Source organism: Avibacterium endocarditidis (assembly GCF_965138825.1).
Lineage (GTDB): Bacteria > Pseudomonadota > Gammaproteobacteria > Enterobacterales > Pasteurellaceae > Avibacterium > Avibacterium endocarditidis.
Genome location: NZ_CBCSDH010000006.1, coordinates 1 through 57,671 on the forward strand (window position 1 = coordinate 1; position 57,671 = coordinate 57,671).

Here is a 57,671-nt window from a genome sequence, read left to right on the forward strand (position 1 = left end):
TCACTTGTAACTTTAACGCACCAGTGGGTGATAAACCTGCGCTTTTCACTCACGATGAAGTCACCACCTTATTCCACGAATTTGGACACGGTATTCATCATATGCTCACGCAAATTGATNTCGCAGATGTGGCGGGCATTAATGGCGTGCCTTGGGACGCAGTGGAATTACCAAGCCAATTCTTAGAAAACTGGTGTTGGGAAGAAGAGGCGCTTGCCTTTATTTCAGGGCATTATGAAACGGGCGAACCACTACCAAAAGAAAAATTGCAACAGTTGCTTAAAGCGAAAAACTTCCAAGCGGCAATGTTCGTATTACGTCAGCTTGAATTTGGGTTATTTGATTTCCGTTTGCATCATTATTTTGATGCGAACCAACCCAACCAAATTTTAGACACCTTAAAACAGGTAAAAGATGACGTTGCCGTCATCAAAGGTGTGGATTGGGCAAGAAATCCGCATAGCTTTAGCCATATTTTTGCCGGCGGTTATGCAGCGGGCTATTACAGCTATTTATGGGCGGAAGTGCTATCGGCAGATGCGTTCTCGCGTTTTGAAGAAGAAGGCATTTTCAACCCAGTAACCGGGCAATCTTTCCTTGATGAAATTCTCACCCGTGGCGGTTCAGAAGAGCCAATGGCGTTATTCAAACGCTTCCGCGGCAGAGAACCGCAATTAGATGCCTTGTTAAGACACAAAGGCATTGCATAAAATTCTGCGAAAAAAAGACCGCACTTTAAAAGTGCGGCTTTTTTTATCAATATTTTTTAGTTTATCCAACCAAAATGTGAAGCAATAAATAACAATGTGAAACCAGCAAGGTAAACCAATCCGACTAAAGATAACCATAATAGGAAACCTCTTACACAATGTTCACCTTTCATCACCAACGATAGGTTCAACCACGCAAATACAGGAGTTGAAACAAAAGAACCTATCATTGCCAATTTTAACATTGGTCCTACGGCATCACTGAAACAGAAAATAATCACTAAAACTGCGATTGTTGAACATAAGATAGATAAATTTAAAAAACTTACACGGCTTTCTTTTTTGCCCGCTAGTAATCTCAAACTTTCAAGATTAGTGCGAGAATAACCATCTAGCATTGATAATGTCGTACCGAAAATACACATAAATGCGATAAAAGCAATGAGGTCTTTTGCCCATTCACCAATGGTTGAAGAATACATATTGATAAGCTGTGCAATATATTTCCCCCCTACCATTTCAACGGTTTCGTTGGAGCCAAATTGCACTAGCGCCCCCAATGCAAGAAACACTAACGCTAAAATCGCAGTGCTAACATAGCCAACATTAAAATCAAAAATCCCATCTTTATAAGATACTTTGGTTAAACGGCGTTTTGCCACCACCCACATTGAATTAATGACGGAAAGTTCAATGGGTGCTGGCATCCACCCCATTAGCGCCACAATAAAAGCTAATGCGCTTAAATTCCAAGGTGATGGGGAAATGTAATCATCGGCTGCAATTCCTTGCACGCCATTACGCATCAGTGCGATTACCACAGCGGCAACGGTCGTTACCGTTAATGCAATCATAATCACTTTCGCTAAACCATCTAATAAGCGATACTTCCCAAAAAGTAAAATCGCAGCAGCGGAAGAAATCATTATTGCGCTTAAGACAGACATATTAACTGGTGTAGGTAACACGAAATTAAGAATAACCGCACACAGCAAGGAAATCGCCGTCATATTAATGGCGGTTGAGAAAATATTAAGTAAAAAGAAAACCCATAAATATAATTTTCCTTTTTGGCGATAACCGTCAAGTAAGGTATTGCCTGTATCTAGCGTGTATTGCACACCGAAACGGAAAAAAGGATATTTAAAAAAGTTTGCAAGAATAATGATAATTGCAAGTTGCCAACCATAAATTGCCCCAGCTTGGGTAGAAGCAATAATATGCGATCCGCCGATGGCGGCTGATGCCATTAAAATCCCCGGCCCTAGGGAGCTAAACTTAGTTGTCCAGCCTGTTTTTGTTGTGTTTGTGGTCATAGTTATTCCTTATGAAAAAAGGAAATGATTATAATTGATATAAATGCAAAAAACATAAGTGCGGTGTAATTTTTTACAACTTTTTTACACTATAAAAAGAAGAATAAAGGAAAATCTATTAGGAAAGATAATGGCTGGGGTACTAGGATTCGAACCTAGGAATGCCGAGATCAAAACCCGGTGCCTTACCGCTTGGCGATACCCCAATAGGAAATTCTTTAAGAAAAGAAGATTGAAATGTTAGATAGTATGGCTGGGGTACTAGGATTCGAACCTAGGGATGCCGAGATCAAAACCCGGTGCCTTACCGCTTGGCGATACCCCACCTACTAAAGAACTGCAAGCTAATGAATGGTGCGGGACGAGGGACTTGAACCCACACACCTCGCGGCGCCAGAACCTAAATCTGGTGCGTCTACCAATTTCGCCAGTCCCGCAATATGGTGGCTATGACGGGATTCGAACCTGTGACCCCAACATTATGAGTGTTGTGCTCTAACCAACTGAGCTACATAGCCAAACATTTTGCATTCACCTCATCGGCTTTGCGGGGCTAATTATGCTGATCTGACTCCCCTTCGTCAACTCTTTTTTTATGCTTTTTTCTAAATTCTTTCTCATTCGCATAGAGATTATACAAATCGGCGTAAAAGCGACCGCACTTTACTCTGCTAATAAATGTTGTAGCAATCTGCCATCTAATAAGGCTTGTTTAATCAATGCAAATGCGCCAATCACATCTTCATTTTTTAATTCAGATGCCACCAGCGGTGTGCTTTTCACAAACGCGGGTAAAGCCAAGTTGTCTAAGGTTCGGCGAATAGCAGCAAACAGCACGCTTTGCGCTTGCGTAATCTCCCCTGAAATAACAATTTTTTCAGGATTAAACATATTGACACTCATCGCCAATACGCGTCCAATCTGCACGCCAACGTGTTCGATCAAATCCACCGCTACCGCATCTTGCTTATTTACCGCTTTGCAAATCGCTTCAATATCGTGACTTTCTAAAGAAATCCACTTGCTTTGATAACCATCTTCCAGCAAACGTTGCATTTTTTCTTCAATTGCGGCATTGCTGACAACGGTTTCCAAACAGCCCACATTGCCACATAAACAGCGCTTACCCAAAGGATCCACCTGAATATGCCCAATTTCCCCCACATTATTTTTATAACCAAGAAAGACTTCGTGATTAATCACAATGCCTGCGCCAACGCCACGATGAATACGCAATAATAAGGAATCATAGCAATCTTTGGTAACACCAAAATAATGCTCCGCTAAGGCTAAACTTCGCACATCGTGACCAATAAAAGTCATTAATTGGAAGTGTTCTGCAAGGTGATTTGCCAGCGCCCAAGGTTCATCAAGGGATAAATGCGGTAAATATTGAATATCGTTGGTTTTCACATCCACAAAGCCCGGCACAGTAATACCAATGGCAATAAATTCCGCATTTTTACGCTGATTTTTTTCGATAAACTGCGCAAGGTGCGTTATTAAAAATTGCTCAATTTGCACCGCACTTTGATACTCCGGCAAATCCACAATTTCTCTTTTCAAGAGTTTCGCAGAAAGATCCATAATGGCAAAGGTTACCTGCTTACGCCCTAAATGAATGAGAATGGTGCGAAAGGCTTTATGCTCCGCAATAATAGACGTGGCACGCCGTCCGCCGGTGGATCGCTGCTGCTCCACTTCTTTAATCAGCCCACGTCCTAACAAGTTACGCGTGATTTTGGTTACACTGGCTGGTGCGAGCTGGCTTAGTTCAGAAATTTGAATACGAGAAATCGGTCCTTGCTGGTCAATTAATTTATAAACCACCGCACTATTCATCTGTTTAACAAAATCAACATTCGCGATTTGATGATTATCCCGCATTCTTTTTCCCACACATAAAATACATAAAACGAATAATGCTGTATTTTAAAATGAATTGGGCAAAATGCCTAGACTAGAAAATATCTAAACAAAAAGGCAGCCGAAGCTACCTTTATTTCGTATTTAAATAGCACTCAAAGTGCGGTGATTTTTGGGCTAGTTTTTATACCACGTCCACTGCCCATTGACTGCGCTGCCTAGCACGTCAAAATCATTGTTAAACACAGTCAAATTGGCGATTTTTCCTTCTGCAATATCACCTAAATGATCATCAACACCAATGGCTTTGGCAGGATAGTAATTGCACATTCTTAGGGTTTCATCGAGTGGAATGCCTACTTGTTTCACCGCATTTTCTACCGATTCAATCATTGTGATTGCAGAACCGCCGAGCGTGCCGTTGGCGTCATAGCATTTACCATTGCGCACATACACGGTTTTGCCGACAAAGTCGAAAGATTCAATATCCGCGCCTGCGGCGGCTGTGGCATCTGTAACAATGCACAATTTATCGCCTTTCACTTTTTTATCAATTTTGATATTGCCGAATTCAACGTGCAAGCCATCGACGATAATACCCGTGTAAATATCGCTGTCTAACACCGCGCCGACAACGCCCATTTCACGTCCTGAGCTAATTGGCGACATCGCATTGTGCAAGTGGGTGGCAAACGTTGCCCCCTTGGCAATTGCTTGTTTAGCTACGTCATAAGTGGCGTTGGAATGCCCGATGGAAACCACAATGCCACTTTGTACAAAATCACCAATATATTTTGCCGTTGGATTTTCAGGGGCAAGGGTGATTTTGGTGATCACCGCTGAATTTTGGCATAGAAAATCTTTCATTTCAGGGCTTATGGCACGAATATATTCTGCCTGATGCACGCCTTTCTTTTCGACACTTAAATAAGGGCCTTCCAAATGCAAGCCAAGGGCTTGATTTTTATGCTTTTTAAGATATTCCCCCATTACCGAAACGGCTTGCTTAATGCCCTCATCATCTGCTGTGATAAAGGTTGGCAGATAACTTGTTGTGCCAGAACGCAAATTGGTTTGCTGCATAATTTCAAGGGTTTTCACGGACGTATCGCCATTAAACATCACGCCACCACAGCCGTTTAATTGTAAATCAATAAATCCTGCCGTTAGATTATTCCCTTTTAAATCAATTTGTTGTATTCCCTCAGGCAGATTTTCTTGTGACACGATAGAAAGGATTTTCTCGTCTTCCACAATCACCGCTTGCCCATAAAGCACGGCTTGGGCGGTATAAATCACGCCATTAACTAACGCATAACGCATTTTTTCACCTTCTTTTTTATTCGCTATAACACACTATGAATGGCTTTGGCTTCTAACTCAGTGAAATATTTCACGGTTTTCACTTTTAATTCCTGCGTTGCCGGTTCATCACAAACAAAGATTGCGTGGCGGTGTAGCTGTAACGCACTGATCGTCCAAAAATGGTTCACACTGCCCTCCACCCCCGCTTGCAAAGCAAGGGCTTTATTATACCCCGTGACTAAAAGCATCACTTCTGCTGCGTCAAGCAACGTGGCGACCCCAATGGTTAAAGCGTATTTTGGCACTTTATTCACGTCATTATCAAAGAAACGTGAGTTAGCGATAAGGGTATCTTCCGTCAGAGTTTTAATTCTAGTGCGAGAAGCTAGCGATGACGCAGGTTCGTTAAAAGCAATATGGCCGTCCACGCCAACGCCGCCCATAAATAAATTTACCTTGCCGTAAGATTGCATTTTTTCTTCATAACGGCGGCATTCAGCATCAAGATCAGGCGCATTGCCGTCTAACAAGTTAATATTTTTTTCTTGAATATCAACGTGATCAAAAAAATTCTTATACATAAAAGAGCGGTAACTTTCTGGGTGATCTTTTGGCAGCCCAACATATTCGTCCATATTAAAGGTTACCACGTTTTTAAAGCTCACTTCCCCAGCTTGATAAAGTTTGATTAATTCTTTATAGGTTTGTAACGGCGTGCCGCCTGTGGGCAATCCCAGCACAAAAGGGCGTTCTTCCGTTGGTTTAAATTCATTAATACGATCAACAATATGACGTGCAGCCCATTTGCTGACTTGCTCGGCGGTTTTTAAAGGAATTAAACGCATAGCTCTCTCCTGTTTGCTATCTCAATTTCATTATTTTGAAGTATCATTTCATAGTTTTCATTATAAAATAAGATTAACTTCAAAGAGAAATAGAATTTTAACGAAAAGAGAAAATCGTGATCTAAATCACAAAGAGAAAAATTTGCAAAAATAATACCGCTCTATAAAAAAGCGGTATTCTTCTATCATCAAGAATGAAAGGTCAAAAATTACGCCTTACCCCAAACTTCCTCAACAATTTCACGAATGAAATTCAGTTTATTCCATTGTTGCTCTTCTGTCAGGATATTGCCTTCTTCCGTTGAAGCAAAGCCACATTGCGGGCTTAAACAAAGCTGGTTGATGTCCACATATTGTGCGGCTTCTTGAATACGTTTGATGATTTCGTTTTTATCTTCAAGGTTGCCGTCTTTTGAAGTAACCAAACCTAGCACCACTTGCTGATCTTTAATAAAGCGCAATGGTTTGAAATCGCCCGAACGATCGCTATCGTACTCAAGGAAGAAGCCATCAACGTTACAGTGCCCAAATAGGGTTTCTGCCACAGGTTCATAGCCGCCCGATGAGAACCAAGTTGAGCGGAAGTTACCACGGCAAATGTGCATTGTAATGGTCATATCCGCAGGTTTCGCGGCAATAATACGGTTCACCATATACACATAATCTTTCGCGAGTTGCTCTAAATCGAAGCCACGTTCTTGATAAGCTTGGCGTTTTTCTTCAGAACATAATTCGCCCCAGCTTGTGTCATCTAATTGCAGGTTACGACAACCTAGGACATAGAATTTTTGCATCGCACTAATATAAGCGTCCGCAATATCATCTAGTAATTGCTGATTGTTGTTTTTATAACGCTCAATTGGCTGATAATCCGTTTCACGCACCGTACAAATTAAATGTAACATTGAAGGTGACGGAATGGTGAATTTAACAGGATAATCGCCGGCAATTTGCTGTAAAGAACGGTAATGTTCAAGGAATGGGTGAGTATCCGAGAAACCGATTTTATCAACAATTTTCAACGTCTTAGGACGAACATTATGATGTTTAAATTGGACAGAAAATTTTTCTGCTTCCACTTCTTCCACGCCATCTAACGCACTTAAGAAATCTAAATGCCAAAAGGTACGGCGAAACTCTCCGTCGGTTACCGCAGGTAAGCCCACTGCTTTTTGGTGCGCCACTAAATTGGCAATTTCTTTATCTTCCACTTGGGTGAGATCCGCACAAGAAATATCCCCACAGCTACATTGCTGACGTGCCTGTTTTAAACTTTCTGGACGTAAAAAACTGCCAACAATATCAAAACGATAGGGCGCTTTATCACGAAGTTGTGCATTAGGAAATAGTTTGCTCATAATCACTCTCTTTTAGTTATATTTAGATAGAAAGCCGTAATTTTAACAAAAAATTCACACATATTCTAAAAAAATCCCAAAACACCACCGCACTTTTAAAACCACAATAATTTTTACGATCGAGATCGCAAAACCAAACTGCATTTTCCACAAGCACTAAAAAGTCGCTTAATATCCCAACCAAATTTTTATTGCGCAGAAAAATCGGGGAAAAAATTATGCTTTATATTCAGCGTATCCTGCTCATTTTATTCGCACTATGCTCAGCATTAGCTAAGGCCAATCCGCCAGATTTAATGCTACTTGGCACTTACCACAATCAAAATGTGCAAGGTTGGGTGATGAGCGAAAAGTTAGACGGCATCAGGGGATATTGGGACGGTAAACAGCTGTTTACAAGACAGAATAAAATTCTCACGCCGCCATATTATTTCATTAAAGATTTTCCGCCTTTTGCCATTGATGGTGAACTGTTTAGCCAACGCAATGCGTTTGAGCAAATTTCTTCTATTGTGCGTTCGCAAAAAGATAAAGGTTGGGAAAAATTAAAGCTTTATGTGTTTGATGTGCCTAATGCCAAAGGCAATTTATTTGAACGTTTAGCCGTGTTGGAAAATTATTTAGCCCAGCACCCAAGCCAATATATTGAAATTATTAAACAAATTCCAATCAAACATTATGCCCAAGTACAAGATTTTTTGCGTGAAGTAGAACAAAAACAAGGGGAAGGCTTGGTGCTGCGTAACCCTAATGCACCTTATGAAAACAAACGCAGTCAGCAAATTTTGAAATTAAAGACCGCACTTGATGAAGAATGTGAAGTGATTGCACACCATAAAGGCAAGGGGCAATTTGCTTATAAATTCGGTGCGATTACTTGTAAAAATCAGCGTGGCGAATTTCGTATCGGTTCAGGTTTTAAATTATCGGATAGAGAAAATCCACCACCAATCGGTTCAATCATTACCTACAAATACCGTGGTTTGACACAAAAAGGGCTGCCAAGATTTGCCACTTATTGGCGGAAGAAGGAATAATAGCGCATAAAAAATCCCCTTGAAATCAAGGGGATTGATAAAGTGCGGTGGAAATTAAGCGAGAATTTTATCTAATTCTGCACTCACTTCTTCCACTTTTTGCGTACCGTCTAAACGGAAATATTTTGTATTGCCCGCTTCGGCTTCAGCTTGGTAATAATCAACCAACGGTTTGGTGGTGTTGTGATACACTTTCAAGCGATCTAATACGGTTTCAGGCTTGTCATCAGCACGGATAATTAAATCTTCACCGGTTACATCATCTTTACCTTCCACTTTTGGCGGGTTATACACAACGTGGTAAGTACGTCCAGAAGCTTGGTGAACACGGCGACCACTCATACGCTCAACAATCACTTCATCTGGCACATCAAATTCCAACACATAATCAATGCTGATGCCTGCGCTTTTTAAGGCATCCGCTTGCGGAATGGTGCGCGGGAAGCCGTCTAATAAAAAGCCTTTCGCGCAATCTTCTTGTGCAACACGCTCTTTCACGAGCGAAATAATTAAATCATCTGGCACAAGCTGCCCTGCGTCCATTAAGGTTTTCGCTTGTTTGCCTAATTCTGTTCCCGCTTTAATTGCCGCGCGCAACATATCGCCCGTAGAAATTTGCGGAATACCGAATTTGTTCATAATAAATTGTGCTTGCGTGCCTTTACCTGCACCCGGCGCACCTAAAAGAATAATCTTCATATCAACCTCGTTTATAAAAAAATCTGCGATAACATACCTTTAATAAGTCGAAAACTCAAGGGCGATGAAAATCAAAATTAACTAATTTGCAAAAAATTCATAAAAAAGCACCGCACTTTATTTTCCTTGATCTCACGAAATCTCTTCCGCAAGTTCCTTTTGTGAAGGGGATTTGCGGTATTTATCCACCCATAATAAGAAATTGGCGTAAACCGTTCCTGCCACAGAGTGCCACACGCACGCCACGGCACAAACCACCGCTGATTCTGGAATGGTTGGGAAGAACTTCATACTTAATCCAGTAGCTAAACCTGCATTTTGCACGCCCACTTCCAAGGAAATGGTTTTCTTTTTCGCTAAGCTCATTCCAAACAATTTGCCTGAAGAATAGCCAAGAGCGTAGCCGATAAGGTTATGTACCACGATACAAAGTAAAATCATTAAGCCTGATTGTAAGAAATAATCCCCATAAATGGCGACCACACCGCCCACAATAAAGGCGAAGTTAATCACTGCCACGCCCGGCATTAACGCTTTGATGTCTTGGAACCATTGTTTGCGGTGTAAGCTGATGTTTAAAATCGATCCCACCGCCACAGGCAACACGGTTACTAAAAGCATAAATTTAAACATTGCCCAGCCGTTCATTTCCACGCTTTGGCCTACCAAATAATTTAGCAATAATGGCGTCATTACTGGCGCTAGTAAGGTTGAAACGGTGGTCATTCCCACTGAAAATGCTATATCGCCTTTGCATAGGAACGTCATAATGTTAGACGCCACACCACCAGGGCAAGAGCCAACTAAAACTAAACCAAGAGTGAGCGCTGGGGAAAGATCAAAACTTTTTGCAATAGCAATCGCTACAAAAGGCATTACGGTATATTGCACAATGGTACCGATAAGAATATCCAACGGGCGTTGCGCTAACACTTGATAATCTTTTTTACCTAAGGTCATTCCCATTGAAAGCATAATAATGCTGATGATGAACACTTGCGTATCGCCTTTTACCCAAGTGAATAATTCAGGTTTATAAAAGGTGATTAACGCCAGCACAATAATAAAAAGTGCGGTGAATTTGGCTAATAAAAAACTAAGCTTTTTCAAAAATTGCATTGCTTTCTCCTAAATTTCTTCGTCAATAAAGGTGCTAGTCTGCTTGCTTCCAAGGCGCAACTTTAAATAAACATAACATTCCAGGGATCGCGAGCCAGAAGCAAAGCCAGAAATAATCATAGTAGCCCAGCCAGTCGATCAACGCGCCTGCTTGGGTGTTGAGCGTAGCTCTTGGTAATGCGGCAAGGCTGGTAAATAAGGCAAGCTGTGTGGCAGTGTAAAGGGGATTGGTTTCCCTTGCCATGAAAGCAACAAAGGCGGCTGTACCTAAACCGATGCCAATATATTCCGCGGCCACCACAAGGCTGAGCGACCACAAGGCACGGCTATCTACGGTTTCAAAAGGCCCTTGTTTGGCGAGCCAGGCAAAGCCAAGAATGGTGATAATTTGCACAAATCCAAATAACCATAAAGCGCGGTTAATGCCCACTTTCAGCATTAAAATCCCGCCTAAAATACTGGCGACCACCATTGGCCATAAAGAGGCATTTTTCACCACCAAACCGATCTGGGTTTTGCTAAATCCCATATCTAAATAGAAAGGGGAAATCAGCGCCGTAGCCATACTGTCGCCTAATTTATACAGAAAAATAAACGCCAAAATCCCTAAGGCTGACCAAATACCTTTGCGTTGAAAAAATTCGCGGAAAGGTTCAATGACACTTTCTTCTAAAGTGCGGTGTTTTTTTAGCGCAATATTAGGTTCGGTGCTTAAAAATAGACACATTAAAATCCCCGGCAACATAAACATTGCGGTAATGATAAACACGGTTTGCCAAGGGAAATGATCCGCCAAAATCAATGAAAGCGAACCGGGAACAAGGCCTGCAATACGATAAGCATTAACGTGAATCGAGTTGCCTAAACCTAATTCATTGTCGGTTAAAATTTCTCTCCGATAGGCATCTAGCACAATGTCTTGCGTGGCGGAAAAGAAGGAACAAAGCACGCCCAAGGCGGCAATTAAACTGAGTCCAAATTGTTTGCTTGGATCTAAAAAGCCAAATAATGCCAAGCTGATTAGCAATAAAATTTGTGAGATCAGCATCCAGCCGCGGCGGCGACCTAAAAAAGGCGGCACAAAGCGATCAAGCAAGGGCGCCCAGACAAACTTCCACGAAAAAGGGAGCATTATTAGGGTGAAATAGCCCAAGGTTTTGAGATCAACGTTTTCTGCGCGTAACCAAATAGGTAACAAAGAAACCAAAACATAAAGGGGTAAGCCCGAGCTAAATCCCGTGAATACGCAGATCAGCATATTACGGCTGAAAATTTGTGAAAATAAATTCGATTGTGTGGTCATAGCCATAAAGTGCGGTGTGTTTTTCAAACAAATTGTGCTGCAAGTTTCCTTACAGCACAATGAGATTAACGATTAATCACGATACCCTTGTGGGTTCTTTTTCTGCCAATTCCAAGTGTCTTGCATCATTTCCGTTAAGCCACGTTCCGCTTTCCAGCCTAATTCTTTGGCAGCAAGAGAAGGATCGGAATAGCACGTTGCAATATCCCCAGGACGGCGCGCCACTAATTGATAAGGAATTTGAATATCGTTGGCTTGCTCAAAGGCTTTTACCATATCTAACACGGAATAACCTGTGCCTGTGCCAAGGTTATAAATGTGTAATCCAGCATCGTTTTGATGACGATCCAAGGCTTTTAAATGACCAATGGCGAGATCCACAACGTGAATATAATCACGCACGCCCGTACCATCGTGGGTGTCATAATCACTTCCAAAGACGGAAAGTTGTGGTAATTTGCCGATGGCCACTTGGCTAATATAAGGCAATAAATTATTTGGAATACCCGTTGGATCTTCGCCAATCAAACCACTGTGGTGCGCACCCACTGGGTTGAAATAACGTAAAATCGTAACGCTGAATTTATCTTCCGCTTTGGCAACGTCTGTTAAAATTTGTTCTACCATTAATTTCGATGTGCCGTAAGGATTGGTCGTGCCACCCACTTTGCATTGTTCGGTGATTGGCACAATTTCAGGATCGCCATAGACCGTTGCTGATGAGCTAAACACTAAATTCCACACGCCAGCCTTGCGCATTTCATCAACTAGCACTAATGAACCCGTCACATTGTTCATATAATATTCGATCGGCTTACGCACACTTTCGCCCACGGCTTTCAAACCGGCAAAATGAATTACAGAATCAATTTGGTTTTCTGCAAAGATTTTCTGTAACATTGCACGATCTAACACATCGCCTTGGTAGAATTTCACTGCTTTGCCCGTGATTTCTTCTACCCGTTGTAATGACTTGGCGGAAGAATTGGATAAATTATCCAGCACCACCACGTCTTTGCCAGTATTCAATAATTCCACAACGGTGTGAGAGCCAATGTAGCCTGCACCGCCAGTTACTAAGATAGCCATTTTTTCCTCGCTTTGATTATTATTACGATTATTGCGCGTTATTATAAACGATTTATAAAACAAGCCCAAAAATTTCCGTAAAAATCACCGCACTTTCTATTAAGCAAACGTTTACTATTCTTTTCTTTTCTGTAAAATAGCGCCATTTTTTCAACAAGATTTTATTTTAACTTTATTAACGAAAGGAAATTTATGTTTGCAGAAAAACTTTTTGAGATCACCAAGCGTGGCTCAACATTACGCCAAGAAATCATTGCGGGGTTAACCACCTTCCTAGCCATGGTTTATTCTGTGATTGTTGTTCCCAATATGCTGGCTGCTGCTGGCTTTCCTCCTGAAAGCGTGTTTATTGCCACCTGTTTGGTTTCGGGGTTAGGCTCCATATTAATTGGTTTATGGGCAAATGCACCAATGGCTATTGGTTGTGCTATTTCCCTTACCGCATTCACCGCATTTAGCTTGGTATTAGGTCAAGGTGTGAGCATTCCCGTTGCTTTAGGCGCAGTATTTTTTATGGGGGTAGTCTTTACGCTGATTTCTGCCACTGGGGTGCGAGCGTGGATTTTACGCAATCTCCCAGCTAGCATTGCGCAAGGTGTGGGCATTGGGATTGGCTTATTTTTACTGTTAATTGCAGCAAATGGTGTTGGCATTGTTGTGGGTAATCAAGCAGGATTACCGGTTAAATTGGGGGATTTCACTACCTTTCCAGTGTTGATTTCTCTTGCAGGTCTTGCCGCTATTATTGGTTTAGAAAAAATGCAAATCAAAGGGGGGATTTTGTGGGTGATTATTGCTATCACACTTATTGGCTTGGCTATTGATCCTAATGTAAAATTCAGTGGTGAATTATTCAAAATGCCAAGTTTCGGCGAGCAATCTCTGTTCTTGCAATTAGATCTCACTGGCGCATTACAACCTGCCATTCTGCCTGTTGTCTTTGCCTTAGTCATGACTGCGGTATTTGATGCCACTGGCACAATCCGTGCGGTAGCAGGGCAAGCCAATTTATTGGATAAAGATGGGCAAATCATCAATGGAGGTAAAGCCCTATCTTCTGACTCAGTAAGTAGCTTATTCTCAGGTTTATTCGGTACAGCGCCGGCAGCGGTGTATATTGAATCTGCTGCAGGTACAGCCGCTGGCGGTAAAACTGGGATCACCGCGATTGTCGTGGGCGTGCTATTCCTATTAATGCTCTTTTTCCAACCACTCGCGAGCCTTGTACCTAGCTATGCCACCGCGCCTGCGTTAATGTATGTGGGCTTATTAATGCTTAGCAACGTAAACAAATTGGATTTTTCTGATTTCATCGGTGCAATGAGCGGCTTAGTTTGTGCGGTGTTCATCGTTCTTACTGCAAATATCGTCACTGGCATTATGCTTGGCTTCGCTACCCTTGTGATTGGTCGAATCATCAGCGGTGAAGTGAAAAAACTCAATATTGGAACAGTGTTAATCGCAGTCGCATTATTAGCATTCTACTTAGGTGGCTGGAACATTTAATTTCTTATCAAAAAATAAATGCGGTGGAAGTTTTTTAAATTTTTCCACCGCACTTTTATCTATTATGCCTTGTATTTTTAGATTTTACCTGCTTAATTTACTTCCACAGGCTTTACAATCTCACTCGGATAGCAGCCGAGAATTTTTAGATAGTTGCTATGTGCTTGCAATTCTTCTAACGCTTGTTGCACTTCTGGGTTATTGATATTGGCATCAATTTCAAGATAGAACATTTCGTCCCACGGCTGACCATAAATTGGGCGGGATTCCAGTTTCGTCATATTAATATTATGCTTTTTGAACACCAATAACGCCTCCACCAATGAGCCTGCTTGGCGTTTATTTGTCGTCATTAATAACAGGGTTTTAGTGTGAATTTGCGGCGATACCACCACAGGTTCTTTGGCAATCACAATAAAACGGGTGATGTTATTCTCTTGGTTGGCAATGTTGCTCTTTAGCACGCGTAAGCCATAAAGATGGCCACCATCTTCATTCCCCAATGCTGCAATATTTGGCTTATTCAGGCTTGCCACTAACTGCATTGCGTGTGAGCTACTTTCGCAATATTCGATATGTACACGATCAAGGCTGCGAATAAACTGGCTGCATTGCTGGATCACTTGCGGATGGCTGTATAGGGTGTCAATTTGGCTTAACTCACTGTGTTCTGTTGCGAGTACGCAATGTTTGATCGGGTATGCCAATTCACCAATGAGCGATAAATCCGTATGTTGCAACAAATCATAGACTTCATTAATTGAACCTGAAGTCGTGTTTTCCAGCGGCAAAATGCCGTAATCCGCCTCGCCATTTTGCACTTTTTCAAATACTTGCTCGAAAGAGCTGCAACTCAGTTCAATGAACGGTTTTTGATAACGGGTTGCATAACTGCGTGCCGCAAGATGAGAATAAGATCCGCGTTTGCCTAAGAAAGCAATATGGCTATTTTGCTCACGCTGTTCATTGAGTTTCTTTTGCAAATAGGCTTGCTGAGTCAGCACAGAATCTTCAATAATTTTCTGGAAAATTTGCGTGATATATTGTGGATCAAGCTGATAATTTTCATTTTCAGAAAATTGAATCAATTCTTGTAATAATTGTTGCTCACGCTCCACATCACGCAAGGCTTTCTGCGTGATTTCCTTACTACGCACCACGTCATAAGCCAAACGATGACGCTCCGAAAGCAGTTTTAATAAACTGCGGTCAATTTGGGTGATTTGTTGTCTAATTTCTGCTAAATCCAGTGCCATTTTGTTATCTCGGTTATAGGGGATTGGGGTAGGATAAACAAGATTTTATTTGAGATCAAATGAATGTGTGTTTCTTTTTCTTTCAGTGATTTGAATTAAAAATGTAGCTAAGGTGAATTTTAAAGTGCGGCGAGAATTTTTTGAATTTTTAAAATTCATTGAAAAATCACCGCACTTTATTGTTTGGCTAATTACAAAGAAATCTCAATAGTCTAAAAATCCATCCCCCTATTCCCCCTTATCAAACGCCAACATCACCTTGCCAATATGCGTGCCTTTATCCATTTCTTGGTGTGCTTGTTGAACATCTTTAAAATCAAATACTTGATGAATAATTGGCTTGGCGATTTGTTCGCTTTCTAATTTGCCCCAAACATTTTGTTTTAACGATTTTGCGATTTCCGCTTTTTCAGCTTTAGTGCGGCTACGCATTGTTGATCCAGTGATGTGGGCGCGTTTTAAGGCGATTTGCAATAAATCTACGTTTTGAGCCACGGCACCGCCCATAAAGCCGATTAAAAACAATCTGCCATTTTGCTTTAAGCAAGCTAAATTTCGTTGGAAATAACTCGCGCCGACCACATCTAAAATCGCATCAATTCCGCCCGCACTTTGAATAACTTCGGCGAAATCTTGCGTTTTATAATTAATCGCAACCGCACCATATTGTTCAACAACGGCACATTTTTCTGCATTGCCTACGGTAGCATAGGTTTTAATGCCTAGGCTTTGTGCGATAGCAAGCGCCGTTAGCCCAATGCCACTTGTTCCGCCGTGAACCAATAGACTCTCCCCTGCTTTAACCTGTTGTTGCATAAACAAATTTACCCAAACGGTGAAAAGGGTTTCGGGCAACGCGGCGGCTTCTAGCAACGAATAATTTTTAGGAACTGGCAAGGCTTGGCTAGCTGGCACAAGGCAATATTCAGCATAAGCACCACCATCTGTTAAGGCGCAAACTTTATCGCCTAGCTGAAATTCACTCACACCTTCACCAACCGCAACCACTGTGCCGGAAAGCTCCAAGCCCATAATTGGCGTAACGCCCTTAGGCATTGGATACAGCCCTTGGCGTTGCATAATATCAGGGCGATTTACCCCAGCGTAAGCGACTTTTACGAGCAACTCACCTGCTCGTGCTGTGGGAATGGCGGCTTGTTCTATAAATAACACATCGGGCGTTCCCGCTTCTCGCATATTAATTTGTTGCATTAATTGCTGCATTGATATTTTCCTTATTCCCGTAACAACAATAATGCCGTTCAAAAACGGCATTATGTGATAAAAATGGGCGTAAATTAAAACTCTTGCACCGTTGGGCGAACGGTGATTTCGTTCACGGCAACGTTATCTGGCTGTTCCACCGCATAAGCAATAGCACGGGCAATGGAGCTGGCGGGGATTTCGTGGGCAGCATAGAATTTTTGCACGCGTTCGCGAGATTCTGGATCGCTGCTGCTGAATTTTAGTTCGCTTTCAATCGCCCCTGGGTACAGGGTGGTTACGCGGATATTATGTCCTGCCATTTCGGCACGCAACCCTTCGCTAATGGCTTTCACAGCGAATTTTGTGGCGCTATATACCGTGCCGCCGCCCGATGACACTTTCAAGCCAGCCACAGAAGAAAGATTGATGATATGCCCTGAGTTTTGTGCGAGCATTGTTGGCAGCACCGCCGCAATGCCGTATAGCACGCCTTTGATATTCACATCAATCATTCGATCCCATTCGTCCACTTTTAATGCGCTCATCACCGCGCCCGGCATAATGCCTGCGTTGTTGATTAACACATCAATGCGACCAAATTGTTGCAACGCGGCTTGTGCCAATTTTTCTACGTCTTCACGTTTTGATACGTCCATTTGCACCACAACGGCTTCGCCACCTTGCTGTTGAATTTGCTCAGCAAGGGCTTGCAAACGCTCTAAGCGTCTTGCGCCTAACACCACTTTAGCCCCTAATGACGCTAAATGACGCGCGGTTTCTTCACCTAGTCCACTTGACGCCCCTGTGATTAATACCACTTTGCCTTGAATATTATTGCTCATTGTTATTCCTTATTTCATTGATCTTATTAGATAAAAAAAGAGCGGTGAAAATTTTCTCAATTTTTACACCGCTCTTTGGATTATTTCACTGCTTTCAATAATTCACCAGCAGCTAAAATACCTAGATTATTTGATGCTAATGGGCTGTCACCAGTAAGCAATTTGCGATCTTTATGAACTTGACCTGTGATGCCTTCGTTCATAATTTTCACGCCTAATTTAGCAAGGTTTTCACCCACTAACCATTGTAATTTACCTGGCATATAGCCGATTGCTTGGTTAGCGCCTTCATCTAATGAATCAGGGAATACGCAAAGCTCATAGCCTTTGAATGGGAAATCTTCCGCTTTTTCGCCTACGCCAGCCGCTAATAAAGACGCTGGGCCGTGGCATAAAGTGATCACGTGTTTATCTTTATTTAATGCCCAATCTAACACTTTTTTCACGTCTTTGCTGTGTGGCACGCCAGCTAATACGCCGTGACCCCCTGGGATAAATACCGCGATATAAGGTGAATCTTCCGCTAACACTTCAGGTAAAATATCTTCTAATTTTTTCGGATTTACTAATTTTGGCAAGTATTGGTTATATAAATCCATTACCGCTTTGTCTTCTTCTGGCATTGCCCAAATTTCTAATTTAACTGGGTTACCTGATAAGGTTGCCACATCAATTTCAAAGCCTGCGTGGTGCATATGCAACATAGGTAATAACATTTCAACGGGGTGGTTACCTGTTGAGAATAATTTACCGTTTTGCATTTCGATATAACGCTCATCTGTGCCGATCATTAATACTTTGTGTTTACCGCCAGTATAAGGTTTATCGAATTTGAAACCGTCAAAATCTGTTTTTTTGCTGGTATATTGTGTTAAAGAATATTCTGATGGGAAGAACGCATTGTGTTCAGCGCGATCCGCCACGGGGTTTTTACTTAAATCTGTCATTTTACTCTCCAAAAGTTTTTATCTTATAAAGTTCACTATGAAAAACCGTTTTAGCGTTTTTTCTGGCGTGCATTCTATCCCTAGATAATTACATTGAAAAGGGATAAAATCGGAATAGACTATTCGCAAAAAAGGAATAATATGAATAAACTTGATGCACTTCGTTATTTTAGTGTTGCCAGTGAAACCTTAAATTTTCGCGAAGCTGCACAACGCCTTGCGGTATCGCCACAAGTGGTCACCCGAATGATTGCCGAGCTAGAAAATCTGCTGGGTGAACGCTTGTTTCAACGTAATACGCGTAGCATTAAACTCACCGAATTTGGCGAACAATTTCTGCCCCAAGCACAACAATTATTGGTCGATAGCGAACGGCTTTTTTCTTCACAAAAAATTAATGATAAAGCGATGCAAGGCATTGTGCGAATTACCGTACCGCCTATGCCTTATAACGATCAGCTTTTATATGAATTATTGACCGCACTTGAACCCTATCCCGATTTGGTCATTGATTGGCGTGTTTCTTTAGATAAGCTGAAAACCATTGATGATCAAATTGATATTGGGCTGCGCGTGTGCCTTGAGCCAGAACAAGATTGGATAGCCCATCATATCTTTACCTTGCAAGAAAAAATTGTTGCTGCACCAAAATTATTGCAACGTTTAGGCACGCCTGAGAGCCTACAAGATCTGGCGTTAAACTATCCGCTCAGCGGCTTGATTAACCCGAAACTGAAACGCATTTGGCACTGGCAAATTAATGCCCAACAGCATTTTATTCCAACCCACCCGAAATTTTTGGCTTCCGATATGTATAGCGAATTGCAATCGGCGCTCGCAGGGCGAACTTGCTCGCAGCTGATTGATATTTTATGCCAGCCTTATATCGATCAAGGCAAATTGGTAGAACTGTTTCCAGAGGTGGAAAAACAAAAATGGCAGCTTTATTTATATCGCCCTTATCAAAGCGTGGTGAGTGAGCGAGTATTATTTGTTTTTGAAAAATTAAAAACGATTTTGCAAGATATTGTGAAACGGATAGAAATGGAAAAAAGTGAATAAAATAAAGTGCGGTGAAAAATAAAGCCATATTTTTTAATATGGCTTTATTCGTTTTACGATTTAGATAAATACTTGATTTGGCGCAAGATAACCTTGTGGTACTTGCTGTTTATCTTCAAAGGTAACAAACTCCCACGCTTCTTGATCTTCAAGCAAGGCTCTTAACAATTTGTTATTTAAGCCGTGTCCTGATTTATAGGCTTTGAAATCACCGATGATGTTATAACCACACATATATAAATCACCAATAGCATCAAGCATTTTGTGGCGCACTAGCTCATCTTTAAAGCGAAGACCATCTTCATTTAAGATGCGATAATCATCAAGCACAATAGCGTTATCTAGGCTACCACCTAACGCTAAACCTTGTGATTGTAAATATTCAATGTCTTTCATAAAACCAAAGGTTCTTGCACGACTAATTTGTTGCACGAACGCTTGTGCGGAGAAATCCATTACATAATTACGCACATCTTTACCAATCGCAGGGTGATTGAAATCAATGGTGAAATCTAAACGGAAACCGTTGTAAGGTTTAAATTCTGCCCATTTATCGCCGTCTTCCACACGAATTGGCTTTTTCACGCGAATAAATTTTTTTGCTACATTTTGTTCTTCAATGCCTGCATCTAATAAAAGATAAATGAATGGGCTTGCACTGCCGTCCATAATTGGAATTTCTGGCGCGTCCACTTCAATAATCACATTATCAATGCCTAAGCCAGCTAAGGCGGCATTCAAATGCTCTACCGTTGAAATACGAATGCCTTCTTCATTTATCAAACAAGTACAAAGCATTGTATCACGTACGGCATTTGCGTTGGCAGGGAACGTTACTGGTGGGTTTAAATCCGTACGGCAGTAAATCACCCCAGTATTTGCCATTGCAGGACGTAAAGTTAGAGTTACTTTGTTACCACTATGTAGCCCCACGCCTGTTACTTTGATACTCTGTTTTAAGGTTCTTTGTTTAATCATAATGTTTTCTAAATCCACTGTATAACAATAAGATTTATTCCTTTACTTATCTTCTGGTTTACGCATAAAACTGTTCGCGTTAACTAAACCATCTTCTCTTTTAAGAGAATTTAAGCGATCAGTAATTGGCGTATCTAAAATGTTTCTATTCGTTAAATCCGCAGGGCGATTTGGCATTTGTCCTTGTTGTAGATTATGTGGCTGATAAGCTGTTGCCTGCTGTTGCCCAAATGGTTCTGGATTTGCTTTTTGCATCGGCTGACCTAATGGTGCGGTACGCGGTGCAATTTGAATATCTGGCTCATCAATATCACCAATACCCGTTGCAACAATCGTTACGCGCAATTCGTCTGTCATATCTGGCACTAAGGTTGTTCCCACTACAACAGTAGCTTCTTCTGAAGCAAAGGCTTTGATTGTATCCCCCACCACGGTAAATTCATCTAAGGTTAGGTCAAAACCTGCAGTAACATTAACAAGCACCCCTCTTGCGCCAGCTAAATCCACATCTTCCAATAATGGGCTAGCAACCGCTTCTTGTGCCGCTTTCTCTGCACGTCCATCACCAGCTTCACCTTGAACAACGCCCGAGCCCATCATTGCACGCCCCATTTCAGACATTACGGTACGAACGTCTGCAAAGTCTACGTTGATTAGACCCGGAGAAGTAATCATATCGGAAATACCTGTTACTGCATTACGGAGAATATCATTTGCAGCAGCAAAAGCATTCACTAAGCTGATGTTTTTACCTAATACTTTTAATAACTTCTCATTTGGAATGATGATCAAAGAATCAACGTGTTTAGAAAGCTCTTTAATTCCCATTTCAGCAAATTGCATACGCTTTCTACCTTCAAATGAGAAAGGCTTGGTTACTACGGCAACAGTCAAAATACCTAATTCTTTTGCAATTTGCGCAACAATTGGTGCAGCACCTGTTCCTGTACCACCGCCCATACCCGCGGCGATAAACACCATATCAGCCCCTTCAAGCATTGCACGAATGGCATCTTGATCATCTTCTGCGGCTTTACGCCCCACATTTGGGTTCGCACCCGCACCAAGTCCTTTAGTTGTTGAACCACCGATTTGAACAGTTTGTTGCACATTGCTTTTACGCAATGCTTGCGCATCTGTGTTTACGGCATAGAAAATAATTCTATCGTGTTCGTCATTTGTTGTTGGGAAAGCTAATTCATCAGCGCCCACTAACGTGCCGCCAATATCGTTTTTAATCATATTAGCAACCATATGGTTTACGGCATTACCGCCACCACCACCAACACCAACGACTTTAATCAGTGCGCCGTTCATATCACCAAGATCATAATCCACTGGTTCAAACATAGTTATTCTCCGTTAATGCCAAGATTTGCTGGCACAAAATTAAAACTTAAATTGCTCTTATTGTAGATGAAAAATAAAAATTCTCAAAATTCTGACCGCACTTTATTGCTAAAAATTCCCAAAAATAATAAAAGAAGTCGAAAAAATCGTAAATTTTCCACCGCACTTTTATTTTTAAGCAATAAAATGTTTTTCACTAAAACTTAATACGAACTCAACCAATTCACTATCCGCTTGGGCAAACAGTTGTTTTGAAGGTTGATTATCAGTTTTTGCGATCGCTTCGTTATTATTTAACACTTTAAGGGTTGTAACTAATTTTTCCAATTTGCTGATCGCAACCTCTGCATTATTGATACGTTTTTGCTCTTCAAACTCAAACGGTTTCACGACTACCGCCGCCATTGGGATTTTCATTGCGTTAAGTCTATCTGCAACCGTTGCAATCACCATTGACGATGTGTTACCTCCAACGGCTGAAACCAAGATAACAAAATCGCTGTCGCCCACCATTTGGCGTAATTTTTCTTCTACTTGTTGATCCGCCAAAGATTCTTGATTTAATTCATCACTGAGCAATAAGCTATCTTGCGCGTTACTTGAATTAAGCACTTCTTTATCGTTATCTATGGCATAAAACGCAAATTCATTGCTATTTGGTGCGGTAATGAACGTATCGTCTTGATCGTTTTTCTGCATTTTATCCATAATCATATGGAGTGCTTTTGTGCCATAAGTTCCGATACCAAGCACGCTGATCAATAATGTATCATTCATTTTGTTTCTCCCATTTTAAATAAAAGTGGTTAAAATTCTGACCGCACTTTATTTACAACTTTTTTCAATCCTGACCAGAATGCCCCTAAAACACTCTCTCCTGAGCCATATTGTTCGTTAATTGGGCTTTCATCTTCATCATTATGGTTATATTGTAATAACCCCACAACGGTAGAATATTGCGGTTTATTTACATAATCGGTTAAGCCGGTAATATTTAATGGGCTACCGATACGCACTTGCATTCCAAACACTTTCATTGCACATTGTTTTAAGTCTTCAATCTGTGCGCCACCACCAGTAATTACAATACCGGCGATTAATTCAAACTTCATTTGTTTGCTTTCAAGTTCGTACTGTAATTGGTTTAATTCTTGGCGAACTAAGCCTAATAATTCTTCATAACGCGCAGAAGTCGCAACCGATAATTGTTCTTTTGTTAGCACGCGCGGTGCTCGTCCACCGATGCCTGCCACTTCAATTCGCTTTTCTGGGTGTGAAGATGGAGGATTCCACGCACTGCTGTAATTCACTTTAATGCGTTCAGCTTCTGTTCTTGAGGTTTCGCAGGCATAGGCGATGTCATCGGTAACACGATTTCCTGCATAAGGAATTACTTTACTAAAACGCAATGCGCCGTTGGTGTAAACCACAATGTCCATTGTGCCAGCACCGAAATCAATTAAGCACACGCCAAGATCTTTTTCATCTTCCGTTAGCACGGAGCAACCTGATGCCACGCCCGAATAAACGATTTTATCTACTTTTAATTTACAGCGTTCTACCGCTTTTTTAAGGTTGTTTTGCCAATCCTGATGGCAGGCGATCAAATGCGCTTGCGCTTTTAAACGAACGCCCTGTAAGCCTAGAGGATCTTTAATATTTACCTGTTTATCTACGGCATATTCTTGCGGAATAATATGCAATAAGGAAAGCCCTTCGCCCATTCTCACTGAGCTGGCGGTGTGCATTGCGGAATCAATTTCCTCTTGCGTAACTTCACCTTCAACAATCGGCACAAAACCGCTTTCATTTAAGCTTTGAATGTGATCGCCCGTAATCGCCAAGGTAACGCTTATAATTTGGCAATCTGCCACGGATTCCGCCGCCTCGATTGCCCGTTGAATTGAGGTAACCACTGCGTTTAGGTCAGTAATGCTACCTTTATCAATGCCCTTGGAAGGGCAGCTTCCCACGCCTAAGATATTCACTACGCCGTCTGGCAACACTTCACCCACAACAGCGACGACTTTAGAAGTACCGACTTCCAATCCAACAATCGTTTTTGATTCCACAATCTTTGCCATTTTCTAACTTCTTATCAGGTAAAATTATTCGTTTATATCAACCATTCCTACGGCAGCCCCTACTTTATAGCGGAGATCGACATAGGATAACTTTTTATTTTCAGGAACTTCAATTTGCGGATAAATGGTGGCAAAACGATCGAGTTTGCTTTTCCACTCTCCCCGTCCCAATTTTAATAATACGCCATTATCAAGTTCTAATTGCCAAGCCTCTCGATCATCAATGGCAACGGATTTTAATGTTAGCCCTTTTGTTTTTAGATCTTGGTAAATCTTTTTCCACGCATCTAACACCACTAAACTTTGATAATCCGGCCCTGCTAAGTGCGGTAAATTTTTATCCTGTAATTTATCCACTGGTAATTTGAATACCACGCCATCGCTAGATAAAAATTCATTATCGTTCCAAACGGCGACAGGCGTATATTCACTGACCAAAATGTTTAGTCGGTCAGGCCAGATTTTTCTCACTACGGCTTGTTTAACCCAAGGCATTTTTTGGATTTGCTCACGCACTAAACTCACATCTTGCCCAAAGAAACCTTTAAGATCGCCCATTTTTATCAGCATATCACGCACATCTTCATCAGTGGTGAATGCCGGTGTTCCTACGAGATTAAAGGCACTAATAGGGCGATCATCTAGTTTTTCGAGCCAATTTTGCCAATTTGAGTAAACATAAAACATTAACCCTAGACATAATAGCACAATTAATGGCTTGACCTGCATAAAAAAGCGAGCTCTTGGCTCTCCAGTGCGTATGCTTTGTGTCGCTTTATGTCGCCATAACTTCATTAAACACTAAGCTCCAAAATTTTCTCTACAAGCTGTTCAAAAGAATAACCCACCGTTGCGGCTGATTTTGGGAATAAACTATGGCTGGTCATTCCTGGGTTAGTGTTCACTTCCACTAAGCGGAATTGTCCTTCACCGTCCATCATCACATCAATACGGCTCCAACCACGACAACCTACTGCATCATAAGCACGCTTCACTAATTGACGTAATTCTTGCTCGCGTTCATCAGTTAAACCTGCTGGACAAAAATATTGCGTATTATCGGAAACATATTTCGCTTCATAATCATAAAACTCACCTTCAGGCACGATTTTGATCGCTGGCAATACTTCATTATCTAAAACAGGCACAGTAAATTCATCACCTGCAAGCCATTCTTCAATCAAAATGGTATCGTCAAAACCTAAGGCAAATTCCACCGCACTTTGTAATTCATCAAGTTGATTGACTTTTCTTAGCCCTACACTTGAACCTTCTAACGAAGGTTTTACCATTAACGGCAGACCTAATTTTTCGACAACTGCGGCAGGATTTAGTTCGGATACTGTTGATTTTGTTACGATTTCCATATTCGCCACTGGCAAACCAAAAGCTTTCCACAACATTTTGGTCCGCATTTTATCCATTGTTAAGGCAGATGCCATTACGCCACAGCCTGTGTAAGGAATACCAATTTGCTCAAGCAAGCCTTGCATTGTGCCGTCTTCCCCACCGCGGCCGTGCAAAATATTGAATACACGATCAAAGCCCTGTTGTTTTAATTCCGCCACAGGAAAGGTTTTCGGATCGATCGGGTGCGCGTCATAACCAAGGCTTTTTAACGCATTAAGCACGGCTTCGCCTGAATTAAGTGAAACCTCACGCTCGGCAGAAGTTCCGCCAAGTAACACGGCAATTTTTTCTTGTTTTAATGTTTTTTTCATACTACTTCCAATTAATTTTCTGTCCACTTATCGGCTAATTGACGGGATAGTTTACTCACATTGCCAGCGCCTTGCGCCAAAATTAAATCACCGTCTTGAATAACCTGATCCAAAATTTCCGCAAGACTTTCTTGTTCAGCCACAAAAATCGGATCAACTTTACCTAAATTACGAATAGAACGGCATAACGAACGGCTATCAGCCCCAGCAATCGGTGCTTCACCTGCAGCATACACATCAAGCATTAATAGCACATCAACTTGAGATAGTACTTGCACAAAATCATCAAATAAATCTCGCGTACGCGAATAACGGTGCGGTTGGAAAATCATCACAATTCGTTTGTTTTCCCAACCTTTTTTCGCTGCTTCAATGGTTACGTCCACTTCTGTTGGGTGATGCCCATAATCGTCCACTAACATCACTTTTCCGTTAGGACGAATAAACTGACCAAGCTGATCAAAACGGCGTCCTGCGCCTTGGAAATCCGCTAAGGCAGCTAAAATAGCCTCGTTGCTAATACCCTCTTCTTTTGCCACGGCAAAGGCTGCGGTTGCATTTAACGCATTATGCTTACCTGGTACGTTAAGCAATACATTGACGCGTTCACCTTGAGGCGTAACCACGGTGTAATGCCCTTGAAAGCCTGTTTGCTGATAATCTTCAATGCGATAATCCGCATTTTCGCTAAAACCATAAGTGATCACTTGACGTCCAACTTTTGGAATCAACTCAAGTAGCACAGGATCATCTGCACACATTACCGCTAAGCCATAAAAGGGTAAATTATGCAAGAAATTCACATAGGTTTGTTTCATTTCTTCAAAATCACCGTGATAGGTTTCCATATGGTCAGGCTCAATATTGGTCACCACCGAAACCATTGGTTGTAAGTGTAAAAAAGACGCATCGCTTTCATCCGCTTCCGCGATTAAATAACGGCTTGCGCCTAAATGAGCATTTGTGCCAGCTGATTTCACCAATCCGCCATTTACGAAAGTCGGATCAAGCCCTGCCTGCGCATAAATCATTGAGATCATTGCGGTTGTTGTGGTTTTACCGTGTGTCCCCGCAATGGCAATGCCGTGACGGAAACGCATAATTTCCGCTAACATTTGCGCACGTTGAATCACAGGAATACGGTTATTGTGCGCTTCCACCACTTCTACATTATCATCTTTAATGGCGCTGGATACCACCACCACACTTGCACCATCAACATTGGCTGCTTGGTGAGAAAAATATATTTTTGCACCTAACGCACTTAAGCGTTGGGTTACCGCATTTTCCGCAATATCCGATCCTGTTACTTGGTAACCTTCATTCAACAAGACTTCCGCGATACCACCCATTCCCGCACCACCAATGCCGACAAAATGAATTTGTTTCACACGGCGCATTTCTGGCACGGTTTGTCTTACTCGTTTTTGAAATTCTTTCATTGCTCTGCCTCTTGTTATTCTTTTATTTCGCCACATTAATAATCACTTCTGCTACTTGCTGAGCAGATTTTGGTGTTGCCATTGCCTTGGCTTTTTCCGCCATTGTTAATAATTGGCTACGATCAAATTGGTTCAACATCTCGATCAGTGCTTCTGGCGTGAGATCTTTTTGTTCGATAATTTTGGCTGCGCCCACGTCCGCTAAATATTTCGCATTCAAATATTGTTGTCTGTCTTTATGTTGGAATGGCACGAAAATTGCGGGCGTCCCTACGGCGGCAAGTTCGCACACCGTTAATGCGCCTGAACGACAAATCACAATATCCGCCCAGCCATAGGCTTCTGCCATATCATCAATAAAATCCGTTACTTGTACATCAGCGCCTTGAGGATAAAGTGCGGTGATTTTTTCTGACATATTTGCCCCCACTTGATGGCGAGCGGTCAATTTATCCTCTAAGGCTTCCACCACTTTCGGCAAAGTGAGATTTAACACGCGCGCCCCTTGGCTGCCACCCACCACAAGCACTCTTAATTTGCCTAAACGCTTAGCGAAACGCTGTGCAGGACTTGGCATTTCAAACAAGGATTGACGCACAGGGTTGCCCACCACTTCCGTATTTGGAAAGGTGTTAGGAAAGGCTTGCAACACCCGAGTCGCAATTTTGGCTAACCAAGAATTTGTTAGCCCTGCCACGGCATTTTGTTCGTGCAACACAATAGGTACACCGCATAATTTTGCTGCCACGCCACCCGGCCCTGAAACATAACCACCCATACCAAGCACGGCATTAGGCTGATATTCTTGAATAATTTTTTTCGCTTGGAAAATCGCACGTACAATTTTAAATGGTGCAGCAAGCAACGCTTTTATGCCTTTGCCACGCAAGCCCGAAATTTGGATAAATTTAATCGGGATACCGTGTTTCGGCACTAATTGTGCTTCCATACGATCTTGCGTGCCAAGCCAACAGATCTCCCAACCCTGTTGCTGTAAATATTGTGCAACGGCAATCGCAGGGAAAACGTGTCCGCCAGTTCCACCTGCCATCACCAATAAACGTTTTTTTTGTTGTGCCACAATGTGTCCTTTTTCTTAATCATCACGCAAACGTGCGTGTCCACTTCGCATTAGTCGATTTTCGTGATCAATGCGTAATAAAATCCCGATACTGACAGACATAATAATCAAACTTGATCCGCCATAACTCACCAATGGGAAAGTCAGCCCTTTGGTTGGCAACAAACCTAATGCCATGCCTAAATTTACGAAGCCTTGGAAGAAAATCCAAAAACTAATGCCGAAAGCTAAAAATCCTTTGAAACGCTGTTCTAGTTGCAATGATTCTCGTCCTATTTTCATTGCTCTAAACACTAATAACGCTAACAATGTGATCACAAAGAGAATGCCGATTAAGCCAAATTCTTCACCAATGACTGCCATCACAAAATCAGTATGCGCTTCTGGTAAATATTCTAATTTTTGAATGGAATTTCCCAGTCCTTCGCCTGTAATCTCCCCTCGTCCAAACGCCATTAATGAGTTTGAAAGCTGAAAACCTGTGCCATAAGGGTCTTTAAAAGGGTCCATAAATCCCGTTAAACGTTTCAGTCGGTAAGCCGATGAAATCGCTAGCCATAATACAAGCAAGACACCAGAACAAGCCAAGGCAAAGAACTGCCAGAAATTCGCCCCCACAATCCAAAGTAAACCAAAGGTAATCACAAATAAAACAACGGTACTTCCTAGATCGGGTTGCAATAATAATAAACCGCCCAATAATCCCATTACGACTAAGGGCTTGAATGCACTGAGCTTGCGGCTACGCACTTCGTCATAACGGCGGGTAAAGTAGCTAGCAAGGAAACAAGTGAGTGCCAACTTAGCAAATTCAGCCGGCTGGAAATTAAAGAAGATCATTGGAATCCAACGTCTAGCCCCATTAATTCTTGAGCCAATTCCAGGAATAAGCACCATAACGAGCAAAATCATTGCAATCCAAAAAATATAGCCATAATACTTTTCCCAGAAAGTCGTTGGAATATTTAATACGGTATAGCAAGCAAAAATTGATAGCACAACATAGATGGCATCACGTTTTGCAAAATAGAAAGAGTCATTGAATAATCTCGCTCCCACGGGAATTGACGCAGAGGATACTGCGATCAATCCAATCACGAGCAAACTCACAAAGAGCCATAATAATGCTCTGTCGTAGAGCAAATTATTTGGCGTAATTCTTGAATGGGCTTTTAAATTTTCAATAAACTGCATTGATGATTCTCTAACTTAATTTGGCTAAGCGGGTAAATTCTTCGCCACGCTTTTCAAATGAGGCGAATTGATCAAGGCTCGCACAAGCTGGGGAAAGCAAGACCATATCGCCTGATTTGAGTTGCGAACGAAAGGCTTCTATCGCTTGTTCCATTGTGTCAAACAAATAGCTTTGCTGCGAAAGTTGAGCCAATTTTCCGCCATCTTGTCCAAAACAATAACATTCAATATGCGGTTGATTAATCAACGCGGCGAGTTCAGAAAAATCAGCGCCTTTGCCATCACCACCAAGTAATAAATAAAGTTTACCCGACACTTGTAAGCCGGTGAGCGCTGCCACGGTGCTACCCACATTAGTCGCTTTGGAATCGTTAATCCAACGCACGCTTTGGGCAAAATGCGCTAATTGAAAACGGTGATCTAGCCCTGTAAATTCACGAAGTGCGGTGCAAATACCTTGCAAATTTATCCCCGCACTTTGTGCAAGAGCAATCGCGGCCAGTGCATTCATATAATTATGGCGCCCCGTCAATTTTATTTCATCGCAAGGTAAAATCATTTCTTCATAAGCCATTAAATATTGCTTACCGTTTTCGCTTTTTAGCCAATAATCTGCGTTCGTTTCGCCAAAGCTCACTTGGTGCTTCGCTCGCTCTGTGCCGTCTTGTTGGGTTAACGGATCTTCTGCATTAATCACCGCGGTTTGGCAATGATGATAAATTTTTAATTTGGCTTGGCGATAATCTTCTAAATCCACATAGCGATTCATATGATCTTCGCTCACATTTAATACGGTAGCGGCAATGGCTTTTAAGCTGTAAGTGGTTTCCAGTTGGAAACTTGATAGCTCCAGCACATAAATATCGTGATTTTGTTCAAGCAAAGAAAGGGCAGGAATGCCAATATTTCCGCCCATTCCCACCGTTAAGCCGGCCGCTTTCGCCATTTCTGCTACTAAGGTGGTTACCGTGCTTTTGCCGTTTGAACCTGTAATGGCAATAATCGGTTTATCGGCAGCACGGCAGAACAATTCAATATCGCCCACCACTTCAACGCCTGCTTGAAGTGCGGTATAAATTTCTGGTGTTTTTACTGCAAGCCCCGGGCTGATTACAATCATATCGCTTTCCAGCAACCATTGTGGGTTTAAGCCGCCCGTATGCACTGGCACATTTGAAGGTAATTGTTCCACACCCGCTGGCGATTGGCGGGTATCCATCACGCGCACCTTGGCTTGTTGCGCAAGTAAATAGTCCACGCAAGACAATCCTGTTTTGCCCAAGCCCACCACACAGATATTTTTATCTTGATATTGATTCATTGTTTGCTCTTAACCTTTTTAACGTAACTTCAAAGTAACCAAGCCAAGTAATACAAGCATTAGGGAAATAATCCAAAAGCGAATAATCACGCGCGGTTCAGGCCAGCCTTTTAATTCAAAATGATGGTGAATAGGTGCCATACGGAAAATACGCTGTTTACGCAGTTTGTAAGAACCCACTTGCAAAATTACAGACAGAGTTTCCATTACAAACACACCGCCCATAATCACTAATAAAAATTCCTGGCGAACTAGCACGGCCACCACACCTAATGCCCCCCCTAGTGCGAGCGATCCCACATCGCCCATAAACACTTGCGCAGGGTAAGTATTAAACCAGAGGAAGCCTAAGCCTGCACCGACAATGGCGGTACAGAACACCACCAGTTCAGAAGTGTATTTAATATGCGGAATATACAAATAATTTGACCATTCTACGTTACCTGTTGCCCACGCAATTAAAGCAAATGCCCCTGCCACAAAGACAGTTGGCATAATGGCAAGGCCGTCTAAGCCGTCTGTTAAATTCACCGCGTTACTTGTCCCTACAATCACAAAATAGGCCAACACGATATAGAACAAGCCAAGCTGCGGCATCACTTCTTTAAAGAATGGTACGACAAGGCGCGTGGCATCGGTATCTTTCCCCACAGCATACATACCAAATACCGCAACGAGCGCAATGGCTGATAGCCAAAAATATTTCCAGCGTGCAATTAAGCCGTCCGTGTTTTTGCGGGTGATTTTGCGGTAATCGTCCACAAAACCCACTGCGCCATAACCGAGCAACACAAACAAACTAAACCAAACATAAGGATTGGCTAAATTTGCCCACAGCAAGGTACTAACGGTAATGGCAAATAAAATCATAATACCGCCCATCGTTGGCGTGCCTTTTTTGCTTAAATGGCTTTCAGGGCCATCATTACGCACTTCTTGGCCAAATTTTAGGATTTGTAAGCGACGAATCACTTTAAGGCCAATCCATAAAGAAATTAATAGTGCAGTCAATAAAGCTAAGATCGCACGCACGGTAATATAAGAAACGACATTAAAGCCACTTTGATATTGCTGGAGATATTCCGCGAGCCAAACTAACATTGGAAATTATCCTTTAATAATTCAATTACATTTTCTAATTGCATTCGGCGAGAGCCTTTGGCTAACACCACTACGTTTTGATTTTGCGACAGTTTTTCTGCAATTATCGGACGAATAAAATCCACTAATCGCCCTTGATCGATGAAGTGCATTCCGCCACATTGCGCTGAAATTACCGCGCTGTGTTCGCCATAGCTCACCACATAATCAAGCTGTGCCGCTTTCGCCGCCTCGCCCACTTGCTGATGGCAAAGCTGACTATTTTCGCCTAATTCTGCCATATCGCCAACTATTAAAATGCGAAAAGCGGGATATTTTTGTAACACTTGAATCGCCGACTGCAAGGAATCCACATTGGCGTTATAAGTGTCATCGAGTAACAATAAATTTTCGCAAGGCTGAATCGGGAATAAACGCCCTTTCACTTTTGTGCCTTTTGCCAAGCCCTGCTGCACATCAGAAAGGCTTGCGCCCACATTCATTGCTAACGCCGCAGCTGCCAATGCATTGCTGATGTTATGCTCGCCTAAATAAGGCAACTGAATAGCAATCTCGCCCTGTGGGCTGTGTAAGGTAAATTGCGATCCTTGCCCGTTGAGCTGAATATCCGTGGCATAAAAATCCGCTTGTGAATTTGTTAAAGAAAACGACCGCACTTGGTGATCGCCAATATTCTTTTGCCAATCCGCCAGATAATTGCAATCTAAATTAATCAAGGCGATGCCTTGTTGCGCAAGCCCTTGATAGATTTCGCCTTTGGCTTGTGCCACGCCTGCAAGACTACCAAAACCTTCCAAATGCGCAGCGGCCACATTATTCACCATCGCCACGTTAGGACGTACTAATTCCGTGGTGTACGCAATTTCACCTAGATGATTGGCGCCCAATTCAATCACCGCAAATTTATGCTGTGGAGTAAGGCGTAATAAGGTTAGTGGCACGCCAATATCATTATTGAAATTACCGTTGGTAAATAAAACTCGGGAAAAATCCCCCGCACTTTGTTGCAAAATGGCGGCAGTCATTTCTTTCACCGTGGTTTTGCCTGATGATCCCGTGATCGCCACTGTTAAAGGGTTAATTTGTGCTTTTAGCCATTTACCTAGCAGCCCTAAGGCAAGGCGAGTGTCCGCCACAACAATTTGTGGCACATCTATTTCACATTGATGATCTACGATCAGCGCCAATGCGCCTTGTTCCACGGCATTGGCTAAATATTGATGACCATCAAAACGCTCACCTTTTAAGGCAAAAAATAGCCCTTGCGGATTGGCTTGACGGGTATCCGTGCTGATATTTTCAATCGCGACACGCTCATCACCATAAAGCGTGCCATTGAGAATATCAGCCAATTGTTGGGTGGTTAATTTAATCATTTTGTTTCACTAAAATATTGTTTTACTGTCGCTTGATCGGAAAACGGCAATTTCGTTGTGCCAATAATTTGGTAATCTTCGTGGCCTTTGCCGGCAATCAGCACCACATCTTGCGGTTGCGCCATTCTAAGTGCTTGTTGAATCGCTTGATCACGCTGATGAATAATCTGTACCTTGCTTAAATCCACAAATCCCGCTTGAATGTCTTGCATAATAGTTTCTGCATCTTCCGTGCGTGGATTGTCGTCTGTAACAATCACAAAATCAGCAAACTGCTCTGCAATGTGTGCCATTTGCGGACGCTTCCCTATATCCCGATCACCACCGCAACCAAACACGCAATAAAGCGCCCCTTCACAATGCAAACGTGCCGCTTGCAAGGCTTTTTCTAAGGCATCTGGCGTGTGGGCATAATCCACGATTGCCGTGGCTTGATTTGTCGCATTCAAACGTTCCATTCGCCCACAAACACCTTGTAATTTCCCCGCACGTTGACAAAGTTCGTTTAAAGAATAACCTAAGGCAAGCAGACTGGCGAAAGCAAATAATAAATTGCTGACATTAAATGCGCCAATCAATGGGCTATGTAATTCACCCTCGCCCCAACTAGACGTGAAATGAATAATCGCACCTTGATTATGGAATTGAACTTGTTCTGCTTTGAGCCATTGTTTATGGTTTGGTTGATAATCCGCTTTGCAGCTCACCGCAATTGCATTGGGTAATTGCTGTAACCATTGTGCGCCCACAGGATCATCAGCGTTAATCACCTGATGCGCGCTATTTAACTCGCTGAATAAACGGTATTTCGCAGCAGCATAATTTTCCATTGTGTGGTGATAATCAAGATGATCACGACTCAGGTTGGTAAAAATAGCCACGGCAAATTGCAGTGCTTCAACACGATGTTGCACCAAGCCGTGTGATGACACTTCAATGGCGGCAAAATCTGCGCCAGCCTGTACAAATTCCGCAAGGGTGGACTGAATTTCAATGGCTGAACCCGTGGTATTTGCCGCTTCCTTAATTTGCCCAAGCAAGCCATTGCCAATGGTTCCCATTACTGCACTTTTATGTCCAAGCAAGTTCGCCCACTGTGCCACAAGCTGAGCCACCGTGGTTTTGCCATTCGTTCCTGTTACGCCAACGAGGGTTAAATGGGCTGAAGGATCATTATAAAATTGCCCTGCAAGACGCGATAAATGTTGCGGTAATTCATAATAGGCAATAAGCGGAATGCCTTGTTCCATTTTGACGGTTAAGTGTTGCTGCGCAAAATCTGCTTCAAAAAGCACCGCACTTGCGCCATTAGCAATAGCTTGCGGAATGTAGTTTCTGCCGTCCGTTTGATGCCCTTTTATAGCAACGAAAAGACAGCCAGTCTTTGCAGAGCGGCTGTCTAACGTCATTTCGGTCAGCTCAACTTCTTGGGGCAAATGATCGATCCCCAAAAGTGCGGTGAGTTTTTTCATTATTTTTCCTTGATCAAAAATTAGTTCGTTGTTTCATCTTTTTTCTGAGTATTTAAACGAACGGTGCGTTTAGCGACTTTTTGTTGCTCCACCGCATCAGGCGGAACGTTATTCATTCGTAACGCATAGCCCATAATATTTGAGAACAATGGTGCAGAAACCGCCCCACCATAATATTGCCCTGCTTTCGGATCATTAATTAAAACAATCAGGGCATAACGTGGGTTACTGACTGGCGCAATGCCTGCGGTATAAGCAATATATTTATCCACATAGCGACCTTTTTCTAGCTTTTTCGCTGTCCCTGTTTTGATCCCAACGCGATAGCCTTCCACCATTGCGCGTTTATTTTTGATTGCCACTTTTTCCATCATATTCACCACTTCACGGGTGATTTTTTCAGGGAAAACGCGCTGCCCGATCACAGGTGGATCAACCTTGGTAATGGAAAGTGGGCGATAAATCCCGAAACTGCCTAAGGTAACATAGGCGCGTGCAATTTGTAACGGCGTTGCATTCAAACCATAACCATAGGCAACGTTGGCACGTTCAATCTCAGCCCAACGTTTACGATTTGCATTTAAGATCCCTGATTGCTCACCAATCAAGCCTAAATCTGTTGGTTTGCCTAAACCTGCGTTTTGGTAAGTTTCCATTAACGCGCTTGGTGGCATACGCAAAGCTAAGCGGCTCACACCACGGTTACTGGAGTTTTCCAAAATTTCATCAAGGGTTTGGCGATCTCTTGGTGCAACGTCTTTGACTTCGTGTCCATTTAGCACTAGCGGCCCTGTGTTAATCACTTCGTTACGTTTTACTACGCCATTTTGAAGTGCGGTCAAAACCACAAAAGGTTTTACTGTTGAACCCGGCTCAAAGGTATCAGTAATGGCACGGTTTCGCATTAAATCAGCTTTTACACCAGCACGATTATTTGGATTGTAGGAAGGGGCATTGACCATTGCGAGCACTTCACCTGTGCGAATATCCACTAACACCGCGGTTCCTGATTCTGCCTTATTTTCTGCCACCGCTTTTTTGATTTCGCGGTAAACCATTGATTGCAATTTTTCATCAATACTCAAGGTAACATCGTGTGCGTCATATTTTTTAACATCGGCGATGTCTTCCACTACATGTCCAAATTTGTCCTTGCGATAGGTGCGAGAGCCTGATTTACCCACCAATAATGAGTTAAAACTTTTCTCAATGCCTTCAATGCCTTCACCATCAATATTGGTGTAGCCGATCAAATGGGCGGTTTCTTCCACTCTTGGATAAAAACGGCGTGCTTCTGTTTTTAACACTACACCTTTGATTTTCAGTTGTTTAACATAATCAGCAACGGTTGGGGAAACCTGACGAGATAAATATACAAAGCGAGAAGAAGGATCTTTTTCCACACGCTTAATTAAATTGCTATAAGAAACGCCAAGGGCTTTGGCGAGTGCTTGCCAACGTTCTTTATCTTGCAAAGAATTTTCTTCAAACACGAATTTAGCATCAGCCACCACAGAATACATCGGTACGCTGACAGAAAGAAGTTGTCCATTGCGATCTAAGATTGAACCACGCACAGAAAGCACTTGCTGAGTACGCACTGAGCGTTTATCCGCCTCATCAGCCAGTGGATCGGCATTTACCACTTGTATATAAGCCGCGCGTGCAATCAAGGCACTTAACCCAAGTACAACAGCGGCGATCGACCAATAAAAACGACCTTTCAAAAAACTATTATGGTAGGAAATTTTAGGTTTGTTGCGTTTAATTGCACTGCCTGTGCTGGTGCTACGCTTTGTTCTGTGATTTTTCTTCTTGATCATTTTGCACCTTAGGGTCTATTAATTATTCCAATAACAAAACTTCTTGTTCTGGCACAACACGTTTCATCTGTAATTTTCCCGTAGCAATCGCCTCAACACGGGTATTATCGCTTTGGGTTGCTTCTTCTAACTTAAGATTTAAAAATTCATTTTCCAAGGCTTGGTGTTGCAACACTAATTCACCTTTTTCCGCGATCAAGCCACGCGTTTTGTGAGTAATCCAAATGGTGCTTAATGCACTCACAATCACCAATACCATTAACGCCATCACTAATTTATTTGAGGCAAAGAGATCTTCGGCAATAATGCTACGCAATGGATAACGTTCTGAATTTTCAACCATTTTTATACTCTCTCCGCAATACGCAGCACCGCACTTCTTGAGCGGGCATTTTGGGCAATTTCTTGTTCACTTGGCATAATCGCCTTGCCAATGGTTTTTAAGGTTTGGCTACGCTGAATTTGATCTTCACGCAGCGGCAAGCCTTTCGGCAAACTTTCGCCCTTGCTTTGCTTACGCATAAAATGTTTCACCATACGATCTTCAAGGGAATGGAAGCTGATGATCGACAAACGTCCTTGTGGCGCTAATACTTGTAAAGCCCCTTGCAAGACACGTTCTAGCTCTTCTAATTCAGAATTAATGAAAATACGAATTGCCTGAAAACTACGCGTAGCTGGGTGTTTATATTTATCTTTAAAAGGAACCGATTGCGCAATCAGCTCAGCTAATTGCAAGGTGCGATTAAGTGGTTCTGTGCCGTTTTGACGTGCATTTTTATTATAATTAACAATGGCTTGTGCAATGCGCTTAGCAAAACGCTCTTCACCAAAGGTTTTCAATACCCAAGCTAAATCTTGCTCAGAAACCTGTTGCAACCATTCGGCCGCCGATAAACCTTGGGTGGTATCCATTCGCATATCAAGCGGACCATCTTTCATAAAACTAAAACCGCGCTCAGCTTCATCTAATTGAGGGGAAGATACGCCAAGATCGAGCAAAATACCGTCAATTTTACCAACTAAACCTAATTTTTCGCAGATCTCAGGGATCTCGGAAAAGCTATTGTGTTCGATCTGAAAACGTGGATCTTGAATTTGCGCTGCCGCCACAATCGCACGTGGATCGCGATCAATGGCGATTAATCTGCCATCTTTGGATAAGCGAGATAAAATCAGACGAGAATGACCGCCGCGCCCAAAAGTGCCATCAATATAGATGCCTTTTTCTTTCAACGCCAAACCGTCCACCGCTTCATTTAATAAAACGGTGAAATGTTCAGGTGAAGAAAAAAGGTTCTGCGCGTTCATAACTTTTTAATAAATAATAAAAAATTAAATAGTAAAATGAGATAAGCGGAGTCCGAAGACACCGCTTATCTCTGCTAGTGCCGCTGTTCTTTTTTGGAAGTTACCCTTCTCTTATAATGACAGCGTGATCAATTCAGGAGATTGCGCAAGTTGCCCACTTGCACCAAGTGCCATATCTTGTTGAATCTGTGCGTGCCATTCTAGCTCGCTCCAAATTTCAAATTTGTTAAGCTGACCGACTAACATCGTGCTTTTTTCTAGTTTCGCGTGCTGGCGTAATGGCGAGCTAATTAAAATTCGCCCTACGCTATCCAGCTCACATTCTGTGGCATAACCAAGCATCACACGTTGTAAACTCCGTTGCACAGGATCAAAATTCGACAAACTTAATAATTTTTGCTCAACAACTTCCCATTCATCTAAGGGATAAAGTAACAAGCAAGGTTGACGAATATCCACGGTACAAACCATTTGCCCATTATTTTTTTCTAGGATCTCGGCACGGTAACGGGTAGGAATGGCAAGCCGTCCCTTTGAATCCAAATTTACCGATGATGCGCCACGAAACATTGTTTGAGATCTCTTGTTAAAAATAAGTGCGGTTATTTTTTACAGAATTTCGCAATTTTTACCACAAAACACCACTTTTTACCACTTATTTGTAAGTTTAGTATTAGTTTGACTAAGTTGCAAGCAGTTTGATCCGGATCTTATGTAAAGATTTGTATATTTCGCCCAAAAAGAAAGCCATTTGAGCAACGCGCCAAATGGCTTTGTAAGAAATGATTGAAAAGTGAGAAATGTAAAGATCGCGATCTGATCCTAAGATTTAGCTGCTTTCTCTTGCTCCGCTTTTTTCGGTGGATCTTCATCAAATTTCACCACTGGCACACAACTGCGGCAAGCGCCTTGATCGATCCCCAATTCTTTGCAAAATTCGCTGTATTTATCCCATAATCTGCGCAGCACACCTTTTTGTTGATTTGCCATTATTTCCCCCTATTTTGCGATTTATTCTTTGCCTTATGTATGCCTTATCATAAAAGAATTTTTTGCTTTTGCAACCACCGTTTTACTTCTTCGCGACAAGCTTGCAACCATTGCTTTTTGCCCGTGCTTGGTAAGATTTTTTGTTCACAATAAGCCGACAATAAAGGCAATGTTTCCCCTTGATTGCCCCATAATAAACGGCGAATAGCCGGGATCGTGCTGGCTAAATTTCGTTGATAATAAGCAAAATAATGTAACGCTTTGATGTCTTGTTCATTCAGAGAAAAATCTCTTGTTTGCAGCCCTTGTGGGCATAGCTGCGTGGCTAAAGGGTGGAAGGATAAAGGAATATCTCGCTCAAATTGTGCTAACAATTTTGTACAAAAATCTTGCCCTGCGCGGCTTACGCCTTTTACGCTAATCGCGCTATAACAACCGCTGTTGGCTTCTTTATGGCTGCCTAAATAAACCAAATTAAACCCGCACTTTTGCCAGAATTGAGCAAGCTCGGGCGTGTAGCCAAAGCTCACCGATAAAAAATCTTGCGTGCGATCTTGACTCTGCAGACTTGGCTCATTCACTTCTGCCATTAGCGCCTGTCCTATCCCTTGATGTTGCCATTTAGGTTGCACAGCAATGCGAGAAATGCGTGCTGAACTCAGCTTGCACGCTGCTTCATTTAGGCTTGCTTGGCACAATATTTGCGCCACCAAATTACCTTTCGGGCGGCGGACACCTTGCATTATGCCTTCAATCAACGCACTATCTTGCATTGCCCCTTCATTCAGCAGCCAAAGCGCGCCTAATAAATCCTGATTGGATTTTGCCAGTAAAAATTGCTGATGCCTGCCATCGAGCAAACGGCGTAAATCCACAGGGGACGTCTTATAATGGGCGAGCATCAGCAATCCGTAAAAATCTTCATATTCTCCTTTCTGAAAAAGGCTTTGGCTATGATGCCAATGAAAATGCAAATCCGCATTAGGAACAAAATTAGGCTGAAACTCAGGCTGAGCTAATTGGCTTTCCGCTTCTAATAAAAGCAACTCAGAAATAAAAGGTTCAATCAGATCATCTGCTCGCCAACGCAACGGGGTGCTGAGTTCAAAATGTTGCAAAGTGCGGTGATTTTTTTGCATAAATTTAAGCAAGAAACCGCGCCCTGTGCCTTCATAGCTTTGTATCGTGGTGGTACATAAAATCGCCCGAAAATGCGCTGTGAGCTGCATTAATAAAGGTAGCGGGATCATTGCAGCTTCATCAATGATCAACCAATGATCGTTAAATTTATCGGGATCTTGTTGCACTTGTTGAGCGAGATCATCAGGTGCAATAAAAAGTAACTCTTTCTCAGCAAAATCTTGCAAAATTTGCACCGCACTTTTATTTGGTGCGGTGAGAATCACCTTGTCTAAATGCGCGGCAAATAATCCTGCCAAGGCGGATTTTCCCCGTCCACGCTTGGCGGTGAGCACATTGATTTCTTTCGGAGCATTTAATAATTGTTGCAAAATACGTTGTTGATCCTGCGTGGCAGAATGAAAGGACTTTATCGGCTCGATGGCTGAGTTATGCGGTGCTGGTAAAAAGCTATCACCATTTTGTTGCTGATAAATAGGAAAGCCGTATTCACGCACTTTTTGCTGCATAAATTGGACAAAATTCGGTGTGCAAATGCCTTGCGGCACACCGCTCCAACGCTGGCTATCCAAATCAATTTGCGTGGCTAAATGTTGCCAATAGTTGAACAATAAATAAAGCTGCCCGCCCGCTTGCAATGTACCTGCGGCAATGGCAAGGGCATCAAGATTTAGGCTTTGTCTGGCATCATAAATAATCAGGCAATGTTCGCGCCCAAGCTGATTTTTTGCTTTGCTAAAGGGAATTAGAGTGATGTTTTGCTCGGGAAAAAGTGCGGTGCAATTTTCATCAAAAAAAAGCACCGCACTTTGTTTTTCAAAGCGAGCGAAGTCAGAAAATAAAGGGGAAAGTTGAGTTTGTAAGCACGTATTTTCCCCAACTAAGATACGAAGCTGACGTGGCTGCAAGGCTAGGCTTTTTCCGCTAAATAAGGATCGGCAAAGCCAAGATCTTGCATTATTTCCGTTTCAAGGCTTTCCATTTCTTCTGCTTCATCATCTTCAATATGATCGTAGCCCAGCAAATGCAAACAGCCGTGTACGACCATATGCGCCCAGTGTGCCATTAAGGGTTTGCCTTGTTCCTGCGCTTCTCGTTCTACCACTTGGCGACAAATCACTAAATCGCCGAGCAGCGGCAATTCCACTTCTTCAGGGCATTCAAAAGGAAAGGAAAGCACGTTGGTTGGATAATCCTTACCACGATAAGTGGCGTTTAAGCTTTGGCTTTCCGCTTCGTCCACCACGCGAATGGTGATCTCAGGTTGCAGGTTCTCTGCTTGCACTGCGGCGGTTGCCCATTGTTGAAATTGTTGTTCTGTCGGCAAGTTTTCGCTATTTTCTACTGCGATTTGTAAATCAACGATGACATCTTTCATTCTGTTTCTTCTCGTTCTAAGGCTTGTTGTTTCGCCTGTTCTTGCTGACGCTGTAAGGCGCGTTCTTTACGGCGAATTTCTTCCTGTTCGTCCCATTTATCATAGGCTTGCACCACTTTGGCAACCACTGGGTGGCGAACAATGTCTTTACTGTCAAAATAATTAAAGCTCAATTCTGGCACATTTTCTAGCACTTCAATGGCGTGGCGTAAACCTGATTTTTGGCTGCGTGGCAAGTCAATTTGCGTGATGTCGCCCGTTATCACCGCTTTAGAATTAAACCCGATACGGGTTAAAAACATTTTCATTTGTTCGGTGGTGGTGTTTTGGCTTTCATCTAAAATAATAAAGCTATCATTCAACGTGCGTCCACGCATATAAGCCAGCGGTGCGATTTCAATCACATTGCGCTCCATTAATTTCTGCACTTTTTCAAAGCCTAGCATTTCAAATAAGGCATCATAGAGCGGGCGTAAATAAGGCTCAATTTTTTGCCCTAAATCTCCCGGCAAAAAGCCCAATTTCTCCCCGGCTTCCACCGCAGGGCGAGTGAGCAAAATGCGGCGCACTTCTTGTCGCTCTAAGGCTTCCACCGCAGCCGCCACAGCAAGAAAAGTTTTCCCTGTGCCTGCTGGCCCAATACCAAAACTAATGTCATAACGCAAAATATTATGCAAATATTGAATCTGATTTGCGCCACGCGGTTTAATTAAGCCACGCTTGGTTTTAATTGTGGTTTGATAGACTTTTGGCACCGCATTTTGTTCTGCTTGTTCGCTATCTTGTTGTAATAACATTCGATTTTCCTGAATGGCTAAATGCACATCAGACAAATCAATTTCTTTCACCACGCCACGCACCGGTGCGGTTTCCAAATACAATGTTTGGATCAACGCCGCCACTTTATTTAATAATTTTGCGTGATGAGATTTCGGATTGGGATCTTTCGATTTCAGCGTAAAGGTAAAATTACGCCGTGCAATATCCAAGAAAAATTCTTTTTCAATCAACTGGATATTTTCATCAAATGCTCCGCACAATGCCTGCAAACGGGCATTATCTTGCGGTTCAAGAGTAAAGGTTTCGCTTAGTTCGCTCATTGGGTTGGACAAATTGTGTTCCTTTTATTTTTGTTTTCCTGCTACTGTCAGAATCATTTGATTGTTGATGGGCATATTACCACGTTTTAAATACAGGCTCTAATGCTCTTTGAGAAATTCTCTTTTTGTAGAAATGCGAGAAATCTCTCATTTTTGATAGAAAATAAGAATGATTCTGTGAAGAACATCACGAAGTGAAATTATCATTATTTACTCCATTATAGAGCAAAAATATCATCAGCACTGAGATACTCCTAATTTCACATCAAACAAAGGATGCCCTATGAAAAAAACAGCATTGGCAGCTTTAATCTCCTCGTGTCTTATCAGCCAATATGCCATGGCGAGTAACGAAGGAATCTTAGATTTCAAATCAAATACCGAATTTTTCAAGCCACTTAATATCACTGAAACCTTCACTAAAAATGATGTTTTTAATTTAGAAAACGGTTCTTTAACTTTTGGCTTTAAAACCAATGGTGGTGATAATGTTTATTCTCTTTTAGGTGCTTCAACCCTAGGTGGACACACCAACCACTATATTAATTTCTATATGTTAAGGAAGCAAGGCACGGATACCTTTGGCTTAGAATTAAGAAATAAGAATAGCTATTTAATTAATAATTCAGCACTTACCGCAAATGTTGATAATCAAAATAAAGATTATCAAACCATTACCTATACGTTTGATAAAACAAATAACCAAATTAAAATTTATGTGAATGGCGAATTAAAACAAACACATAATAATTCTAAATTCTTCAAAGATATTGAGAACTTAAATATTGCTTATTTAGGAAAAACGCCAAGAAGCTCTGGCAATGAAATGCGTTTTAGTGGAAATATTTATTCGGCGGGAGTTACCGAACAAGTATTGTCAGAAGAAAAAATCAAAGCGCTACACCAAGAATTAGCGGAAACCTATCGCCGAAACGAAAGCGAGAATGCGGATAAACATCGCGCTTCAGGGGCAATGCTAACGGAAAAAGAATCGCTCTTTCAACCAAATCAAGATGGCGCAAAAAACTACCGTATTCCTTCCTTACTCACCACGCAAAACGGCGTTGTTATCGCCGCTATCGACAAGCGCTGGCAACATTCTGCTGACTGGGGAAATATTGATACCGCGATCCGCCGCAGTTTTGATGGTGGCTTAACTTGGCAAAAAAGCCAAACAGTGATTGATCTTGCCAGCCAATCTTATGGCAGTCAAAACTCTGCGTTCTTAATCGATCCCCTAATGGTGCAAGACAAACGCAATGGGCGTGTCTTTATGATTGTGGATATGTTCCCTGAAACGCAAGGTTTCTTTGGAATCAAAAATCAAAATGCCGAAGGTTCAGGTTATAAAAATATCGGTGGGAAATATTATCAATTATTAACTGACGAATATAATAATCGCTACACCATTCGTGAAAACGGCATTGTTTATAATGATAAAAATAAACCAACAGATTATCGGGTTGTTATTAATGGTAATCCTGAATTGGCATTTAACGATCTCGGTGATTTATATCAAGGCGATACACGTTTAGGAAATATTTATTTACAAACGAAAAATCCAAATAATGATAGCGCCCCACTTAAATCAACCATCACCAGCAATTTATGGCTCACTTATAGTGATAATGACGGTGAAACTTGGTCTAACCCAGTCAACATTAACTCTCAAGTGAAAGCCGATTGGATGCGTTTTATGGGAACAGGCCCCGGAACAGGGATTCAGCTTAAAGACGGCTCTTTAGTGATGCCGGTTTACTACACCAATAACAATAATAAACAAGCAGCAGCGGTTATCATTAGCAAAGACGGTGGCAAAACTTGGGAACGCGGTGAATCACCAATTGATAGCAGATTTGCGGCACAAGGCGGATCACGTCTGCTTAACGGCACTTATGGCTATGAAATTACTGAATCCCAAGTAATTGAACTAGACAACGGACAATTAAAACTCTTTTCTCGCATAGCAAATCATAATCGCGTTCATATTTCCACTAGTTATGACGGTGGTTACACTTGGGAAAAAGACGTTATTTTAGATGACGTGTTACTAGAACCTTATTGCCAACTTTCAGTAATTAAATATTCCAAACGTATTAATGGCAAAGAACATATCCTCTTTGCTAATCCACATTCTAATAGACGCAGCAATGGTAAAGTGTGGCTTGGTGAAGTGCAAGAAGATGGTTCTATCGAATGGAAATATACCACTACGATTACACCAAATAATTACGCCTATAGCAGCTTAACTGAATTGCCAAATGGCGATATTGGCTTGCTTTATGAAGGGGCGGAAGGAAAAATTGATTTTGTTCGCTTAAATATTCAAGAGCTTGTATGGCAAGACAATATCTTACATCGTGATAAACGAAACACGCCATTTGAATATGATCGTAATAGCACCGTTGCTGAAACATTCTATAAAATTGGTGATGGGGAAATTATTAAAATCGGTGAAGGAGTAAACCCTGCCAAAATGGTGGTTAATGAAGGCACATTAGGTTTAAAACAGCAGGAAAAAGATGGTCAAGTTCAAGCCTATTCCGACATTATTGTAAACCCTGAGGGCACAGTAAAATTATATGGCGAAAACCAAATTAAAGCCGAAAATCTCAGCTTGAATAAAGGAACGTTTGACTTAAATGGCAATAATTTCACCATTGAAAATGGCGAGGATAAAGGGCTGCAAGCTGAAACAATTAACGGAAATATTATTAATAGCAATGCCACCAAAGCTAGCACGCTTAACTATTTGCAATCTGGGGTAAGAAAAATTAAGGGTGAAATGCTTGGCAATGATCAAGGTAAATTAAATTTTGCCTATAAACCGACCGCACTTAATAATAACCACTTAACCTTAGAAACAAATTCAACCTTAAACGAGCTTACCGTCAACCAAGGTGAAATAATTTACGCACCAGATACTTCCCATTTAACGCAAAATGCAAATTTAGCGAATAATGCCACATTAAGCATAAAAGATAACGTGATTGCGCGCTTTGATACCATTGCACTTGATGACACAAGCCAAATTAATGCGGATATTAGTGCCAACCAAACAAGCCGTTTATTTGCTGATACGCAAGGGCAAGGTAGTTTAAGCAAAAATGGAGAGGGGACACTATATTTAATTGGGCAATTCAATCACACAGGAAAAACCTTGTTAAATCAAGGGGTAACCATTTTAGAAGGGGAATTAAACCATTCGCCGTTATATATCAAAGAAAATGCGAGTTTAACGGGAAATGGGATCGTTCATTCACATACTTATTGGCAAGCCAATGCCCATATTGCACCAAATAATGCCCCGCACTTAAATCATACGGCAAACGGCAGCAAATCCAGAAATGCCAGTTTCCAACCTAAAACCCTATCCTTTGGGAATGTAACCAATGAGGGGGCGGATATTACATTAAATGTGGATAACGTTTCCGAAAATATGACAGAATGGCGTGCGGATCGCGTGCTGATTAATGGAGATTTAACCACCACCCAACCTATTCCGGTAAATATAAACTTACTCAATAGCCAGATCGGTAATTCCGATACTAATAAAAACGAACGCTACGATGCTGATGAGGGTATTTCACTCATTCAAGTGAAAGGCGAAACCAGTCGCATAGATGCGTTCAATTTGGCGAAAGCGGTTCATAATGATGAAAGCCATATTAATCGCTATGCCTTAGTTAGCGTTGAAAAAGGGGCAACTACGGCAAGTGAAAATAGTTTTGGTGAGAACAACAGCAATTTCAACGATTACCGCTTGCAAACCTTGCTAATTAATGAAGATGGTGAACCGTTATCACCAATTATTAAAGCTCCAACAACACCACCAAAAGAGGAAAGCCCTAAAGCTGATGACACAGCTGCCCCAATTCCACCAACCGCGAACACGACAGTAACCCCTCCAGCAAACCAAGATGAAGGGAATACTGACAATAGCGGTGAAACTACCGCTCCTGTGGATAATGCAGTGGTAGCACCACCTTCAGATCAAAATGGAGGAAATGCCAATAACAGCACAGAAACCACGTCCCCTGTGGATAATGCAGTCGTAACACCACCTTCTGCTCAAAATGGAGGAAATGCCAATAACAGCACAGAAACCACGTCTCCAGTGGATAATGCTGTGGTAACACCACCTTCTGATCAAAATGGAGGAAATGCCAATAACAGCACAGAAACCACGTCTCCAGTGGATAATGTTGTGGTAGCCGCACCTGCTAATCCAAATACAGGGAATGTGGATAACAGCACGGAAACTGCTTCTCCAGCAGGTAATGCAACAGTTACGCCATTAGCAGGAAATGCAACAGCCGCAAGTGCTTCAACCTATCGCCCAGCATTAAATAGCCAAGTTCCAGCCTATTTGGTGACGAATTTAGCCTTGTTAGAACATAGTTATATGCAGGCTCAAACCTTTGCCCAAAACATTACGCAAGGCACGAAAAATTTCTATGTTTTACAACAACATCGTAAAGCCACTTATGATAGCAACCTTGGCTTTAGTGATTATGGCTATAGCTACAAATCCACCACGAATAGTACCTTATTTGGTGGTCGCCTTGATCTCAACGATAAACAGCGTCTTCACTTAGGGCTTGCTCTCAGCAAATTCTCGGTTGAACCAAAAACCACAGAAATTGAAGGCAGCAGCTCGGCAAAATATAAATCTGTAGGGGTATTATTCACATTAGAAAATCAACTGACCGAACAAAGCTATGTTAATCTCAGTGGAAACTATCAATATGTGCGCGGTAAAATTTCCACTTCACAACATAAAGATTTAGCCAAAGTGAGAGGCCATTCTTGGGGTATTGGTGCAGAAACAGGCTATCATTTCTTGCTAAATGAAGTCCGTTTAACGCCAATTATTGCGTTGCAATATCAAAGTAGCAAAGCCAATATTGAGGATCATACCTTCAGTTGGAATATCAATAATGATCGACAATATATTTTCACTCAACAAATTGGGGGTGAAATTGCATGGAAATCATTGAAATTCCGTACAATGTATGAACACAATACAGGAAATACCCCTGTCTTAACTCTCAATGATGGAACAACTCAGCAATACAAAACGGGTAAATTAGGCAACGCCTTATTATTCTCTGCCAGCGCAGGTTATGATATTACGCCAAACCTAAACATCAGCGTCCAAATTAGCCATAGAAAATCCCTTTCTGACTATGGACTAAAACAAACTTACTTTGCGGGTAAATTAGAATACCGTTTCTAATCAACTCACCTTTGAAGTGGGAGAGAATTTATTTTTCTCCCACTTTTTGTTCACTCTCCATCAATTTCCCTAGCACTCTTTCTACTTCAGCGAAATCGGTTATTCCTTGCTTTACCTTTTCCAATCCGCTTTCTCGTAAGGAAGCATAATCCGTTTGATAGGAAATTTCCCCATTATTAAAGTGCGGTTGTAAAAATTGATAAATTCCGCAACGCCCTTTATAACCTTGATAACAATCACAATTTTCGGTGTGATGCGTACAAATTTTGCGCACTAAACGCTGGGCGATAACGAGCAGCAAACTGCTTTCAATTTCATGCTGTTGGATACCGAGCTGCAATAAGCGAGAAATTGCTGAATGAGCATTATTGGTATGCAGCGTAGAAAGCACTAAATGCCCTGTTTGTGCTGCACGCAAAGCAATCGCTGCACTTTCTGCATCTCGAATTTCGCCAAGCATAATGATGTCAGGATCTTGGCGTAAAAATGTGCGTAACAATCGGTTAAAATCTAGCCCAATTTGTGGATTAATTTGCGTTTGGATAATGCCCGGCAGTTCTATTTCAATGGGATCTTCGGCGGTGAGAATATGCTTTTCCGACTGATTCAACCATTCAAGTGCGGTGTAAAGGGTAATACTTTTTCCGCTTCCTGTTGGGCCTGTAACTAAAATCAAGCCTTGAGGCTGTGAAAGGGTTTGCTGCAAAGCCTTTTGCTGCGCTGCGTTCATTCCCAACTGTGAAAACGCTAAGCTGACAGGCTTGTTTTTCTGCAAACGTAACACCGCTTTTTCGCCATACTGGGTGGGCAAGGTGGAAAGGCGAAAATCTAACACATCAGAAAAGGTGGTTTTAAAATGAAAACGTCCATCTTGTGGCAAACGTGTTTCGCTTATATCAAGGCGAGCGAGCAATTTTAAGCGAGAAATTAAGCGCTGACTAATTTGCGTGGATAATGGCGTCTGGCACTGCAATACGCCATCAATACGAAAGCGGATTTGCAACTGCTCGCGCTGCGGCTCTAAATGAATATCTGAGGCATTCAGTTGCAACGCCTTTTCAAAAAGCCGATCTAAGAGTTGAATAACGGGTTCATCGGCTTTTTCTTGCACATTTTCCGTTTTAATCTGCTCAGCGGGGCGATAAAAATCGGGTACAGCAGGTTCTTCTGCAACATTTGGCGCAAGGCTTTGCAAGAGCAATTTCAAATCTTGTCCTTGCAACAACACAGGTTCAACCACTTTTCCAGTTAAAAAAGAAAAGGTTTCGCAAGCAGAAAGATTATTCAAATCATCAATGCCTAACCAAAGCGTTTGGGCATTTTCTTGCAATGGCACAGCAAAATAGCGAATTAGCAGGGCTTTTTGCTGTTGGTTTTGCTGCCATAAGTGCGGTGGAATTTCAAAAAATTTTCCATCTACCGCACAAACCGTCATTTGCGGCTGTAACGCATATTCCGCCATTGTTTATCCCCATCAGCCACAAAATCCCGCTGGGAATAATTCAGCAGATTTATCGCATTTTACCGTCCAAGTAACCCCTTTAGCAGCATCACCACTTGCGCTTAAAGAATAACTTATCCCCGCCAAGTTATCTCTGCCTGTAACGGTAATTTTCCCTTTTTGCACATCAATCGAACCCACTTTGCCCTTATTGGTTAATTTTTTCTGAATACCGTTTGTTCCCGCATTACATTTGTTGGTTGAGTTTGTGTTATACACACAAAGTTCCACTTCAGAACGATAAGGGCTTGCAGCTTGAATAAGCTCTGAAATTGCCGCTTTTTTCGTATAGTTTTGATAAGCCGGCACGGCGATTGTTGCCAAAATTGCCACAATGGCGATTACAATCATTAATTCAATTAACGTAAAACCCTCTTGATTCTTCAAACGAGTAGAAAATCTGTTCATAAGCTGTCCTTGTTGATTTCTCTTAACATTAATTTTCGATAGAATACGGGCAATGAATAACCCGTGCGAATAAGTGTGGCGCAAATTAAAAATAAAGCCAAAAAGCACCGCACTTTTTCTCGATCACGATCGCAAAAAAACTATGAAATCGACATTTTCCATTGAGCAATCAGGCTGGTTGGCAAAACAAAAACATTGCCCCTCGCCCCACTATGATTTACGCCCCGATCCGCAAGATATTTCGTTGCTCGTCATTCATTACATCAGTCTTCCCCCCGAACAATTTGGCGGAAATTTTATTGATGCCTTTTTCCAAGGATGCTTAGATCCAAGCCAGCACCCTTATTTTGAAGAAATCAAAGATCTCCGCGTATCAGCGCATTGCCTGATTAATCGTGAGGGAAAAATTACGCAATATGTCAGCTTCAATGATCGTGCTTGGCACGCGGGCATATCCAGCTTTCAAGGACGTGAAAAATGTAATGACTTCGCGATTGGCATTGAATTAGAAGGCAGCAACAATCAGCCATTCACCGAACAGCAATATACGGCGCTGACCAAACTCACACAAAGTATAATGCAGCGCTATCCCAAAATTCGTAAAGATCGCATTGTGGGGCATAGCGACATTTCCCCCGACAGAAAAATCGACCCCGGGCAATATTTCGATTGGGAAAAATATTTAAACAGCCTATAAACACAAGTGCGGTGGAAATTTTGTGAATTTTTCCACCGCACTTTGTTTTCATCAAATTTCTATTCTATTGACATTTAGCTTAATGAGAATGCCCTAAATGCTGCCCCGCTATTGTGGCTTTCATTATACTCACCCCACTGCGCAAAATAAACACACTTAAAATGGCGCTGGCGACAATATCTATCCACTGAATTTGCCACAGCCACGCGCTTAGCCCTGCAATGATCGCAATAACAGAGCCAAATAAATCAGCTAGAACGTGTAAATAGGCGGCGCGAATATTTAGGTTTTCGTGATCACTTTTTAGCATTAACCACGCCACAATCATATTGACCAACAACCCTACTATTGCTACGGCTAGCATTGGTAAGGCATTAATGGGTAAAGGATTTTGCCAGCGTTCAATGGCTTCCCATAAAATCCAAATCGCCACAATAATTAAAGAAATCGCATTGAGTAGAGCAAAATATTTCTGTGTTTTATGGCTGAAAAACAGGGCGACAAAGGCAAGTAATAAAGAGAGGCTATCATTTGCCATATGGCCTGCGTCCGCCATTAGGGTTAGGCTGTTGAAATAATAACCGCCGAGAAATTCGATCACCATATAAGCGGTGATAATGGCGAAGCTGAAGGCTAAAATGCGTTGATTTTGTGAGCCGTGATCGTGGTGCATAAATGATCCTAAATAAAAATTTGCCATAGTATAGGTTTAACTGGTGGTAAAGGTCAAGTTTTGGGGCTAGTTTTATAAAAAATGCGAGAAAAAAGCACCGCACTTTGATCTTCGATTAATTAATAACCAGTCCTTTTTGAGCCTTTAATTCACAATGCGAAAATGCTTTTTTATTTCGCTATCTTTTTGATTTTTAATGGTTTTATTCTTTTTTCTCATTGTGCTTATGGCAAACTCAGCATTTAATTCCCACCTATTCTGTATAAAACCACAATTTTATCCACAGAAATGCTGAATAACTCACAGTTTGGCAATAAAAGTGCGGTGAAAATCCTGATAAAAATACAGTATGATTTTTTTCTAAACGGTAATTGGAGTAAAAAACTGCGATCTTGGATCTTGATTTTAGATCTTAATGATAAGCAAGGATCTATTTTAACTTATTTTAAAATAACGGATTTTTTATCCTTATACACAAATAATTTAATTTTATTCCCGCACTTTTCACAATGTTATGCACAGTGTTGTGATTTTTATTCAATTTATTAACAGGTAGGAAGATTTTATCAAGTTAAATTCTGATAGAAAACCGCCTTAAAAGCGTGTTTGCGGGTTGTTAAAACCTTGAGTTTGTGAAACAATTCACCAATTCAGAATTTAAAATTTTTAAAACTAAGGTGAACGATAGTGATCGATTTCGATGGCTACCGTCCGAATGTGGGAATTGTCATTTGTAACCGTAAAGGTCAGGTTTTGTGGGCGAAGCGCTATGGGCAAAACTCGTGGCAGTTTCCGCAAGGCGGCATAAACGATAATGAAACGGCTGAGCAGGCGATGTATCGTGAGCTTTTTGAAGAAGTGGGTTTAACCCGTAAAGATGTTAAATTGCTTTATGTTTCAAAACAATGGCTGCGCTATAAACTTCCTAAACGCTTATTACGCTACGACAGCAAACCAATGTGTATCGGACAAAAACAGCGTTGGTTCTTATTGCAATTAGTTTCGGACGAAAAAGATATTAATATGCAAACCACCAAATCGCCAGAATTTGATGGCTGGCGTTGGGTGAGTTTTTGGTATCCTGTGCGTCAGGTTGTGCCTTTCAAAAAAGAAGTGTACCGCAAGGCAATGAAGGAATTTGCGGCGGTATTATTTAATGGGAAAAATCAGCCAAATTCCTATTCTCAAGAACAGAAGTCTTCGCCAGCCCATTCTGCAACAAATACGGCGAACAAGCATTCTGGTAAAAAATATTCATCAGGCAAATTCCATAAACGTTCATTTCATCGAACAAGGGGGGCATAATGCTGAGCTTTTTTCTTATTTGTTTAATTGTCGGCTGTGTGGTCGGCTTTTTAGCGGGCTTATTTGGCATTGGCGGCGGGCTGATTATCGTTCCCGTGTTGGTTTATTTATTGCCAATGGTTGATGTGCCTAGCGAACTTTTGATGTCCACGGCATTGGGAACCTCTTTCGCCACTATCGTGGTAACCGGATTTTCTTCGGCGCAACGTCATCACAAGCTCGGCAATATTGTTTGGCCAGCGGTAAAAGTGCTTGCCCCTGTAATTATGGTGACCACCTTTATTTCAGGGCTTTTTGTCGGCAATTTAGATAAAAGCGTATCAAGCAAATTATTTGCCTGTTTAGTAGTGTATCTTGCGGTGAAAATGTTGCTTTCGATTAAACCAAAAGAAGTGAAAAAAGCGCTCACCACCACCTCTTCTGTGATTGGTGGAATTTTGATTGGGATAGCTTCCAGCATTGCGGGCATTGGCGGTGGTGGTTTTATTGTGCCGTTTTTGAATGGGCGTGGTATTGAAATGAAAAAAGCCATCGGCTCATCAGCATTTTGTGGAATGTTGCTTGGCCTTTCAGGAATGCTGAGCTTTATTGTGGGCGGCTGGGGACAAGCAAATATGCCAAGTTATTCATTAGGTTATGTGTATTTACCTGCTGTGGTGGGGATTACGGCAACCTCATTTTTTACTTCAAAACTTGGGGCTAGCACCACAGATAAATTGCCGGTGAAAACCCTCAAACGTTATTTTGCCGTGCTATTGATCTGCATTGCGATCAATATGCTTATGAAATAAAGGAACTATATGACTTCACAATTTTTAACTTTTCCCCAATTTGATCCTGTGATTTTCCAACTTGGCCCTGTTGCCTTGCGTTGGTATGGATTAATGTATTTAATCGGCTTTGTGTTTGCGCGCTGGCTTGCGGTTCGCCGTGCTAACCGCCCAAATAGCGGCTGGACAACGGAACAAGTGGATAGCCTATTATTTAACGGTTTTCTTGGTGTATTTCTTGGTGGACGCATCGGTTATGTGATGTTCTACCAGTTCGATTATTTCTTGCAAGATCCAATGTATTTATTCCGCGTGTGGGAAGGGGGAATGTCTTTCCACGGCGGCTTAATTGGCGTGATTTTGGCAATGTTTATCACCGCAAAATTACAACACCGCGGCTTTTGGGCGACGGCAGATTTTGTTGCGCCACTTATTCCTTTTGGCTTAGGAATGGGGCGTATTGGTAACTTTATTAATGATGAGCTTTGGGGGCGTGTAACAGACGTGCCTTGGGCGGTATTATTCCCTTCTGGCGGTTATTTACCGCGCCACCCTTCGCAACTTTACGAAGCGGTGTTAGAGGGCTTGGTGTTATTTATTATCCTTAATCTGTTTATCAAAAACCCACGTCCAGCAGGTTCTGTGGCAGGATTATTTTTAGTCGTCTACGGCACATTCCGCTTTATTATTGAATATTTCCGTGAGCCTGATGCGCAACTCGGCTTATTCTTCCAACAGCACATTTCAATGGGGCAAATTCTCTCATTGCCAATGATTTTACTCGGTGCGCTAATTATGCTGATGGCTTACAAAAGTGCGGTGAAAAAATAAGGGAAATTTACAATGCGTCAATATTTAGATTTATGTCAAAACATCATTGATAACGGCACTTGGGTGGAAAATGAGCGAACAGGAAAACGCTGTTTAACCCTGATTAACGCCGATCTTACCTACAATGTGGCGGACAATGAATTTCCGCTAATCACCACGCGAAAAAGCTATTGGAAAGCGGCCATTGCGGAATTTTTAGGCTACATTCGTGGCTACGACAACGCCGCAGATTTCCGCCAGCTTGGCACAAAAACGTGGGACGCCAACGCCAATGAAAATCAGGCTTGGTTGAATAATCCACACCGCAAAGGCACAGACGATATGGGGCGTGTTTACGGCGTACAAGGGCGCGCTTGGCGTAAACCTAACGGCGAAACCCTCGACCAATTGCGTAAGGTAGTGAATGATTTAACCAAAGGGCTAGACGATCGTGGCGAAATTATCACGTTTTATAATCCGGGCGAAATTGAACTCGGCTGTTTGCGTCCTTGTATGCACACACACACCTTTTCTTTGCTTGGTGATACGCTCTATTTAACCAGCTATCAGCGTTCTTGCGATGTGCCACTTGGGTTGAATTTTAATCAAATTCAAGTATTTACTTTCTTAGCATTAATGGCGCAGATTACAGGGAAAAAAGCAGGAATGGCGTATCATAAAATCGTCAATGCACATATTTATGAAGATCAGCTTGAGCTTATGCAAAATGTTCAACTCAAGCGTGAACCATTGCCACTACCGAAGTTAGAAATTAATCCTGACATCAAAACCCTTGAAGATCTGGAAACTTGGGTAACAATGGACGATTTCAAAGTGATTGGCTATGAATCTCACCCTGCGATTAAATATCCTTTCTCGGTGTAGGATCAAAATAGCAAAATGAAAAAATTGCGCCAAAAAGCACCGCACTTTATTTTCCCAATCAGCCAATATATGGCTGATTTTTCATACTTTTTCAGTGCATAAGGAAAACAAAAGTGCGGTCGGATTTTGATGAAAAAATGATGCGCTATGCCCTAAGTCTTGCCGATAAAGCCGAAGCCTTAGGGGAAATTCCTGTGGGCGCTGTGCTAGTTGATGATGCAGGAAAGATTGTGGCAGAGGGTTGGAATTTATCCATTATTCAGCACGATCCCACCGCGCACGCCGAAATTGTGGCATTGCGCCAAGCAGGGCAAGCGCAACAAAACTACCGCCTACTCAACACCACGCTATACGTTACCCTTGAACCTTGCACAATGTGCGCAGGGGCGATTTTACATAGCCGAATCAAACGGTTAGTGTTCGGGGCTTATGATCTAAAAACAGGGGCGGTGGGTTCGCGTTTTCACTTTTTTGATGATTATAAAATGAACCACAGCCTTGAAATTACAGGCGGCGTACTGCAAGAAGAATGTAGCCAAAAACTCAGTACTTTCTTTCAAAAACGGCGTGAACAGAAAAAGCAAGAAAAACTCGCGCAGAAAAATATCAACGAAAATTTAGACGAAAAAAAATAGGCGATACACTCGCCTATTTTTATTTGTTTATTATGATGACCTTTTATTACGCCGCCACCATCACCATTGCAGGGCGAATCACTCTGCCGTTTAGCAAATAACCTTTTTGTAATACCGTGGTGATTTGATTGCTTGCGAAGCCTTCTGTCGGCTGCATTGAAATGGCTTGGTGTAAATCTGGGTTGAAAGTTTCGCCCACTTCACCCACGGCTTCTACGCCAAAACGCGCAACCGTTGCCAATAAACCTTTTAAGGTTAATTCAACACCGTCTAACACGCCTTTTAAGCTCTCGTCTTCCGTGCTAACTGGGGTTGCTAGCGCACGCTCTAGGTTATCAATGGTTTCAAGCAGATCTTTAGCAAATTTTTCTAAGGCAAATTTATGCGCTTTTTCCACATCTTGCTCAGCACGGCGGCGGATATTATCCATTTCCGCACGGCTGCGTAACAAAATGTCTTGCTCTTTTTTTGCTGTTTCAGCGAGCTGTTCTTCAAGCTCTTGCACGCGGGCAATGGCTTCTTCTAAAGCATCTCCTTCAAGATTTTCAGCGTTTTCCTGCTGCTCAGCGGCTTCTTGTGCCTTCTCTGCTTGTTCCACTCTTTCCATTTGTTCTTGATCTAATTCGTTTTTTTCTACTTGTTGTTCTTGTTCTGACATTGTTTTCTCCATCTGTTCAAAAGTTTGCGTTATTGTAACAAAAAACATAAAAATTGACAGTTGCTAAACTTGGCTAGCCACTGACACAGTTTATGTGTAATATAGCCCCTAATTTCTTGAATTCAAGTGCGGTCTGTTTTTCGCATAAAAATAAATATTATGTCCACAACTCATTTAATCGACAACAAAACCTTGCATAATTCTTTCCATACCATTGGATTGGTAGGGCGTCCACGCAATGATGTGAATTTGCAAGTGCACAAAAATTTATTTCAATGGCTGTCCGAAAAAGGCTATCAAGTGCTAGTGGAAAAGGGAGTTGGTGAGCGTTTAGATTTACCAGCACAACATCTTGCAGGGTTAGATGAAATTGGTCGCTTAGCTCAGTTAGCGATTGTTATCGGTGGTGATGGCAATATGCTTGGACGAGCAAGAATCTTAGCGAAATATGATATTGCATTAATTGGTATTAACCGTGGCAATTTAGGTTTTCTCACGGATATTGATCCGAAAAATGCTTATGCACAGCTGGAAGCCTGTTTAGATCGTGGCGAATTTTTCGTGGAAGAACGCTTTCTTTTAGAAACCGCGATTGAACGCGAAGGGCAAATTATTGCCACCAGCAATGCGGTAAATGAAGCGGTGATTCACCCTGCCAAAATTGCCCATATGATCGATTTCCACGTTTATATTGATGATAAGCTGGCATTTTCACAGCGCTCTGACGGCCTGATTATTTCCACCCCAACAGGTTCAACGGCTTATTCCCTTTCTGCTGGTGGCCCTATTCTTACCCCACAATTAAACGCCATTGCCCTTGTGCCAATGTTTCCGCACACCCTTTCTTCTCGCCCGTTGGTTATTGACGGCGAAAGTAAGATTTCCATTCGCTTTGCCGATTACAACACGCCGCAATTAGAAGTGGGTTGCGACAGCCAAGTTGCTCTGCCATTTACCCCTGATGATGTGGTACATATTTATAAAAGCAAACATAAACTGCGTTTATTGCACTTGAAAAATTATAATTATTACAATGTGTTAAGCACGAAATTAGGCTGGTTGAGAAATTCTGCATAAAAAATTTACACAAAACGCTTTACTGTATATAAAAACAGTTATAAACTGATATCTATACAGTTAAACGGGAGTGTATTATGCTTACTCAACTTACGATTAATAATTTTGCCATTGTTCATCATCTTGATATTGAATTAGCACAGGGAATGTCCGTCATCACGGGTGAAACGGGTGCGGGAAAATCCATTGCCATTGACGCTCTTGGCGTGTGTTTAGGGCAACGTACCGAAAGTGCGATGCTGCGTGAGGGGCAAAACCGTGCGGATATTTGTGCCACATTCCACATTGTGCCAAACAGCCCTGCGGATAAATGGCTCAAAGCCCAAGAATTGCAAGATGAAGATAATCCAGAAAACTGTATTTTACGCCGTGTGATAAGCGCAGATGGGCGCTCCAAAGGCTTTATTAATAGTATTCCTGTTTCTGCCAGCCAGCTTAAAGAGCTGGGCCAGTTTTTAATCCAAGTGAACGGACAACATTCCTCACAACGTTTACTAAAAAATGACTATCAACTCACTTTATTGGATCACTATTGCGCTCATAATGATCTCCTTACCAAAGTGCAAAAGCACTATCGCCAATGGAGAGATCTACAACAACAAGTGGCAAACTTCCAACAAAAATGCGCAGAAAATGAAGCGAAAAAACAACTTTTGCAATATCAGGTAGAAGAACTTGATGAGTT

Annotated in this window: 51 protein-coding genes, 4 tRNA genes and 1 pseudogene (1 of these 56 running past the window's edge); 14 read left to right on the plus strand and 42 right to left on the minus strand. The window is 41.9% G+C overall.

Features of this window, described 5'->3' with window-relative positions:
* Positions 1 to 119, plus strand: a 119-nt coding sequence (locus ACNAV8_RS04560) for a M3 family metallopeptidase (protein WP_415777338.1), incomplete at both ends; no start/stop codon positions are given.
* Between the two features lies 1 nt (position 120).
* Positions 121 to 710 (plus strand): annotated as a pseudogene (locus ACNAV8_RS04565) (M3 family metallopeptidase); the annotation flags it as partial.
* A 56-nt stretch (positions 711 to 766) separates the two neighbouring features.
* Here the strand turns inward: ACNAV8_RS04565 and ACNAV8_RS04570 are convergent.
* The 9 genes from ACNAV8_RS04570 to ACNAV8_RS04610 form a co-directional block, all read right to left on the minus strand.
* Positions 767 to 2,026, minus strand: a complete 1,260-nt coding sequence (locus tag ACNAV8_RS04570) for an NRAMP family divalent metal transporter (RefSeq protein ID WP_103854084.1) — start codon at positions 2,024 to 2,026, stop codon at positions 767 to 769.
* Positions 2,027 to 2,157: 131 nt separating this feature from the next.
* Positions 2,158 to 2,232, minus strand: a tRNA-Gln gene (locus ACNAV8_RS04575).
* Positions 2,233 to 2,276: 44 nt separating this feature from the next.
* Positions 2,277 to 2,351: transfer RNA gene (locus ACNAV8_RS04580), tRNA-Gln, on the minus strand.
* Positions 2,352 to 2,378: 27 nt separating this feature from the next.
* Positions 2,379 to 2,463, minus strand: a tRNA-Leu gene (locus ACNAV8_RS04585).
* Positions 2,464 to 2,467: 4 nt separating this feature from the next.
* Positions 2,468 to 2,544, minus strand: a tRNA-Met gene (locus ACNAV8_RS04590).
* Positions 2,545 to 2,689: 145 nt separating this feature from the next.
* Positions 2,690 to 3,913: an ROK family transcriptional regulator gene (locus tag ACNAV8_RS04595; RefSeq protein ID WP_103854876.1), complete on the minus strand. Its 1,224-nt coding sequence runs from the start codon at positions 3,911 to 3,913 to the stop codon at positions 2,690 to 2,692.
* Positions 3,914 to 4,069: 156 nt separating this feature from the next.
* Positions 4,070 to 5,215, minus strand: coding sequence for an N-acetylglucosamine-6-phosphate deacetylase (gene nagA / locus ACNAV8_RS04600; protein WP_103854875.1), 1,146 nt, complete (start codon positions 5,213 to 5,215; stop codon positions 4,070 to 4,072).
* Between the two features lie 23 nt (positions 5,216 to 5,238).
* A complete protein-coding gene (gene nagB / locus ACNAV8_RS04605; RefSeq protein WP_103854874.1) occupies positions 5,239 to 6,042 on the minus strand; it encodes a glucosamine-6-phosphate deaminase in 804 nt (267 codons plus the stop codon).
* A 209-nt stretch (positions 6,043 to 6,251) separates the two neighbouring features.
* A complete protein-coding gene (locus tag ACNAV8_RS04610; protein ID WP_103854873.1) occupies positions 6,252 to 7,400 on the minus strand; it encodes a 5-methyltetrahydropteroyltriglutamate--homocysteine S-methyltransferase in 1,149 nt (382 codons plus the stop codon).
* A gap of 218 nt (positions 7,401 to 7,618) precedes the next feature.
* On the opposite strand from ACNAV8_RS04610, the gene ACNAV8_RS04615 reads away from it, so the two are divergent.
* Positions 7,619 to 8,437: a DNA ligase gene (locus ACNAV8_RS04615; protein WP_103854872.1), complete on the plus strand. Its 819-nt coding sequence runs from the start codon at positions 7,619 to 7,621 to the stop codon at positions 8,435 to 8,437.
* A gap of 54 nt (positions 8,438 to 8,491) precedes the next feature.
* Here the strand turns inward: ACNAV8_RS04615 and adk are convergent, their stop codons facing one another.
* From adk to galE, 4 genes are all read right to left on the minus strand, one after another.
* Positions 8,492 to 9,136, minus strand: a complete 645-nt coding sequence (adk, locus tag ACNAV8_RS04620) for an adenylate kinase (protein ID WP_415777292.1) — start codon at positions 9,134 to 9,136, stop codon at positions 8,492 to 8,494.
* Positions 9,137 to 9,268: 132 nt separating this feature from the next.
* Positions 9,269 to 10,255, minus strand: coding sequence for a bile acid:sodium symporter family protein (locus ACNAV8_RS04625; protein WP_415777293.1), 987 nt, complete (start codon positions 10,253 to 10,255; stop codon positions 9,269 to 9,271).
* A gap of 34 nt (positions 10,256 to 10,289) precedes the next feature.
* Positions 10,290 to 11,558 (minus strand): AmpG family muropeptide MFS transporter, encoded by a 1,269-nt coding sequence (locus tag ACNAV8_RS04630; protein ID WP_103854877.1) that lies wholly within the window; start codon positions 11,556 to 11,558, stop codon positions 10,290 to 10,292.
* A 72-nt stretch (positions 11,559 to 11,630) separates the two neighbouring features.
* A complete protein-coding gene (galE, locus tag ACNAV8_RS04635) occupies positions 11,631 to 12,647 on the minus strand; it encodes a UDP-glucose 4-epimerase GalE (protein ID WP_415777294.1) in 1,017 nt (338 codons plus the stop codon).
* 192 nt (positions 12,648 to 12,839) lie between these two features.
* On the opposite strand from galE, the gene ACNAV8_RS04640 reads away from it, so the two are divergent.
* Positions 12,840 to 14,153, plus strand: a complete 1,314-nt coding sequence (locus ACNAV8_RS04640) for an NCS2 family permease (protein ID WP_415777295.1) — start codon at positions 12,840 to 12,842, stop codon at positions 14,151 to 14,153.
* Between the two features lie 92 nt (positions 14,154 to 14,245).
* Here ACNAV8_RS04640 and pheA read toward each other — a convergent pair whose 3' ends face one another.
* From pheA to hchA, 4 genes are all read right to left on the minus strand, one after another.
* Entirely contained in the window at positions 14,246 to 15,409 is a 1,164-nt protein-coding gene (pheA, locus tag ACNAV8_RS04645; RefSeq protein WP_103854580.1) for a prephenate dehydratase, read from the minus strand.
* A gap of 228 nt (positions 15,410 to 15,637) precedes the next feature.
* Complete coding sequence (locus tag ACNAV8_RS04650) at positions 15,638 to 16,633, minus strand: NAD(P)H-quinone oxidoreductase (RefSeq protein ID WP_103854581.1); 996 nt, start codon at positions 16,631 to 16,633, stop codon at positions 15,638 to 15,640.
* Between the two features lie 74 nt (positions 16,634 to 16,707).
* Positions 16,708 to 17,457 carry an SDR family oxidoreductase gene (locus ACNAV8_RS04655; RefSeq protein ID WP_103854582.1) on the minus strand — a complete coding sequence of 250 codons (750 nt, stop codon included), beginning with the start codon at positions 17,455 to 17,457 and terminating at the stop codon, positions 16,708 to 16,710.
* 80 nt (positions 17,458 to 17,537) lie between these two features.
* On the minus strand, positions 17,538 to 18,404 hold the full coding sequence (gene hchA / locus ACNAV8_RS04660) for a glyoxalase III HchA (RefSeq protein ID WP_415777296.1): 867 nt from the start codon (positions 18,402 to 18,404) through the stop codon (positions 17,538 to 17,540).
* 141 nt (positions 18,405 to 18,545) lie between these two features.
* On the opposite strand from hchA, the gene ACNAV8_RS04665 reads away from it, so the two are divergent.
* Complete coding sequence (locus tag ACNAV8_RS04665) at positions 18,546 to 19,466, plus strand: LysR family transcriptional regulator (protein WP_415777297.1); 921 nt, start codon at positions 18,546 to 18,548, stop codon at positions 19,464 to 19,466.
* A 60-nt stretch (positions 19,467 to 19,526) separates the two neighbouring features.
* On the opposite strand, the gene lpxC is transcribed toward ACNAV8_RS04665, so the two are convergent.
* The 21 genes from lpxC to ACNAV8_RS04770 form a co-directional block, all read right to left on the minus strand.
* Entirely contained in the window at positions 19,527 to 20,444 is a 918-nt protein-coding gene (gene lpxC / locus ACNAV8_RS04670; RefSeq protein ID WP_103854610.1) for a UDP-3-O-acyl-N-acetylglucosamine deacetylase, read from the minus strand.
* Between the two features lie 42 nt (positions 20,445 to 20,486).
* A complete protein-coding gene (ftsZ, locus tag ACNAV8_RS04675; protein ID WP_103854583.1) occupies positions 20,487 to 21,794 on the minus strand; it encodes a cell division protein FtsZ in 1,308 nt (435 codons plus the stop codon).
* A gap of 174 nt (positions 21,795 to 21,968) precedes the next feature.
* On the minus strand, positions 21,969 to 22,571 hold the full coding sequence (locus ACNAV8_RS04680; protein ID WP_103854584.1) for an FtsZ/tubulin family protein: 603 nt from the start codon (positions 22,569 to 22,571) through the stop codon (positions 21,969 to 21,971).
* 29 nt (positions 22,572 to 22,600) lie between these two features.
* The gene (gene ftsA / locus ACNAV8_RS04685; protein WP_103854585.1) at positions 22,601 to 23,878 is read right to left on the minus strand and encodes a cell division protein FtsA; all 1,278 of its coding nucleotides are present in this window, start codon (positions 23,876 to 23,878) and stop codon (positions 22,601 to 22,603) included.
* Between the two features lie 24 nt (positions 23,879 to 23,902).
* Positions 23,903 to 24,673: a cell division protein FtsQ/DivIB gene (locus tag ACNAV8_RS04690; protein WP_415777298.1), complete on the minus strand. Its 771-nt coding sequence runs from the start codon at positions 24,671 to 24,673 to the stop codon at positions 23,903 to 23,905.
* Positions 24,673 to 25,599: a D-alanine--D-alanine ligase gene (locus ACNAV8_RS04695; protein ID WP_415777299.1), complete on the minus strand. Its 927-nt coding sequence runs from the start codon at positions 25,597 to 25,599 to the stop codon at positions 24,673 to 24,675. Before ACNAV8_RS04695 ends, ACNAV8_RS04690 begins: the two co-directional genes overlap by 1 nt.
* A gap of 11 nt (positions 25,600 to 25,610) precedes the next feature.
* Positions 25,611 to 27,041, minus strand: coding sequence for a UDP-N-acetylmuramate--L-alanine ligase (murC, locus tag ACNAV8_RS04700; protein ID WP_415777300.1), 1,431 nt, complete (start codon positions 27,039 to 27,041; stop codon positions 25,611 to 25,613).
* A gap of 22 nt (positions 27,042 to 27,063) precedes the next feature.
* On the minus strand, positions 27,064 to 28,122 hold the full coding sequence (murG, locus tag ACNAV8_RS04705) for an undecaprenyldiphospho-muramoylpentapeptide beta-N-acetylglucosaminyltransferase (RefSeq protein WP_103854587.1): 1,059 nt from the start codon (positions 28,120 to 28,122) through the stop codon (positions 27,064 to 27,066).
* Between the two features lie 15 nt (positions 28,123 to 28,137).
* Complete coding sequence (gene ftsW / locus ACNAV8_RS04710) at positions 28,138 to 29,316, minus strand: putative lipid II flippase FtsW (protein ID WP_103854588.1); 1,179 nt, start codon at positions 29,314 to 29,316, stop codon at positions 28,138 to 28,140.
* A gap of 10 nt (positions 29,317 to 29,326) precedes the next feature.
* Complete coding sequence (gene murD / locus ACNAV8_RS04715; protein ID WP_103854589.1) at positions 29,327 to 30,637, minus strand: UDP-N-acetylmuramoyl-L-alanine--D-glutamate ligase; 1,311 nt, start codon at positions 30,635 to 30,637, stop codon at positions 29,327 to 29,329.
* Positions 30,638 to 30,655: 18 nt separating this feature from the next.
* Positions 30,656 to 31,738 carry a phospho-N-acetylmuramoyl-pentapeptide-transferase gene (gene mraY / locus ACNAV8_RS04720; RefSeq protein ID WP_103854590.1) on the minus strand — a complete coding sequence of 361 codons (1,083 nt, stop codon included), beginning with the start codon at positions 31,736 to 31,738 and terminating at the stop codon, positions 30,656 to 30,658.
* Positions 31,732 to 33,114: a UDP-N-acetylmuramoyl-tripeptide--D-alanyl-D-alanine ligase gene (gene murF, locus ACNAV8_RS04725; RefSeq protein ID WP_103854591.1), complete on the minus strand. Its 1,383-nt coding sequence runs from the start codon at positions 33,112 to 33,114 to the stop codon at positions 31,732 to 31,734. Before murF ends, mraY begins: the two co-directional genes overlap by 7 nt.
* Positions 33,111 to 34,586: a UDP-N-acetylmuramoyl-L-alanyl-D-glutamate--2,6-diaminopimelate ligase gene (gene murE, locus ACNAV8_RS04730; RefSeq protein WP_103854592.1), complete on the minus strand. Its 1,476-nt coding sequence runs from the start codon at positions 34,584 to 34,586 to the stop codon at positions 33,111 to 33,113. The genes murF and murE overlap by 4 nt, the downstream gene beginning before the upstream one ends.
* A 20-nt stretch (positions 34,587 to 34,606) precedes the next feature.
* On the minus strand, positions 34,607 to 36,409 hold the full coding sequence (ftsI, locus tag ACNAV8_RS04735; protein WP_103854593.1) for a peptidoglycan glycosyltransferase FtsI: 1,803 nt from the start codon (positions 36,407 to 36,409) through the stop codon (positions 34,607 to 34,609).
* Positions 36,410 to 36,431: 22 nt separating this feature from the next.
* Complete coding sequence (gene ftsL / locus ACNAV8_RS04740; RefSeq protein ID WP_103854594.1) at positions 36,432 to 36,752, minus strand: cell division protein FtsL; 321 nt, start codon at positions 36,750 to 36,752, stop codon at positions 36,432 to 36,434.
* 2 nt (positions 36,753 to 36,754) lie between these two features.
* Positions 36,755 to 37,720 (minus strand): 16S rRNA (cytosine(1402)-N(4))-methyltransferase RsmH, encoded by a 966-nt coding sequence (rsmH, locus tag ACNAV8_RS04745; RefSeq protein ID WP_103854595.1) that lies wholly within the window; start codon positions 37,718 to 37,720, stop codon positions 36,755 to 36,757.
* Between the two features lie 111 nt (positions 37,721 to 37,831).
* Positions 37,832 to 38,290 (minus strand): division/cell wall cluster transcriptional repressor MraZ, encoded by a 459-nt coding sequence (gene mraZ / locus ACNAV8_RS04750; RefSeq protein ID WP_103854596.1) that lies wholly within the window; start codon positions 38,288 to 38,290, stop codon positions 37,832 to 37,834.
* Positions 38,291 to 38,542: 252 nt separating this feature from the next.
* On the minus strand, positions 38,543 to 38,710 hold the full coding sequence (locus ACNAV8_RS04755) for a DUF5363 domain-containing protein (RefSeq protein ID WP_172459084.1): 168 nt from the start codon (positions 38,708 to 38,710) through the stop codon (positions 38,543 to 38,545).
* A 47-nt stretch (positions 38,711 to 38,757) separates the two neighbouring features.
* Positions 38,758 to 40,758, minus strand: a complete 2,001-nt coding sequence (locus ACNAV8_RS04760) for a tRNA(Met) cytidine acetyltransferase TmcA (protein WP_415777301.1) — start codon at positions 40,756 to 40,758, stop codon at positions 38,758 to 38,760.
* 2 nt (positions 40,759 to 40,760) lie between these two features.
* Complete coding sequence (ybeY, locus tag ACNAV8_RS04765) at positions 40,761 to 41,228, minus strand: rRNA maturation RNase YbeY (RefSeq protein WP_103854599.1); 468 nt, start codon at positions 41,226 to 41,228, stop codon at positions 40,761 to 40,763.
* Positions 41,225 to 42,328: a PhoH family protein gene (locus ACNAV8_RS04770; protein ID WP_415777339.1), complete on the minus strand. Its 1,104-nt coding sequence runs from the start codon at positions 42,326 to 42,328 to the stop codon at positions 41,225 to 41,227. Before ACNAV8_RS04770 ends, ybeY begins: the two co-directional genes overlap by 4 nt.
* A gap of 283 nt (positions 42,329 to 42,611) precedes the next feature.
* On the opposite strand from ACNAV8_RS04770, the gene ACNAV8_RS04775 reads away from it, so the two are divergent.
* On the plus strand, positions 42,612 to 47,567 hold the full coding sequence (locus tag ACNAV8_RS04775) for an exo-alpha-sialidase (protein WP_415777302.1): 4,956 nt from the start codon (positions 42,612 to 42,614) through the stop codon (positions 47,565 to 47,567).
* A 28-nt stretch (positions 47,568 to 47,595) separates the two neighbouring features.
* Here ACNAV8_RS04775 and ACNAV8_RS04780 read toward each other — a convergent pair whose 3' ends face one another.
* Both ACNAV8_RS04780 and ppdD read right to left on the minus strand, forming a co-directional pair.
* On the minus strand, positions 47,596 to 49,029 hold the full coding sequence (locus ACNAV8_RS04780; RefSeq protein ID WP_103854603.1) for a GspE/PulE family protein: 1,434 nt from the start codon (positions 49,027 to 49,029) through the stop codon (positions 47,596 to 47,598).
* Positions 49,030 to 49,041: 12 nt separating this feature from the next.
* A complete protein-coding gene (gene ppdD, locus ACNAV8_RS04785) occupies positions 49,042 to 49,476 on the minus strand; it encodes a prepilin peptidase-dependent pilin (RefSeq protein WP_103854604.1) in 435 nt (144 codons plus the stop codon).
* Between the two features lie 142 nt (positions 49,477 to 49,618).
* Between ppdD and ampD the strand changes: the two genes are divergently transcribed.
* Complete coding sequence (gene ampD / locus ACNAV8_RS04790) at positions 49,619 to 50,173, plus strand: 1,6-anhydro-N-acetylmuramyl-L-alanine amidase AmpD (RefSeq protein ID WP_103854611.1); 555 nt, start codon at positions 49,619 to 49,621, stop codon at positions 50,171 to 50,173.
* 79 nt (positions 50,174 to 50,252) lie between these two features.
* Here the strand turns inward: ampD and ACNAV8_RS04795 are convergent, their stop codons facing one another.
* Positions 50,253 to 50,846, minus strand: coding sequence for a cation diffusion facilitator family transporter (locus ACNAV8_RS04795; RefSeq protein WP_245872478.1), 594 nt, complete (start codon positions 50,844 to 50,846; stop codon positions 50,253 to 50,255).
* Positions 50,847 to 51,533: 687 nt separating this feature from the next.
* Here ACNAV8_RS04795 and rppH point away from each other — a divergent pair.
* From rppH to tadA, 5 genes are all read left to right on the plus strand, one after another.
* The gene (gene rppH, locus ACNAV8_RS04800; RefSeq protein ID WP_103854040.1) at positions 51,534 to 52,151 is read left to right on the plus strand and encodes an RNA pyrophosphohydrolase; all 618 of its coding nucleotides are present in this window, start codon (positions 51,534 to 51,536) and stop codon (positions 52,149 to 52,151) included.
* Complete coding sequence (locus tag ACNAV8_RS04805; protein ID WP_103854039.1) at positions 52,151 to 52,942, plus strand: sulfite exporter TauE/SafE family protein; 792 nt, start codon at positions 52,151 to 52,153, stop codon at positions 52,940 to 52,942. Before rppH ends, ACNAV8_RS04805 begins: the two co-directional genes overlap by 1 nt.
* A gap of 9 nt (positions 52,943 to 52,951) precedes the next feature.
* Complete coding sequence (gene lgt / locus ACNAV8_RS04810; RefSeq protein ID WP_415777303.1) at positions 52,952 to 53,752, plus strand: prolipoprotein diacylglyceryl transferase; 801 nt, start codon at positions 52,952 to 52,954, stop codon at positions 53,750 to 53,752.
* A 12-nt stretch (positions 53,753 to 53,764) separates the two neighbouring features.
* A complete protein-coding gene (locus tag ACNAV8_RS04815) occupies positions 53,765 to 54,616 on the plus strand; it encodes a thymidylate synthase (RefSeq protein WP_330933312.1) in 852 nt (283 codons plus the stop codon).
* Positions 54,617 to 54,714: 98 nt separating this feature from the next.
* Positions 54,715 to 55,251, plus strand: a complete 537-nt coding sequence (gene tadA, locus ACNAV8_RS04820; RefSeq protein ID WP_415777340.1) for a tRNA adenosine(34) deaminase TadA — start codon at positions 54,715 to 54,717, stop codon at positions 55,249 to 55,251.
* Positions 55,252 to 55,297: 46 nt separating this feature from the next.
* Here the strand turns inward: tadA and grpE are convergent, their stop codons facing one another.
* Entirely contained in the window at positions 55,298 to 55,909 is a 612-nt protein-coding gene (gene grpE / locus ACNAV8_RS04825; RefSeq protein WP_103854606.1) for a nucleotide exchange factor GrpE, read from the minus strand.
* Between the two features lie 159 nt (positions 55,910 to 56,068).
* Between grpE and ACNAV8_RS04830 the strand changes: the two genes are divergently transcribed.
* On the plus strand, positions 56,069 to 56,986 hold the full coding sequence (locus ACNAV8_RS04830) for an NAD(+) kinase (protein ID WP_103854607.1): 918 nt from the start codon (positions 56,069 to 56,071) through the stop codon (positions 56,984 to 56,986).
* Positions 56,987 to 57,063: 77 nt separating this feature from the next.
* Positions 57,064 to 57,671, plus strand: partial view of a DNA repair protein RecN gene (gene recN / locus ACNAV8_RS04835; RefSeq protein WP_415777304.1) — the 5' portion only. The gene runs 1,069 nt beyond the window's last position; the window shows 608 of its 1,677 coding nt (coding positions 1–608); the start codon lies at positions 57,064 to 57,066; the stop codon falls past the right edge of the window.

Coding starts and splice junctions, on each gene's coding strand:
- ACNAV8_RS04570 (WP_103854084.1), bottom strand. CDS start 2,026: ATGACCACAAACACAACAAAAACAGGCTGGACAACTAAGTTTAGCTCC.
- ACNAV8_RS04595 (WP_103854876.1), bottom strand. CDS start 3,913: ATGCGGGATAATCATCAAATCGCGAATGTTGATTTTGTTAAACAGATG.
- nagA (WP_103854875.1), bottom strand. CDS start 5,215: ATGCGTTATGCGTTAGTTAATGGCGTGATTTATACCGCCCAAGCCGTG.
- nagB (WP_103854874.1), bottom strand. CDS start 6,042: ATGCGTTTAATTCCTTTAAAAACCGCCGAGCAAGTCAGCAAATGGGCT.
- ACNAV8_RS04610 (WP_103854873.1), bottom strand. CDS start 7,400: ATGAGCAAACTATTTCCTAATGCACAACTTCGTGATAAAGCGCCCTAT.
- ACNAV8_RS04615 (WP_103854872.1), top strand. CDS start 7,619: ATGCTTTATATTCAGCGTATCCTGCTCATTTTATTCGCACTATGCTCA.
- adk (WP_415777292.1), bottom strand. CDS start 9,136: ATGAAGATTATTCTTTTAGGTGCGCCGGGTGCAGGTAAAGGCACGCAA.
- ACNAV8_RS04625 (WP_415777293.1), bottom strand. CDS start 10,255: ATGCAATTTTTGAAAAAGCTTAGTTTTTTATTAGCCAAATTCACCGCA.
- ACNAV8_RS04630 (WP_103854877.1), bottom strand. CDS start 11,558: ATGACCACACAATCGAATTTATTTTCACAAATTTTCAGCCGTAATATG.
- galE (WP_415777294.1), bottom strand. CDS start 12,647: ATGGCTATCTTAGTAACTGGCGGTGCAGGCTACATTGGCTCTCACACC.
- ACNAV8_RS04640 (WP_415777295.1), top strand. CDS start 12,840: ATGTTTGCAGAAAAACTTTTTGAGATCACCAAGCGTGGCTCAACATTA.
- pheA (WP_103854580.1), bottom strand. CDS start 15,409: ATGGCACTGGATTTAGCAGAAATTAGACAACAAATCACCCAAATTGAC.
- ACNAV8_RS04650 (WP_103854581.1), bottom strand. CDS start 16,633: ATGCAGCAATTAATGCAACAAATTAATATGCGAGAAGCGGGAACGCCC.
- ACNAV8_RS04655 (WP_103854582.1), bottom strand. CDS start 17,457: ATGAGCAATAATATTCAAGGCAAAGTGGTATTAATCACAGGGGCGTCA.
- hchA (WP_415777296.1), bottom strand. CDS start 18,404: ATGACAGATTTAAGTAAAAACCCCGTGGCGGATCGCGCTGAACACAAT.
- ACNAV8_RS04665 (WP_415777297.1), top strand. CDS start 18,546: ATGAATAAACTTGATGCACTTCGTTATTTTAGTGTTGCCAGTGAAACC.
- lpxC (WP_103854610.1), bottom strand. CDS start 20,444: ATGATTAAACAAAGAACCTTAAAACAGAGTATCAAAGTAACAGGCGTG.
- ftsZ (WP_103854583.1), bottom strand. CDS start 21,794: ATGTTTGAACCAGTGGATTATGATCTTGGTGATATGAACGGCGCACTG.
- ACNAV8_RS04680 (WP_103854584.1), bottom strand. CDS start 22,571: ATGAATGATACATTATTGATCAGCGTGCTTGGTATCGGAACTTATGGC.
- ftsA (WP_103854585.1), bottom strand. CDS start 23,878: ATGGCAAAGATTGTGGAATCAAAAACGATTGTTGGATTGGAAGTCGGT.
- ACNAV8_RS04690 (WP_415777298.1), bottom strand. CDS start 24,673: ATGAAGTTATGGCGACATAAAGCGACACAAAGCATACGCACTGGAGAG.
- ACNAV8_RS04695 (WP_415777299.1), bottom strand. CDS start 25,599: ATGAAAAAAACATTAAAACAAGAAAAAATTGCCGTGTTACTTGGCGGA.
- murC (WP_415777300.1), bottom strand. CDS start 27,041: ATGAAAGAATTTCAAAAACGAGTAAGACAAACCGTGCCAGAAATGCGC.
- ftsW (WP_103854588.1), bottom strand. CDS start 29,316: ATGCAGTTTATTGAAAATTTAAAAGCCCATTCAAGAATTACGCCAAAT.
- murD (WP_103854589.1), bottom strand. CDS start 30,637: ATGAATCAATATCAAGATAAAAATATCTGTGTGGTGGGCTTGGGCAAA.
- mraY (WP_103854590.1), bottom strand. CDS start 31,738: ATGTTAGTTTGGCTCGCGGAATATCTCCAGCAATATCAAAGTGGCTTT.
- murF (WP_103854591.1), bottom strand. CDS start 33,114: ATGATTAAATTAACCACCCAACAATTGGCTGATATTCTCAATGGCACG.
- murE (WP_103854592.1), bottom strand. CDS start 34,586: ATGAAAAAACTCACCGCACTTTTGGGGATCGATCATTTGCCCCAAGAA.
- ftsI (WP_103854593.1), bottom strand. CDS start 36,409: ATGATCAAGAAGAAAAATCACAGAACAAAGCGTAGCACCAGCACAGGC.
- ftsL (WP_103854594.1), bottom strand. CDS start 36,752: ATGGTTGAAAATTCAGAACGTTATCCATTGCGTAGCATTATTGCCGAA.
- rsmH (WP_103854595.1), bottom strand. CDS start 37,720: ATGAACGCGCAGAACCTTTTTTCTTCACCTGAACATTTCACCGTTTTA.
- mraZ (WP_103854596.1), bottom strand. CDS start 38,290: ATGTTTCGTGGCGCATCATCGGTAAATTTGGATTCAAAGGGACGGCTT.
- ACNAV8_RS04755 (WP_172459084.1), bottom strand. CDS start 38,710: ATGGCAAATCAACAAAAAGGTGTGCTGCGCAGATTATGGGATAAATAC.
- ybeY (WP_103854599.1), bottom strand. CDS start 41,228: ATGAAAGATGTCATCGTTGATTTACAAATCGCAGTAGAAAATAGCGAA.
- ACNAV8_RS04770 (WP_415777339.1), bottom strand. CDS start 42,328: ATGAGCGAACTAAGCGAAACCTTTACTCTTGAACCGCAAGATAATGCC.
- ACNAV8_RS04775 (WP_415777302.1), top strand. CDS start 42,612: ATGAAAAAAACAGCATTGGCAGCTTTAATCTCCTCGTGTCTTATCAGC.
- ACNAV8_RS04780 (WP_103854603.1), bottom strand. CDS start 49,029: ATGGCGGAATATGCGTTACAGCCGCAAATGACGGTTTGTGCGGTAGAT.
- ppdD (WP_103854604.1), bottom strand. CDS start 49,476: ATGAACAGATTTTCTACTCGTTTGAAGAATCAAGAGGGTTTTACGTTA.
- ampD (WP_103854611.1), top strand. CDS start 49,619: ATGAAATCGACATTTTCCATTGAGCAATCAGGCTGGTTGGCAAAACAA.
- ACNAV8_RS04795 (WP_245872478.1), bottom strand. CDS start 50,846: ATGCACCACGATCACGGCTCACAAAATCAACGCATTTTAGCCTTCAGC.
- ACNAV8_RS04805 (WP_103854039.1), top strand. CDS start 52,151: ATGCTGAGCTTTTTTCTTATTTGTTTAATTGTCGGCTGTGTGGTCGGC.
- lgt (WP_415777303.1), top strand. CDS start 52,952: ATGACTTCACAATTTTTAACTTTTCCCCAATTTGATCCTGTGATTTTC.
- ACNAV8_RS04815 (WP_330933312.1), top strand. CDS start 53,765: ATGCGTCAATATTTAGATTTATGTCAAAACATCATTGATAACGGCACT.
- grpE (WP_103854606.1), bottom strand. CDS start 55,909: ATGTCAGAACAAGAACAACAAGTAGAAAAAAACGAATTAGATCAAGAA.
- ACNAV8_RS04830 (WP_103854607.1), top strand. CDS start 56,069: ATGTCCACAACTCATTTAATCGACAACAAAACCTTGCATAATTCTTTC.